The 56,198-nt window shown below is 59.2% G+C and carries 56 protein-coding genes, 3 tRNA genes and 2 pseudogenes (2 of these 61 running past the window's edge); 43 read left to right on the forward strand and 18 right to left on the reverse strand.

Annotated features, from left to right (window positions below; translation table 11 throughout):
• Together KTJ89_RS06445 and KTJ89_RS06450 are read left to right on the forward strand one after the other, a co-directional pair.
• On the forward strand, window positions 1-358 hold the final stretch of the coding sequence (locus tag KTJ89_RS06445) for a polyprenyl synthetase family protein (RefSeq protein ID WP_259357229.1). 653 nt of this gene lie to the left of the window's left edge; the window shows 358 of its 1,011 coding nt (coding positions 654-1,011); its start codon lies beyond the left edge, outside the window; it ends in the stop codon at window positions 356-358.
• A 69-nt stretch (window positions 359-427) separates the two neighbouring features.
• The gene (locus tag KTJ89_RS06450; RefSeq protein ID WP_259357120.1) at window positions 428-1,495 is read left to right on the forward strand and encodes a permease; all 1,068 of its coding nucleotides are present in this window, start codon (window positions 428-430) and stop codon (window positions 1,493-1,495) included.
• 41 nt (window positions 1,496-1,536) lie between these two features.
• Here the strand turns inward: KTJ89_RS06450 and KTJ89_RS06455 are convergent, their stop codons facing one another.
• From KTJ89_RS06455 to rarD, 4 genes are all read right to left on the reverse strand, one after another.
• Window positions 1,537-2,280 carry a hypothetical protein gene (locus tag KTJ89_RS06455; RefSeq protein WP_172173669.1) on the reverse strand — a complete coding sequence of 248 codons (744 nt, stop codon included), beginning with the start codon at window positions 2,278-2,280 and terminating at the stop codon, window positions 1,537-1,539.
• Window positions 2,277-3,194: an ABC transporter ATP-binding protein gene (locus tag KTJ89_RS06460; protein ID WP_172173666.1), complete on the reverse strand. Its 918-nt coding sequence runs from the start codon at window positions 3,192-3,194 to the stop codon at window positions 2,277-2,279. The genes KTJ89_RS06455 and KTJ89_RS06460 overlap by 4 nt, the downstream gene beginning before the upstream one ends.
• A 3-nt stretch (window positions 3,195-3,197) precedes the next feature.
• Window positions 3,198-3,599: a GntR family transcriptional regulator gene (locus tag KTJ89_RS06465; protein ID WP_172174274.1), complete on the reverse strand. Its 402-nt coding sequence runs from the start codon at window positions 3,597-3,599 to the stop codon at window positions 3,198-3,200.
• Between the two features lie 188 nt (window positions 3,600-3,787).
• Window positions 3,788-4,699: an EamA family transporter RarD gene (gene rarD / locus KTJ89_RS06470; RefSeq protein WP_259357121.1), complete on the reverse strand. Its 912-nt coding sequence runs from the start codon at window positions 4,697-4,699 to the stop codon at window positions 3,788-3,790.
• 179 nt (window positions 4,700-4,878) lie between these two features.
• On the opposite strand from rarD, the gene KTJ89_RS06475 reads away from it, so the two are divergent.
• The gene (locus KTJ89_RS06475; protein WP_259357122.1) at window positions 4,879-6,297 is read left to right on the forward strand and encodes an FAD-dependent oxidoreductase; all 1,419 of its coding nucleotides are present in this window, start codon (window positions 4,879-4,881) and stop codon (window positions 6,295-6,297) included.
• Window positions 6,298-6,527: 230 nt separating this feature from the next.
• Window positions 6,528-7,454, forward strand: coding sequence for a GTP pyrophosphokinase (locus tag KTJ89_RS06480; protein ID WP_139907277.1), 927 nt, complete (start codon window positions 6,528-6,530; stop codon window positions 7,452-7,454).
• Window positions 7,455-7,549: 95 nt separating this feature from the next.
• On the opposite strand, the gene KTJ89_RS06485 is transcribed toward KTJ89_RS06480, so the two are convergent.
• Entirely contained in the window at window positions 7,550-8,041 is a 492-nt protein-coding gene (locus KTJ89_RS06485; protein ID WP_167194552.1) for a YajQ family cyclic di-GMP-binding protein, read from the reverse strand.
• Between the two features lie 160 nt (window positions 8,042-8,201).
• Here KTJ89_RS06485 and KTJ89_RS06490 point away from each other — a divergent pair.
• Both KTJ89_RS06490 and KTJ89_RS06495 read left to right on the forward strand, forming a co-directional pair.
• Window positions 8,202-8,283, forward strand: a tRNA-Tyr gene (locus KTJ89_RS06490).
• Window positions 8,284-8,418: 135 nt separating this feature from the next.
• Window positions 8,419-8,949 carry a DnaJ family domain-containing protein gene (locus tag KTJ89_RS06495; RefSeq protein WP_259357123.1) on the forward strand — a complete coding sequence of 177 codons (531 nt, stop codon included), beginning with the start codon at window positions 8,419-8,421 and terminating at the stop codon, window positions 8,947-8,949.
• On the opposite strand, the gene KTJ89_RS06500 is transcribed toward KTJ89_RS06495, so the two are convergent.
• The 3 genes from KTJ89_RS06500 to KTJ89_RS06510 form a co-directional block, all read right to left on the reverse strand.
• A complete protein-coding gene (locus tag KTJ89_RS06500) occupies window positions 8,864-10,243 on the reverse strand; it encodes an acyltransferase family protein (protein ID WP_259357124.1) in 1,380 nt (459 codons plus the stop codon). The genes KTJ89_RS06495 and KTJ89_RS06500 overlap by 86 nt on opposite strands.
• 139 nt (window positions 10,244-10,382) lie before the next feature.
• Window positions 10,383-11,597 carry a M20 metallopeptidase family protein gene (locus tag KTJ89_RS06505; RefSeq protein ID WP_172173651.1) on the reverse strand — a complete coding sequence of 405 codons (1,215 nt, stop codon included), beginning with the start codon at window positions 11,595-11,597 and terminating at the stop codon, window positions 10,383-10,385.
• A gap of 71 nt (window positions 11,598-11,668) precedes the next feature.
• Window positions 11,669-12,841 carry a hypothetical protein gene (locus KTJ89_RS06510; RefSeq protein ID WP_172173648.1) on the reverse strand — a complete coding sequence of 391 codons (1,173 nt, stop codon included), beginning with the start codon at window positions 12,839-12,841 and terminating at the stop codon, window positions 11,669-11,671.
• 149 nt (window positions 12,842-12,990) lie between these two features.
• Here KTJ89_RS06510 and KTJ89_RS06515 point away from each other — a divergent pair, with 149 nt between their 5' ends.
• From KTJ89_RS06515 to KTJ89_RS06525, 3 genes are all read left to right on the forward strand, one after another.
• Complete coding sequence (locus KTJ89_RS06515) at window positions 12,991-13,791, forward strand: glycerophosphodiester phosphodiesterase (protein ID WP_139468584.1); 801 nt, start codon at window positions 12,991-12,993, stop codon at window positions 13,789-13,791.
• A 134-nt stretch (window positions 13,792-13,925) separates the two neighbouring features.
• Window positions 13,926-13,998: transfer RNA gene (locus KTJ89_RS06520), tRNA-Thr, on the forward strand.
• A 27-nt stretch (window positions 13,999-14,025) separates the two neighbouring features.
• A tRNA-Met gene (locus KTJ89_RS06525) sits at window positions 14,026-14,102 on the forward strand.
• A gap of 32 nt (window positions 14,103-14,134) precedes the next feature.
• Here the strand turns inward: KTJ89_RS06525 and KTJ89_RS19300 are convergent.
• Window positions 14,135-14,389: pseudogene (locus KTJ89_RS19300) on the reverse strand (helix-turn-helix domain-containing protein); the annotation flags it as partial.
• A gap of 111 nt (window positions 14,390-14,500) precedes the next feature.
• On the opposite strand from KTJ89_RS19300, the gene KTJ89_RS06530 reads away from it, so the two are divergent.
• From KTJ89_RS06530 to KTJ89_RS06690, 33 genes are all read left to right on the forward strand, one after another.
• Complete coding sequence (locus KTJ89_RS06530; RefSeq protein ID WP_259357125.1) at window positions 14,501-14,734, forward strand: helix-turn-helix domain-containing protein; 234 nt, start codon at window positions 14,501-14,503, stop codon at window positions 14,732-14,734.
• On the forward strand, window positions 14,731-15,591 hold the full coding sequence (locus KTJ89_RS06535) for a hypothetical protein (protein WP_259357126.1): 861 nt from the start codon (window positions 14,731-14,733) through the stop codon (window positions 15,589-15,591). The genes KTJ89_RS06530 and KTJ89_RS06535 overlap by 4 nt, the downstream gene beginning before the upstream one ends.
• Window positions 15,592-15,687: 96 nt before the next feature.
• Window positions 15,688-15,969, forward strand: coding sequence for a hypothetical protein (locus KTJ89_RS06540; RefSeq protein ID WP_259357127.1), 282 nt, complete (start codon window positions 15,688-15,690; stop codon window positions 15,967-15,969).
• A gap of 194 nt (window positions 15,970-16,163) precedes the next feature.
• Window positions 16,164-17,063, forward strand: coding sequence for a DUF2637 domain-containing protein (locus KTJ89_RS06545; protein ID WP_259357230.1), 900 nt, complete (start codon window positions 16,164-16,166; stop codon window positions 17,061-17,063).
• Window positions 17,056-17,514 carry a hypothetical protein gene (locus tag KTJ89_RS06550; RefSeq protein WP_259357128.1) on the forward strand — a complete coding sequence of 153 codons (459 nt, stop codon included), beginning with the start codon at window positions 17,056-17,058 and terminating at the stop codon, window positions 17,512-17,514. Before KTJ89_RS06545 ends, KTJ89_RS06550 begins: the two co-directional genes overlap by 8 nt.
• Window positions 17,511-17,993: a hypothetical protein gene (locus KTJ89_RS06555; RefSeq protein ID WP_259357129.1), complete on the forward strand. Its 483-nt coding sequence runs from the start codon at window positions 17,511-17,513 to the stop codon at window positions 17,991-17,993. The genes KTJ89_RS06550 and KTJ89_RS06555 overlap by 4 nt, the downstream gene beginning before the upstream one ends.
• Window positions 17,994-18,314: 321 nt before the next feature.
• Window positions 18,315-18,563, forward strand: coding sequence for a PspC domain-containing protein (locus tag KTJ89_RS06560; protein WP_259357130.1), 249 nt, complete (start codon window positions 18,315-18,317; stop codon window positions 18,561-18,563).
• Window positions 18,560-19,051, forward strand: a complete 492-nt coding sequence (locus KTJ89_RS06565; protein WP_259357131.1) for a hypothetical protein — start codon at window positions 18,560-18,562, stop codon at window positions 19,049-19,051. The genes KTJ89_RS06560 and KTJ89_RS06565 overlap by 4 nt, the downstream gene beginning before the upstream one ends.
• 333 nt (window positions 19,052-19,384) lie before the next feature.
• The gene (locus tag KTJ89_RS06570; protein ID WP_259357132.1) at window positions 19,385-19,597 is read left to right on the forward strand and encodes a hypothetical protein; all 213 of its coding nucleotides are present in this window, start codon (window positions 19,385-19,387) and stop codon (window positions 19,595-19,597) included.
• 126 nt (window positions 19,598-19,723) lie between these two features.
• Window positions 19,724-20,035: a hypothetical protein gene (locus KTJ89_RS06575; RefSeq protein WP_259357133.1), complete on the forward strand. Its 312-nt coding sequence runs from the start codon at window positions 19,724-19,726 to the stop codon at window positions 20,033-20,035.
• 43 nt (window positions 20,036-20,078) lie between these two features.
• Window positions 20,079-21,434, forward strand: a complete 1,356-nt coding sequence (locus KTJ89_RS06580; RefSeq protein ID WP_259357134.1) for a helix-turn-helix domain-containing protein — start codon at window positions 20,079-20,081, stop codon at window positions 21,432-21,434.
• A 23-nt stretch (window positions 21,435-21,457) separates the two neighbouring features.
• Complete coding sequence (locus KTJ89_RS06585) at window positions 21,458-22,321, forward strand: sigma factor (protein ID WP_259357135.1); 864 nt, start codon at window positions 21,458-21,460, stop codon at window positions 22,319-22,321.
• Window positions 22,318-22,647: a hypothetical protein gene (locus KTJ89_RS06590; protein ID WP_259357136.1), complete on the forward strand. Its 330-nt coding sequence runs from the start codon at window positions 22,318-22,320 to the stop codon at window positions 22,645-22,647. Before KTJ89_RS06585 ends, KTJ89_RS06590 begins: the two co-directional genes overlap by 4 nt.
• The gene (locus tag KTJ89_RS06595) at window positions 22,647-23,525 is read left to right on the forward strand and encodes a hypothetical protein (RefSeq protein WP_259357137.1); all 879 of its coding nucleotides are present in this window, start codon (window positions 22,647-22,649) and stop codon (window positions 23,523-23,525) included. The genes KTJ89_RS06590 and KTJ89_RS06595 overlap by 1 nt, the downstream gene beginning before the upstream one ends.
• A gap of 3 nt (window positions 23,526-23,528) precedes the next feature.
• Window positions 23,529-23,810, forward strand: a complete 282-nt coding sequence (locus KTJ89_RS06600) for a hypothetical protein (protein ID WP_259357138.1) — start codon at window positions 23,529-23,531, stop codon at window positions 23,808-23,810.
• Window positions 23,811-23,923: 113 nt separating this feature from the next.
• On the forward strand, window positions 23,924-24,382 hold the full coding sequence (locus KTJ89_RS06605; protein WP_259357139.1) for a hypothetical protein: 459 nt from the start codon (window positions 23,924-23,926) through the stop codon (window positions 24,380-24,382).
• Window positions 24,383-24,701: 319 nt separating this feature from the next.
• Window positions 24,702-25,460 carry a hypothetical protein gene (locus KTJ89_RS06610; protein ID WP_259357140.1) on the forward strand — a complete coding sequence of 253 codons (759 nt, stop codon included), beginning with the start codon at window positions 24,702-24,704 and terminating at the stop codon, window positions 25,458-25,460.
• A 56-nt stretch (window positions 25,461-25,516) separates the two neighbouring features.
• Window positions 25,517-25,843, forward strand: a complete 327-nt coding sequence (locus tag KTJ89_RS06615; protein WP_259357141.1) for a hypothetical protein — start codon at window positions 25,517-25,519, stop codon at window positions 25,841-25,843.
• Between the two features lie 26 nt (window positions 25,844-25,869).
• A complete protein-coding gene (locus tag KTJ89_RS06620) occupies window positions 25,870-27,027 on the forward strand; it encodes a TrbL/VirB6 family protein (RefSeq protein ID WP_259357142.1) in 1,158 nt (385 codons plus the stop codon).
• A 5-nt stretch (window positions 27,028-27,032) separates the two neighbouring features.
• On the forward strand, window positions 27,033-28,670 hold the full coding sequence (locus KTJ89_RS06625; RefSeq protein ID WP_259357143.1) for an SCO6880 family protein: 1,638 nt from the start codon (window positions 27,033-27,035) through the stop codon (window positions 28,668-28,670).
• Window positions 28,670-30,247 (forward strand): putative type IV secretion/conjugal transfer ATPase, encoded by a 1,578-nt coding sequence (locus KTJ89_RS06630; RefSeq protein WP_259357144.1) that lies wholly within the window; start codon window positions 28,670-28,672, stop codon window positions 30,245-30,247. Before KTJ89_RS06625 ends, KTJ89_RS06630 begins: the two co-directional genes overlap by 1 nt.
• Window positions 30,247-32,262 carry a type IV secretory system conjugative DNA transfer family protein gene (locus KTJ89_RS06635; protein WP_259357145.1) on the forward strand — a complete coding sequence of 672 codons (2,016 nt, stop codon included), beginning with the start codon at window positions 30,247-30,249 and terminating at the stop codon, window positions 32,260-32,262. Before KTJ89_RS06630 ends, KTJ89_RS06635 begins: the two co-directional genes overlap by 1 nt.
• Window positions 32,263-32,991: 729 nt before the next feature.
• Complete coding sequence (locus tag KTJ89_RS06640) at window positions 32,992-33,864, forward strand: hypothetical protein (protein ID WP_259357146.1); 873 nt, start codon at window positions 32,992-32,994, stop codon at window positions 33,862-33,864.
• 15 nt (window positions 33,865-33,879) lie between these two features.
• Window positions 33,880-34,470 carry a hypothetical protein gene (locus KTJ89_RS06645; protein WP_259357147.1) on the forward strand — a complete coding sequence of 197 codons (591 nt, stop codon included), beginning with the start codon at window positions 33,880-33,882 and terminating at the stop codon, window positions 34,468-34,470.
• Between the two features lie 113 nt (window positions 34,471-34,583).
• Complete coding sequence (locus KTJ89_RS06650) at window positions 34,584-34,796, forward strand: hypothetical protein (RefSeq protein WP_259357148.1); 213 nt, start codon at window positions 34,584-34,586, stop codon at window positions 34,794-34,796.
• 33 nt (window positions 34,797-34,829) lie between these two features.
• The gene (locus KTJ89_RS06655; protein WP_259357149.1) at window positions 34,830-35,183 is read left to right on the forward strand and encodes a hypothetical protein; all 354 of its coding nucleotides are present in this window, start codon (window positions 34,830-34,832) and stop codon (window positions 35,181-35,183) included.
• A 182-nt stretch (window positions 35,184-35,365) separates the two neighbouring features.
• Window positions 35,366-35,929, forward strand: a complete 564-nt coding sequence (locus tag KTJ89_RS06660) for a single-stranded DNA-binding protein (protein WP_259357150.1) — start codon at window positions 35,366-35,368, stop codon at window positions 35,927-35,929.
• Window positions 35,930-35,935: 6 nt separating this feature from the next.
• On the forward strand, window positions 35,936-37,291 hold the full coding sequence (locus tag KTJ89_RS06665; protein WP_259357151.1) for a hypothetical protein: 1,356 nt from the start codon (window positions 35,936-35,938) through the stop codon (window positions 37,289-37,291).
• A 150-nt stretch (window positions 37,292-37,441) separates the two neighbouring features.
• Window positions 37,442-38,095, forward strand: coding sequence for a DNA-methyltransferase (locus KTJ89_RS06670; protein ID WP_259357152.1), 654 nt, complete (start codon window positions 37,442-37,444; stop codon window positions 38,093-38,095).
• A gap of 24 nt (window positions 38,096-38,119) precedes the next feature.
• Window positions 38,120-39,520 carry a hypothetical protein gene (locus KTJ89_RS06675; protein ID WP_259357153.1) on the forward strand — a complete coding sequence of 467 codons (1,401 nt, stop codon included), beginning with the start codon at window positions 38,120-38,122 and terminating at the stop codon, window positions 39,518-39,520.
• A 126-nt stretch (window positions 39,521-39,646) separates the two neighbouring features.
• Complete coding sequence (locus KTJ89_RS06680; protein WP_259357154.1) at window positions 39,647-40,336, forward strand: hypothetical protein; 690 nt, start codon at window positions 39,647-39,649, stop codon at window positions 40,334-40,336.
• Window positions 40,337-40,604: 268 nt separating this feature from the next.
• A complete protein-coding gene (locus tag KTJ89_RS06685) occupies window positions 40,605-40,913 on the forward strand; it encodes a hypothetical protein (RefSeq protein ID WP_259357155.1) in 309 nt (102 codons plus the stop codon).
• Window positions 40,914-40,957: 44 nt separating this feature from the next.
• Window positions 40,958-46,585, forward strand: coding sequence for a helicase-like domain-containing protein (locus tag KTJ89_RS06690; RefSeq protein WP_259357156.1), 5,628 nt, complete (start codon window positions 40,958-40,960; stop codon window positions 46,583-46,585).
• Window positions 46,586-46,799: 214 nt separating this feature from the next.
• On the opposite strand, the pseudogene KTJ89_RS19305 reads toward KTJ89_RS06690, so the two are convergent.
• The 5 genes and pseudogenes from KTJ89_RS19305 to KTJ89_RS06710 form a co-directional block, all read right to left on the reverse strand.
• Window positions 46,800-46,889, reverse strand: a pseudogene (locus KTJ89_RS19305) (helix-turn-helix domain-containing protein); the annotation flags it as partial.
• Window positions 46,890-47,019: 130 nt separating this feature from the next.
• Window positions 47,020-47,943 (reverse strand): phosphotransferase family protein, encoded by a 924-nt coding sequence (locus tag KTJ89_RS19315; protein WP_374990253.1) that lies wholly within the window; start codon window positions 47,941-47,943, stop codon window positions 47,020-47,022.
• Window positions 47,937-48,710, reverse strand: a complete 774-nt coding sequence (locus KTJ89_RS06700; RefSeq protein ID WP_310650276.1) for an inositol monophosphatase family protein — start codon at window positions 48,708-48,710, stop codon at window positions 47,937-47,939. The genes KTJ89_RS19315 and KTJ89_RS06700 overlap by 7 nt, the downstream gene beginning before the upstream one ends.
• Window positions 48,700-49,488: a TIM barrel protein gene (locus KTJ89_RS06705; RefSeq protein WP_259357157.1), complete on the reverse strand. Its 789-nt coding sequence runs from the start codon at window positions 49,486-49,488 to the stop codon at window positions 48,700-48,702. The genes KTJ89_RS06700 and KTJ89_RS06705 overlap by 11 nt, the downstream gene beginning before the upstream one ends.
• A complete protein-coding gene (locus KTJ89_RS06710; RefSeq protein ID WP_259357158.1) occupies window positions 49,458-50,723 on the reverse strand; it encodes a DegT/DnrJ/EryC1/StrS family aminotransferase in 1,266 nt (421 codons plus the stop codon). The genes KTJ89_RS06705 and KTJ89_RS06710 overlap by 31 nt, the downstream gene beginning before the upstream one ends.
• Window positions 50,724-50,994: 271 nt before the next feature.
• Here KTJ89_RS06710 and KTJ89_RS06715 point away from each other — a divergent pair, with 271 nt between their 5' ends.
• Complete coding sequence (locus KTJ89_RS06715) at window positions 50,995-51,816, forward strand: thioesterase II family protein (RefSeq protein ID WP_259357159.1); 822 nt, start codon at window positions 50,995-50,997, stop codon at window positions 51,814-51,816.
• Here KTJ89_RS06715 and KTJ89_RS06720 read toward each other — a convergent pair.
• From KTJ89_RS06720 to KTJ89_RS06735, 4 genes are all read right to left on the reverse strand, one after another.
• A complete protein-coding gene (locus KTJ89_RS06720) occupies window positions 51,813-53,225 on the reverse strand; it encodes an AMP-binding protein (protein ID WP_259357160.1) in 1,413 nt (470 codons plus the stop codon). The two genes, KTJ89_RS06715 and KTJ89_RS06720, sit on opposite strands and share 4 nt — an antisense overlap.
• 168 nt (window positions 53,226-53,393) lie before the next feature.
• Window positions 53,394-54,899, reverse strand: a complete 1,506-nt coding sequence (locus tag KTJ89_RS06725) for a hypothetical protein (RefSeq protein WP_259357161.1) — start codon at window positions 54,897-54,899, stop codon at window positions 53,394-53,396.
• A 112-nt stretch (window positions 54,900-55,011) separates the two neighbouring features.
• The gene (locus KTJ89_RS06730; RefSeq protein WP_259357162.1) at window positions 55,012-56,139 is read right to left on the reverse strand and encodes a 2-deoxy-scyllo-inosose synthase; all 1,128 of its coding nucleotides are present in this window, start codon (window positions 56,137-56,139) and stop codon (window positions 55,012-55,014) included.
• A gap of 2 nt (window positions 56,140-56,141) precedes the next feature.
• Window positions 56,142-56,198 carry the end of a GMC oxidoreductase gene (locus tag KTJ89_RS06735; RefSeq protein ID WP_259357163.1) on the reverse strand. The gene runs 1,413 nt beyond the window's last position, so the window shows 57 of its 1,470 coding nt (coding positions 1,414-1,470); its start codon lies off the right edge, out of view; its stop codon occupies window positions 56,142-56,144.

A 56,198-nucleotide genomic window follows, 5' to 3' on the forward strand; every position in this document is an offset into this window, starting at 1 on the left:
GCTCGCCGATGACATCATCGACCTCACCACCACATCCTCTGAGTCGGGGAAGACCCCGGGCACGGATCTGCGCGAACGCGTTCCCACCCTGCCCGTGCTCTACGTTCGGGCTGCTGCCGCCGACGGGGATGCCGCCGCCGCCGAGGTGGTCGGCCTCCTCGACGCGGATCTGACCTCCGATGACGCTTTGGAGACCGCCCGTGCGGCGCTGGCAGCGCATCCGGTGACGGAGAAGGCCCGAGCAGAGGCTGCGCGCTGGGCCGAAGAGGCCAAGGCGGCTCTGGCGCCGCTGCCGGAGGGCCAGATCAAGGAATCGCTGTTCGCCTTCGCCGACTCCGTCGTCGCCCGCACGTCCTGAGCTCCCACCCCTCACCGTTTCTCTACTGTCTCTCAGCCGTTTCGGCACAGGCACAAAGGACATACCGCGATGACGCATACCTCGGCTTCGGCACCGGTTCGGACTCCGCAGAGGCTCAGCGCCGCCGACTGGATCGGACTCGGCATACTCGCGGTGCTGCTCGTCGTCGGCCTGAGCTGGTCGAAATGGCTGCCGTACTGGGACAAGGCCTGGACGATGAGCCGGACGTCCCTGTGGGACGGTACCCCGCTGTTCGACGCCGCCGGAGACACGGTGTCGCTGTCGGGCGCGTGGGACTTCACGCTCGTGTACTTCACCGCCGTGTGGAAAGCGCTGCTGGTGGCACTGCTCGTCGCGGCGGCAATCGACGCACTGGTGCCGCGTGACTGGCTGCTGAGGCTGCTCAACCGCCGCAGCCACACAGGTCAATCCCTCGTGGGTGCCGCCTTGTCGATGCCGTCGATGATGTGCACCTGCTGCGCGGCACCGGTGGCCGCAGGCCTGCGGGACTCGGGTGTGCGCCGTTCGGCAGCTCTTGCCTATTGGGTGGGCAATCCGCTGCTCAACCCCGCGGTCATCATCTTCTTGGCCCTCGTCCTGCCGTGGCAGTACATGGCGGTGCGCATCGTCTTCGCGCTCCTCGTCGCGGTCGGTGCCGCCGCGCTCATCGGACGGTGGGTGAACGGCCCCGCCGAGGCGGCACCCGAGCCCGCACCCGCCTCGGCGAATCTGCTGTCTCTGCCCACGCGCTATCTGCGGTCCTTGGCCAGGTTCACCCTCATCCTCGTGCCCGAACACCTCGCGCTCGTCTTCGTCATCGGACTCATCGCACCGTGGCTGACCGGTGTCTTCGGGCTCGAAGCCCAATTGGGTGCCGGTGCCGTCCTCATCGTGGCGGTTGTGGCGACCCTATTGGTCATCCCCACCGGCGGAGAGATCCCGATCATCCTCACCCTCGTTCCCCTTGGGGTCGGGGCCGGTGTCACGGGTGCTCTGCTCATCGCCCTGCCGGCGCTGAGCATCCCGTCGATGGTCATGGTCGGACGGGCCATGGGGTGGAAGACGACAGCAGCGATGGGTGCGGCCGTGGCGGTTGCCGCGGTACTGGCTGGGGGAGCGCTGGCCCTGCTCAGCTGAGCAGCCGACCGCGGCGCCGCCTCGGTGAGGGCGATAGCGGACTATGTCGTCAGGCGGCGCAGGGTGAGGTACGAGCCCAGGGCGAAGATCACTGTCAGCCCCAGAGCCCACAGGGCCAGGCCGATCGCCTGCGCACCCACGATCGCTGCCCATACTTCGGGCCAGGCCCGATTGACGTTGATCCACGCAGCCCCGGCCAACAGAGCCAAGGCGATGCCGGTGAGAGAGATCGTAAGGATGAGGGCGCCGACGCGTTTGTAGAAGATCGCAAACCAGAAGCCGAGGACGAAGCACATCATCGTGAGCACGAAGTAGACGAACCCGGCACCGAGCGGGCCGTGTTCCCACACCCACGACAGGTAGGCGAAGTAGCCGCCTATGCCATAGCCGTCGGTGGCCTGTTCGATGAGTCCCAGGAGGACGAACACGGAGGAGACGCCCGCGGCGCTGATCGCCGCGGCGGTGAGGGAGCCGAGGCAGAATTCCCGTCGGGTGAGGCTCATCGCCTGGGAGAAGTAGAACGTGAGGTTCACCGCCTGTGCACCGACGACGGCGAAGTACCACAGCGGCGCTTGCGAACCACCGCTGTATTTGGGGGAGTCCACGCCTGCGGAGGCGATGATCCAGTGGATGATGAGCGTGATAAGCCACGCGGCGACAAGAATGAGCAGAGGCACCCAGACGAAGGTCTGCGTGTTCGTGAACTGCAGACGGACGACGCCGAGGATCCGGTTCTTCGGTCGCGATGTGCGGGATCCGGGCGGATGGTCGATGACGGCGGTCATGATTGCAGGCTCCTTGAGTCGGTCTCCGCTGCCGATGTCTCGGCGAGATCTGCCTGGGTGCTGCGGACGACGAGCTGTTGCAGCGAGACGGGAGTGAGGTCGAGGTTGGCGTCGGCGATGAGTTCGCGGTCGGCATTGCTGAGGTGGCCGAGCATCGTCACCGAGGCGACTCGGCCGAGTGATTCGCGGTGGATGACTTCGCGACCGGAGACGAGCCGATTGATCGAGTCGGCATCCCCGACGACGTTGACCGCGCGACTGCGGACCTCCTCGGTGGTCTCATCCATGATGATCCGGCCGCGGTCGATGACGATGACCTTCTCGATGAGATCGGCGACCTCGTCGATGAGATGGCTCGAGAGCACGATGGTGCGCGGGTGCTCGGCGTAGTCGGCGATGAGACGGTCGTAGAAAGTCTGCCGGGCAACGGCGTCGAAGCCGAGGTAGGGCTCATCGAAGAACGTGATCTCGGCCCGGGAGGCGAGGCCGATGATGACTCCGACAGCCGACTGCTGACCGCGGGAGAGCTTCTTGATCGGCGTCTTCAGCGGCAGATCGAAGTCCGAGACGAGTTGGTCGGCGAAGTCCTGATCCCAGTGGGGGAAGAACAGGCGGGCGTTGGTCAGAGCATGCCGGGCATTCGAGTCGTCCGGATACTTCTGGCTCTCACGGACGAAGCACATGCGATTGAGTACGCGGGCGTTCTCGTACGGCTCCTCCCCGAAGACCTCGACGTCGCCGCTGGTCGCGAAGTTCTGGGCCGTGAGGATGGACATGAGGGTGGTCTTGCCGGCGCCGTTGCGTCCGAGCAGGCCGTAGATCGAATCCTCGTCGATGCTCAGGCTGACATCGTCGAGGGCGGTGGTGGTCTTATACGTCTTGGTGAGGCGGCGGACCTCGACGACGGAGTTCATGGGTCATCCCTTCGCTGCGGTCGGATCGAGTGCGGTGGTCAGGTGGAGTTCTCGGGAGCGCTCTTCGATGAGCGCGATCACGTCCTTCGACCCCAGCCCGAGGCGATTGGCCTCGTTCAGCAGGGGGCTGATGAAGTTCTCGGAGAAGGTGGTTCGGTGTTCGTTGATGAGCAGAGCGCGGGCCCCCTCGGTGACGAACATTCCGATGCCGCGGCGCTTCTCCAGCACACCTTTGTCGACGAGTCGGTTGATGCCTTTGGCGGCGGTGGCCGGATTGATGGAGTAGAAGGTCGCGAGCTCGTTCGTCGATGGTGCTCGGGAGAGCTCGGGCAGGGTGCCGTTGAGGATCGAGTCCTCGACCTTCTCGGCGATCTGAGTGAACAGGGGTTTGGCGTCGTCGATCACATTCGCCTCCATGTAGGTTGGTTAGTTACTTAACTAATGAACCATGGTGCCAATGGTGGTGTCAAGGGCCGGAGACGATTCGATCGGGTAATCCTGGAACCCGCCCCAATTACTACCTGACGGCGGCCCAGCAACCTGGCGCGAGGTTGCTGAGCCGCCGTCAGGTAGCAATAGAGAGGTGTCGGGGGTCAGCGGCGCCGGCTGTGGCGGATCATGTCCGTGCACAGCAGGATCACGGCGATCCAGATGACGAAGAACCCGATCCAGCGGGTCGTCGACATCATCTCGCCGAGCACCGTGACGCCGAGGGTGAATTGGATGGTCGGAGTGAGGTACTGGAGCATGCCCACCCAGGACAGCGGGATGCGGCGGGCGGCGGCGCTGAAGAGGATGAGCGGGATCGCGGTGGCGGGCCCGGTGATGATGATGACGAAGATGTGCCAGCCGCCGAAGTCGGTGAACGTCTGCAGTCCCAGCGAGCCGAGGGCGATGAGGTAGATCGCCGAGGGAACAGCGAGGACGAGACTTTCGACGGCCATGCCTTCGAGCGCGCCGACTCGGCTGCCGACCTTGTTCTTCACCAGCCCGTAGAGGCCGAAGGACAGGGCGACGGTGAACGCGAGGTAGGGGACTCGGCCGAGGCCGATGCCGACGATGATGACCGCGAGCAGACCGAAGCCCACGGCAGTCCACTGCAGCGGGCGCAGCTTCTCACCGAGGAAGATCACGCCCAGGCCGATGGAGATGAGCGGATTGAGGTAGTAGCCGAGTGAGATCTCGACGAGCTGGTTGGTTTCGACCCCATAGATGAACGTCGTCCAGTTGATGGCGATGAGCACCGAGGCCAGAAGCAGCAGGCCGAAGAGGCGTGGTGAGCGCAGAATCTGCCAGGTGCGCAGGAACCCGCCGGTGAAGACGAGGAGGATGGCGCAGAAGACCAGCGACCAGATGACCCGATGGGAGACGAGTTCGAGGGCGCCGGTGGGGGCCGCGGCGGCGAAGAGCAGCGGCATCACACCCCACAGCAGGTAGGCGGAGAATCCGTTGATCAGGCCGGCACGGCGGATTGCGCTCTCATCGGGGGCAGGGTTCTGGCTCACATGCTTCAGTCTAGTGAGGGCTGGGTTCGGGGGAGCCGGCGGGATCGCCGGTGAGATGGCAGGGCGGTGAGGGGTGCAGTCTGCCGACCGGGCGGCGGTGATGCGAGTTTCGTCACGTCATTGTAAGGATGACCTACATTGACGATAGACTCGATGGGACTGAATAGAGAGGTGTGAGAATGACTCGTCCCTTCCGGGTGGCCATCGTCGGCGCCGGTCCTGCTGGGATCTACGCGGCCGATCTCATGACAAAGGCGGAACGTGATTTCGATCTGAGCATCGATCTCTTCGATCGTCTGCCGACTCCCTTCGGGCTCGTCCGCTACGGCGTCGCTCCCGACCACCCGCGGATCAAGGGCATCATCAACGCCCTGATCAAGGTCCTCGACCGAGGCGACATCCGCCTGTTCTCCAATGTCGAGTACGGAGTCGACCTCCACCTCGAAGAGCTCACCGACCGCTATGATGCGGTGATCTTCTCCACCGGCTGCTTCGTCGACGCCGCCCTCGACCTGCCCGGCATCGATCTGCCCGGATCCTACGGCGCCGCGGACTTCGTCAACTGGTACGACTCGCATCCCGACGTCCCGCAGTCCTGGCCGTTGGACGCCGAACGCGTCGCCGTCATCGGCAACGGCAATGTCGCTCTCGACGTCGCCCGCGTGCTGGCGAAGCAGGCCGACGATATGCACACCACGGAGATCCCCGATCACGTGTACGAGGGGCTGAAGTCCTCGAAGGTCACCGATGTCCACATCTTCGGCCGTCGCGGACCGGCTCAGGCGAAGTTCACGCCGCTGGAGCTGCGCGAACTCGGCGCCGTCAAGGACGTCGACCTCATCGTCTACCCGGAGGACTTCGAGTTCGACGAAGGGTCGATGCAGGCGATCGAGTCGAGCAACCAGACCAAGCAGGTCGCGAAGACGCTCACGGACTTCACCATGCGCGAACCCACCGGAGCGAAGCGGCGTCTCCACCTGCACTTCCTGCACTCACCGGTCGCCATCCTCGGCGAGGACAAGGTGACGGGGCTGCGCACCGAACGCATGGAACTCGACGGCTCCGGCGGAGTCAACGGCACCGGCAGCTTCCACGATTGGGAGCTCGATGCCGTCTACCGTGCCGTCGGCTATGCGGGCACTCAGCTGCCGCAGCTGCCCTTCGACGATCGCAAGCGTGTGATCCCGAACCACGAGGGTCGCGTCGTCGACTCCGATGATCAGACCACGGCCGCCGAAGCCGATGTCGTTCAGGGCGTGTACACCACCGGGTGGATCAAGCGCGGACCCGTCGGACTCATCGGCCACACAAAGGGCGATGCGCTCGAGACCATCGGCCACATCCTCGACGACCGTGCCGCCGGTGTGCTCACCGAGCCGGTGTACCCGGACGAATCGGCCATCATCGAGCTCCTCGAATCCAAGGGCGTCGACTTCGCCGATTGGGAGGGCTACCACCGCGTCGAGGCCGCTGAGAAGGCGGCCGGCGAGGTCGAGGGCCGTGAGCGCATCAAGCTCGCCACCCGTGAAGCCATGCTCGCCGAGGCGCGTGGACACGTCACCGCCGAATCCGTCGGCCAGCCGTCCGCAGGCAACTGAGCCTGCGGAGCATTTCGCGACATTTCCTCCACTCCTGGGTCATCTGGCACCGGCAGTGACTTCTCGCCTCGTTGCAACGGGGAGACGAGTCGCTGCCGGTGCCTGATGCTTCCACCACGTAGAGTCGGAGACGTCCAGATCACGCCAGCGCACACCAAGTCATGCCCGCGTGCAGCAGATCGCACCAGCGAGCGTGGACCATTGCACCGAAGGCCGGCAGGGGAGACCGCGTGAGAAACGAATCGCAGCTCAAGACGATCGTCGAACGTGCCTATGTCGAACGGCTCAACGCCTGGCAGACGGCGGCGGTGCGGATCAAACACTGGCTGACCGAACAGCAGAAGGGCCTGCTCAAGGACAAGGACATCTCCCGCCTCGACGTCGATGGCCATCGGATCAAGGACGCGGCACGGACCCTGGCGAAGCTGACGGAGAAGACCGACGACGATCCGGATCTGACGATCACCTCCACCGAGGATGTCGAAGACCAGATCCGCGACATCGTCGGCGTCAAGGTGCTGTGCAAATCACCGCGCGATCAGTCGATGATGTTCGCCGCGCTGCGCGACCCCGATCAGTTGGGCGCCTTCGAACTCATCGAGTGGAAAGACTATACGGACCCGCCGAAGGCCAGCGGGTACCGCGCCTGCCACGTCATACTGCGCATTCCTTCCGACCAGGGGCCTCCTGTCTTCGCCGAGATCCAGGTCAAGACCCGGCTCCAGGACGCCTGGAGCGAACTGACACACGAGGACATGTACAAACCCGGCGCGGCGATGAAGCCGAGCAAGCTGCACGGCGAATTCGCCCGTGCCATGGCGAACATGCTCGCGACCGTCGATGACATGGCCGATACCCTGGCCGTCGAGCTCACCGCGCTGACGAACCCGGAACCCGTCGTCGAACTCGACGAACTGCGGGAACAGGACACGGGCATCGACGTCCGGGTCCGCGCGACCGGCCCGAAATACGCGCTCGCCGTCGACGGTTCGGGACGGCAGGGGCTCATCCCAGCCTTCGCCATCCGTCGCCTCAGCGGCCAGAAGGGCACCATCAAGGTCAACGATTTCATCCACCTCGACGATCGCCTCCGGGCCAGCGTTGAAGAAGACTCGAAAGGTCTGTACTACATCCCGCTCGAGCTCCCCGAACACTGACCGGCCTCTTTCGGGGCACAGCGTTACGGGCGAATACGATACCGGCCCGGTCCGCACTCAGCAGTGCGGACCGGGCCGGCGTGGTGCGCTGGCGATCAGCGGTAGTTCGTGAACTGCAGGTCGACGTCGAGGTCCTGTCCCTTGAGCAGAGCGATGACTTCCTGCAGGTCGTCACGCTTCTTCGAGCTCACGCGCAGCTCGTCGCCCTGGATCTGGGCTTTGACGCCCTTAGGGCCCTCGTCGCGGATGATCTTCGAGATCTTCTTCGCATTGTCCTTGTCGATGCCCTCCTTGAGGGACGCATCGATGCGGTACTCCTTGCCGGAGGGGTACGGTTCGCCGTCTTCCAGGGACTTCAGCGAGATTCCGCGCTTGACCAGCTTCGACTGGAAGACGTCGAGAATGGCCTTGACCCGGTCCTCGCTGTTGGCTTTCAGCTGCACGGCTTCGCCGCTCCAGGCGATCGACGCATCGGTGCCGCGGAAGTCATAGCGGGAGTTGATCTCCTTCGCGGCCTGGTTGAGTGCGTTGTCGGCTTCCTGGCGGTCGACCTTGCTGACGATGTCGAATGAGGATTCGCTGGCCATGAATGCTCCTTTGTCTGCGATCGTTGATGCCCGTCGGAAACGGGCGTGGCTGTTGCCCCCGAGTCTAGTCGAGGCCCCGAACTGTGATCTGCGTCTACCGAGTTGGAGATTCGGGTCCGAGCCTTGTATTCTTTTCAGGTGCTCATCGAGCGCCACCTGCGGCAGATTGCCCGAGCGGCCAAAGGGAGCTGACTGTAAATCAGCCGGCATTGCCTTCATAGGTTCGAATCCTATATCTGCCACGCAGAACGGAGAAGCTCCGTGACCGAGAGGTCACGGAGCTTTTCTCGTTTTCCGCGCTTTCCCTTGCCCGGCGCCCGGCCGACGCCTACCGTGTGAGGACAGGGTGGAAATGCTCCGCCGAGGAGGGCGAACCGATGAGCGATGACACGGATGACACGCAGTCGCCTCGGCGTCTGAATTCGCTCGAGGACCGAAACGCTGTCGTCGAATCCGCTCTCGACCGAGCCATCAAGCGCGGTGATTTCGATGATCTGCCGGGTCTGGGCAAGCCGTTGTCCGGGTTGCACAGCTCATCTGATCCTGATTGGTGGATCAAGCAGAAGATGGATTCCGAAGGCATCAACGGCGTCGCTCCGGCGGCGTTTCAGCTGCGCAAGGAGAACGCCGTCCTCGAAGACACGGTCGACGCTTTCTCCACCGAGTCCGAGGTCCGCGACTACCTCGCCGGCTTCAACGCCCGGGTGCGCGAGGCCGTGATGGATCTGCGCGACGGCCCGCCCGTGTTCACTCCGCCCCGCGATGTGGAGAAGGAGATAACCGCATGGCGGCGGCGTCGGAATGCGAAGAAGAACGACACCGTCACCGAGGCGGCACCGGGGGACCAGCCCGCCGCTCCGGAGTCGGTGGGTTCACCTCGGCGATGGTGGCACCGTTTCCGTCACTGATGCGGGAACGAGCGGTGGCGCTGTCTTCAGTGAGGTTGACGGCGATCGTGGTGCACACCAAGCCGAGGATGGCCAGTGGAAGGTCAAGTCCGTAGCTCGAGATCGCCAGGGATTGGACGACGAAGAGGGCAACGGCGGTGACGGTGACGGCATCGGAGGGCCACCTCGGGGAGAGGATCGGGCGGGGGCTCTCCCAACGTTTCGTGATCGTCGAGATCGCCCACACGACGAGCAGGACGGCGATGACGAAGACCGGACGCGTCAGCCACCAGGCTCCGGTGCCGGGATCGGGCATCGGCAGCCACAGCAGCTGGACTCCGGTGAGCAGGACGATCGCCGGCACGTGCCATAGGTAGACGGACATGAGTCGGCTGCCGAGGAAGAACACGATGGCCTGGGCGAAGCGACGGTCCATGATCGCTGTCAGCGGTCGGTGGAGCAGGGTCAGCAGGGCGGCTTGGATGACGGCGAGGACGGCCAGCGGCAGGGTCGGCGGCCATTGGTTCGTGAGCATGGACGCCGAGTACTCCCCGAGGATGACGAGCAGTCCCAGGCAGGCGAATCCGGCGACGATCATGACGAGGTTCCACCAGCGGAGACGGGAGAACCAGCCGTCGCGCAGGCAGAAGCCGATCTGCTGGGCGAAGAGCCAGACGAAGGCGACGTTGGGCAGTCCGAAGAGTTCGTCGCCGATGCCGTAGCCGTTGGCGGGGATCCGATCGAGTCCGAGGCTTTGGATGCCGACGACGAGGCGGACGACGTCGACGAAGAACGCTCCGGCGAAGAGGACGACGAGGGCCAGCCACGGATTGCGTTCGTGCCAGCGAATCATCCAGGGTGCCAAGGCCTGGGCGAGAGCGTACGCGGCGAGGAACCACAGGACGGAACCGACGGGGACGGCGATGGCATCGGCCAAGTCCGGGTCGACGCCGAGGACTAGGACAGCGGTGAGAGCGGCAGTGAGGACGATGAAGAGCGGCAGCGCCGGAAGCGCGAGGCGTCGCAAGCGGGTGCGGACGAAGGTCGAAGCCGATTCGCCGCGACGTTGTGCAGATTCCCAGCCGACCTTGGCCGCGAATCCACCGACGACGAAGAACATCGGCATGATCTCGGCGATCCAGGTGGCCGGGGCGAACCAGCGCTCGCCGGAGACCGGGTTGATGATGAAAGGTGAGCCGTCCGGGTTGCGGCCGACCCCGACGAGCAGGAGGTGGACGAACACGACGACGAGCACACAGACGACGCGGGCGAGGTCGAGGGTGAGATCACGGTGGCGGGGGATCGAAGTGTTCACAGTGTCTACGGTAGGTGGGTTCGCGCCTTGGCGGGTGGCGACGATGTGTCAGATCAGTTGCATCGCTGCGGCGGTGGAGTGCGGGCCTGCAAGCGTGTTGTTCGCCGGCAGCCGCACAGCGTCGTGCTTCCCCGCGCGGCTATGACATTCGCGTCGCCTTCGCCAGTCGTTCGATCGCGAGGTGAGCAAGAAGCGCCGCTTGATCGCCGAGAACCGAATCGTCGAAGATGACGAAGGGGGAGTGGTTGTTGCCCTGGCGCTCTGCTGGAACGTCCGTGCGCTCGGCGCCGAGCATGAGATACGTGCCCGGCACCGCGGCCAGGACGAAGGAGAAGTCTTCACTCGGCATGATCGGCTGTTCGAGGAGCTTCACCCGATCCTCGCCGAGGAGGACACGGAGTTCTTCCATCGCCCATGCGGTCTCGTCATCGTCGTTGACCGTGACCGGGTACTGGACATCGAAGTCCACTTCGGCGCTGCATCCATGGGCAGCGGCGATGCCGTCGGCAAGCTGCTTCGAGCGGGTGCGGACGATGTCGAGTGATGCGTCCGACAGTGTGCGCACAGTCGCACCCAAGGTGGCCGAGGCGGGGATGACGTTGATTGCGTCCGAGGCGCTCAACTGGGTCACGGACAGCGCGATGGGGTCGAAGGCGTCGATGCGGCGGCTGACCATATTCTGCAGGGCCGTGACGAGTTCGGCCAGCGCCGGCACCGGATCGACGGCGGTCTGCGGTTGGGAACCGTGACCGCCGCGTCCGTGGATCGTCACCCGCAGTGTGTTCGAACCCGCTTGGAGGGTGCCCGGGCGGGTGGCGACCACGCCGCGCGGACCGGGGAGCACATGCGCCCCGAATGCAGCGATCACCCGCGTCCCGGCTGCGTCGAGCACGCCTTCGTCGATCATCACCGACGCTCCGTTCCAGCCCTCTTCCCCGGGCTGGAACATGAAGACGATGTCCCCGACAAGCCGGTCGCGCAGAGCGTGAAGGAGCCGAGCGGCTCCGACGAGTCCGGCTGTGTGCAGGTCGTGGCCGCAGGCGTGCATGCATCCGTTCGTCGAGGCGAAGGGCTCATCCGTCTCCTCTGTCACTGGAAGGGCGTCCATATCTCCGCGCAGCAGCACCGCTGGAGCGTCGGCCGGTCTGTTCGGATGGGTTCCGCGCAGAACGGCGATCACCGAGGTGGTGCCCTCACCCGTGGTCACCTCGAGGTCGAGGCCGGACAGGGCGGCCAGGACCGCCGCCTGCGTGCGGGGCAGGTCGAGACCGATCTCCGGGTCCGCATGGAGGGAACGCCGCAAGTTCTGGAGCTCAGGGAGCAGGGTCTGTCCTTGTGCGATGAGATCGTGCATGGGGTCCTTTCGTATGAGAGCCCGGGGTGTGCCGAGGGCCTGGAGCTGGCGGGGATTGGGGCCGGTCGGGATCAGAGCATACTGACGAGGACACTGGCAATGACGACGGACCCGGCGCTGACCGAGGTGAATCCGCCGACGAGCATCGGCGGGAGCATGACATTGAGCAGCGCTTCCTTTTCGTCGTCGTCACGGGCTATGGAACGTGCTACCTCGTTGGTGAGCAGATAGTCGGCAGGGAAGCCGTACATCGCCGTCAGCGCCACTGACACTCCCAGTCCAGACTTCCAACGCAGAAGCTTCGTAGCGACGAATCCGCCGAGGACGATGCCGGCGCCGCCGACGATGAGGATCGTGATGGTGGGGACGAATGCGTTGATGACGTCCTGCACCGAGGCGGTCACCAGCGGGGCCATGACGATGGCGATGACGCCGGCCATGGCGATGCCGAATGAGTTCGACCGTTCCATGGCCTTATCGGGGGACAAGCCCACCGCGGTGGCGAGAATGCCGAGGACCAGTGCGAGGATCGACGACGGAATATGGGTTGGGACCGCCAGCAGTGTCGCTGCCGATCCGCCGACAAGAATGAGGAAGAGCATGAACAGCTGATTGTCGACGAGGAAGTCGGGAAGGTTGACGAGTTTCTTCTTCTTGGCGGCTTCCTCCTCTTCCTGGTTGTGGGCGCGCGCGAGTTCCTGAAGTTCTCCGCTGTCGCGCAGCTTCTTTGCATAGCGACGCAGAAAGTAGTTCGTCAACGGCATCGAGGGCAGTGATTGGAGCATCAGAACAAGCGCGGGAAGAACGATGATCGACGAGGCGGCGCCGTGCGCCGTCAGCCCTTCCGTCGTCAAGCTGGTGGCGACGATGCCGCCGGCCAACGGCCCGGAACCGGCCACGAAAGTTTCGAAGCCGAAGAGCGGGGCCACGACAGCCAGGATGAGCAGGACCGCCACGAGCATGCCCGAGACTGCGATGATGACCGAACGCCACTGCTTGAGCATCACGCGCAGAGGGATGAGCGACCCCATATGGAAGAGCAGCGGCGCGACGAGGAACGAGTAAGCCTGAAGCAGCAGAGAGTCATCGATGACAGTTTCTGGGACTACGCCGATCTTGGCGAAGACGAAGATGCCGAGCATCGCAACCAGAAGGCTGGGGACACGCGCCTTCGACCAGATCGAGACCAGCTCACCGAGCGCGATGAAGGCGAGGACGATAGCGGCAGCGTAGATGGCTTCCATGGTGTGCCCTTCGAGTTGGGAGTGTGATGCTTCCCACAACCTATCCGTTCGGAATCGGTCTGTGTGGGAATCGACTGGAGTTTCCGATAGTTGGGACTTCTGACGTTGTGCAGGCAGTGGAATGAGGGCTCAGGGCATAGGCTGAAGACATGAGTTTTCTGCAGTTCCTCCACGAACGGGGCATCGTCGAGCGCCCCGGATCCGGAAGCCGCCCGCTGGTGATCGCGCACCGCGGCTATTCGGCTGTTGTGCCCGAGAACAGTCTCGCCGCTGTCGACGCCGCGCGTGCCCTGGGTGTCGACTTCATCGAGGTCGACACCTCGACCAGCGCCGACGGTGTCCCTGTCATCCTCCACGATCCGGATCTGGACCGAACCACGAATCGCAGAGGTCCCGTCGTCAATCTCACCGCCGAAGAGCTGTCGTTCGTCGACGCCGGCTCGTGGATGGGCCCGGGATTCAACGGAGTGCGCATCCCGACCCTGTCGGCCGTGATGAGGGATATCCAGCACCGAGGCGGCGAACTCCTCCTCGAGCTCAAGGGGGAGTGGTCGTCGGGTGCGGTGGCGAGGATCTCGGAGCTGGTGGTGGAGACGGGCATCGCCGACCGGATGATCGTCCAGTCGTTCAACATCGAGACGCTGGAGACCTGTCGGGACATGCTGCCGATGGTGGCTCGCTTCCTTCTGCGCATGGTTCCCAAGCCTGAAGACATCGAGATCGCTCGCGAACTCGGTGCGGTGGCGATCAATCCCTCCTACAAGGGATTCTCGATGCGCAAATCGGTCGTCACCGAGATCATGGACAACGACCTCGGTGTCTTCGTCTGGACTGCCGACGAGATGAACGAATGGCGGGAACTCCTCGGTGCCGAGGTCGATGGGATCATCACGAACCACCCAGGTCGACTGCAGGGATTCCTCGCAGGGCGATTCGACCCGGTGAAATAGACATCTTCGCTGGTGACAGTGATGCGGGGCAGGGCCCGGTGGGAGTTTTCGCCTCCGGCTCCAGCGCGTGTGAGTGACGTCACTGGTATCCGATTTGCCCAGAGCGAGCGAACCCGTGTAAATTCTTACCTGTTGCCCCGATAGCTCAGTCGGCAGAGCATCTCCATGGTAAGGAGAAGGTCAAGGGTTCGATTCCCTTTCGGGGCTCTCGTGCCGCCTAGAATGCGGTGCTGGGGCGGGGTAGCTCAGCTGGTTAGAGCGCACGACTCATAATCGTGAGGTCGGGGGATCGAGTCCCCCTCCCGCTACCATTCGAAGAACCTCCATCCACTGGGTGGGGGTTCTTCTCATTCACAAGTTCGCCAAGGAGTTCGGCCAAAGACACGCCAAGCGCGTTTGCGATCATCATCAGCTCGGGGGCAGTGAACGGCAGAACGCCACGCAGGCGCTTAGAAACTGCCGACTGGCCGACTCCCAAGAGTTCTGCCAGCCAAATCTGCCTCAGGCCTTTACGTGCCAACCATGCTCTGACTTCGCTGCTGACTTTAAGGTTGGCGGTTCGTTCTAGATCAATTGCCGATTCTGTCGATGTGCTCATGTGGTAACTATATCCCCCGCATGCACTGAGACATAGCCCCGGCGACAAAAATATTCGACACGGGACATTTTTAGGTTGCTGAATAGTCCCTACAGGACTACGGTCGTCCCCATGAGCTATCAAATGGTCCTGAGGGGCAACATCAAAGCAGCCATGGCGCGTCGCGACTGGCTAGGACAGAAAACCGCAGAATCAATTGGGCTGACACCGGCGACATTCTCATCTCGGCTACACGGCCGTACTGAGTGGCGGATGAACGAACTTGTCGGTCTTGCAAAAGCCCTCGATATACCGTTCTCGAGCCTCGTCGACGGGATCGATTCGGAACTGGCGGTGTCAGCATGAGCACCGAGCTTGTGAGCCAGTTTTCAGCCGATGAGGCCCGTGAACTCACAGACGAACTAAGGGCCGACTATGGGTCGCTGCAAGTCAAGATCTCAACCGCCTGGAGAGGGCGTATTTGGCTTGCTCTGGGCTACGAATCCTGGCAGGACTATCTGGACGAAGAATTCCGAGACGTAAGTTTGCGACCCCCTAAGGAACTTCAAGAGCAGGTAATCGCGGAGCTGCGTGAAGCGGGGATGAGTACTCGCGGAATTGCGTCAGCGACGGACCTGAGCCAACCAACCGTAGTCCGCAGACTGAGCGTTCCAGGTGATTCAAATGAATCACGTGAAAATACCGAACCTGTAATTGGCCTGGATGGAAAGCGTTACGAACGCGAACAGCCTCCGAAACCGCCTGCCACGATGAACCATACGGCAGAGAACATCATTGATGCTGAGGTCATCGATGAGGACGAGACAGAAGACTTCGGCCTCGCTTTTACGTCTGGTCTCGAACCCGCCTCCGTGGACCTCACTGAGCCGAGCAACACTCCTGGCCGCGAGCATGTCGTGCGTGCGATCCGGGAACTCCACTACGGAGCAGCGGCACCACTGCCGATGGTGAAGAAACAGTCAAAGCTCCTCGAAGTTGCGTTCAGCGGGGGAGTGTCCGACCTCGCGACTCTCGAAGCCGACAAGGTTGAAGATCTTGGCCGCGATGTCGCCGATGCCCTCGGTGTCCTCTCCGATCTGCTCTCAGCCATGGCAACCCAGCCGGCAACCACGTTCCAGGCCGCGCTAACCCACTCGGACACAGTCGGGTCAATCAAGAAGACCATGACGAACCTCCAAGTCATCGACCGGGGCCGGGGATGACCCCGTCGTCGGAGACCAAGTCGTGAAGACCCCTGAAATCGAACCGTTCGTGATGAAGCAGATCACGACCACGAAGACCAAGTGATTGGAAGACCCATGAAGACCACATCCGTGAAAAAGCCGATCCTTCTTCTGGCAACGGTGACTCTGACCGCCGCATTGGCAGGATGCCAGCCCACCAAGGTCGAGGACGCTCCCGTAGACGAATCTAACGAGACCAACGATCCCTCGGTTGTTGATGAACGAGGCGACGGTCAAGGACTTCACGAAGAACCCATCGTCCTCGAAGACGGGCGCACGATCACCTGCGTCGTCTACGACGGCGACAACGGGCAAGGCGGAGTTTCATGTGACTGGATCGGCCCGGTCGACCAGTGAGAGAGGCAACCATGAATACTGACGACACAGCACTGGCGCACACCACTTCTGACGAAGAAAGAGCGACCTCACCCGTGGAGGATGAGGCCGCCCAGTCAGAGAACCATGCAAGAGCATTTAGCAGAATTCAAAGGCAAGACCAGGGTAGACCGAACGAGTCGACTACTGCTGTCAACACTGGCCCGAAATCGCGAATCAACCCCGATGATCATCGGTTCGTTCGCCTCATCACTATCGGTGTTGCCTTTGCTGGTCTCGTTGCCTTTGCGATCAGCTTCGTCGCGCTCATGGAAGTCGCGTCCTGGCTCGGTCTGCCCGACTGGATGCACTGGGCAGTCCCAGCGTTCATTGACACTGCGATCCTCGTCTACGCCGGATCGATCCTGATTCATAAGACACGTGGCGAGAAGACCTGGCAGTCGTGGGTGTTGTTGGCCGCGTTCACCGGCTTATCCGTGATCGCTAACGTCGCTCACGCGCTCTCATACGGTGATGCTCAGGCAGGTTCATGGCAGGGCATCATCGGAGCTGTCATTGCCGGAATGGTCCCCTTTGCCGTGTTCGCCGCGACCGAGCAGCTCTCCCGAGTCGCCGTCGAGGATCCAATCTCTCGGCGTCGTGAGAAGCAGGCCGAGGCAGAGTGGTTGGCCGAGCAGGCCGAGCGTGAACGCAAACAGCTCGAGGTCGAGGCTGAACGCGAAGCCGCGAGGCAGGACGCTGAGCTGGCACGTGAACAGCACGCCACGAACCTCGAAGTCGTTCGGGCACAAAGAGACGCGTTGGCCTCGCGGGCGGCGCAAGCAGCCGAAGACGGTGAGCAGTTCGCTCTCCCGCGCACCCCATGGCTGGCCAGTGTCCCTACTCCGGAGGAACCAGAGAGAGAACCTGAACGGCCTGTGGCGAAGCCGAAAACGTCCTCGCCCGACATGGACGCGCTGATCGAGTTCATCACTGAACGCGCCGCGCAGGGTGAGGAAACGTCCGGTGCTGATCTCGCGAATGAGTTCGGCTTCAGCGACAAGACCGGACGCCGCCGCCTATCGGCACTGCGCGAGTCCCACCCCCACATCTTCACAGGAAGCAACGATGACTGAAAACACTACGACCACGCCCCAAGCGACTGAAGAGCACATCGCTCATCTCGTCGAAACGAAGACAGTAGTGCCATATCTCTATGCGGGACATGTGGACCACGACGATCCTGCAGCAACTCCCACGGTCGAAAGGATGGCGGTGAGCGGACGCAGTCATCGACATCCATACCCGTTCACCGGCAAACCCTTGATCGCGATCCAGTTGGAGGACGACTCCCGGGTGCTGCTCGCAGCATTCGACCGGTTAGCGTGCACCGACACAACCTGCGCGACATGTGACTCCATCTGGGAGGACTACCAGTCCGAGATCAACGCCGTGCCCGAAGACGCCAGTATCTCCGGGCTGATGGAAGCAGGACTCGGCGACCCCGTGATCATCGATGCCCGTGATCTCCCACCAGAAGCATTCGACGAGTCGGATGACTCGACCAGTGATGAGGGTGAGCAATGATGCCATCGTATTTCGACTTTCTGCCTCCACATTGGGTTGGTATTGACTGGCCGACCACGCCGCCGAAAACAACGGAGACGTTTGAGAACGTCCAGGAGGTGTCCCTGCTGTACCTGGCGGCGCTGTTAGCGGTGGCATTCATCATCTGGTGGATCCTGGCCATGATTGCCCGGTCGAAGACAGGCCGCATTTCCACAAAGCGACTCCTGGTCCTCATCGGTATGGCCGGCATCGCGGTCACCTTGGCCCTTCTTTCGGGCGAAGGAGGCGTGTCGCCTTGGATCGATGTCGCCATCGTGAATATCGGTTTTGTGCCGCTGTTCCTGCTGATCGCGGGTCTGTACATCGCGATGCCGTTTGCGGTGGCCAGTGCAGTCCTCGTCGTGATCGCGCGTTTGATGGTCCGTATCTGGAACGGCCCGAAGCACGACCGGAACACAAGCGCTGCTGGGGCCTTGGGCAAAGGAGGGCAGTCATGAGTGAGAAAGACCGCGCTCGACCCGCTGATCCAGAGAAGGAAATCGTGATGGAGGGATCGTCGCCTATGGGTCGGCTACCAAAGCCACCGATCAGCTTGCAGCGATGTGAACAACCGGAAGGTTGCGAGCTTCGCCCGCGCGCTGTGCAAGAAGAACTCGCCGAGTTGAGGAAGCAAGCGAGCCAGCTGGGGAGCTAAGCGAACGATGCTCATTTGGCGGCTTTGGGCAGGTACTCGGCGTTCTACCTGGAGGTCCGACAGGGATACCTCGACGCAGAAGTCGCTCTGAGACGAGTCGCAGAGAGGATTGAGGCGAAGACTCATGATTGATCACCCCACGCACTCGGTGGCGTCGTTAATCGAGTTTCTGCCTGCACATTGGTTCGACGCTGAATGGCTGGGATTGTCACCCACCACAACGCGAATGCTCGGGCACGCACTGCTGTATCTGATTGCGCTGTCGGTATTGGCATACATCATCTGGTGGTTTGTGGACCAGATTGGTCGGTCGAGGAGAGGCCGCATTTCCACAAAGCGGCCAGACAAAGCCGTTGAGGAGGACGAGCAATGAGCACTGAGAACGACCGCGCTGAACCTGCTGAGCATCGCCCCAGGTGGCCGATGCGCCTTGGCTCTGCCGGGGCAGTGATGGGTAAAGCCGTCAGGGAAGACTTGGTTGGCCGATACCAACCGGTGACGGTGTATAAACGCAAGTCGTCGAAACTGCGGCAACTGTTAGGCATCGGCGGCTGGTTTGCTGGCGTGAGTTATGTGGTGGCGTATCTGACACAGGCTCCGATTCTCGTCGATGCCATTGAGTGGGTGCGAGAGGCACCGGCAGAACAAGTGGCCGGAGGAACCGTGACCCTCGTGATCTTCTGGAGAACCTGCAAGATCATCGGTCGAGCCATTCGGATCGGTCAGGATCGGCCCTGCCTCGTCTACATCGCTTCCGGAGACGACGAGCAGGCGAGGTCGCCGCAGCCCTTGGTCTTCCTCAGGACCGGGACAGGCAAAACCCAGACCGAGACCAACACGGAGGCTGGAGGCAACCAATGAATGACCGTGACAGCGTTCTCCGACGCGAAGACAACCGTGCTCTGGCGGCAGGGAAGACCACAGCCGACGGCAGACACGGTTCAGTGGACGGCCACCGCGCTATGGCACCTATCCACTCCACATCGAGGCGCAGATGTCCATGCTGCGGCAAACGCTCCACCCATGTGGGACTCGGCGACGGGTGCGCGCTGATCTCCGGATGCGAATGGAGGGTCCGCCGATGGGTGAAGACCGGATCCGTCCAGTGAGTGCCCAGAACGACCGAGGGAGACCGAGATGACTGACTACCGAGTCAATATCTCAGACACAGAACTCAGAGAGGAGTGATTGGTGATGAAGATCGGTGGATTCATCCTCGTCGCAGTACTAGCCGTCCTGATGACATTGGGCACGCTCAGCGAACTGTACCGAACCGGGCAGTGGTACCTGCAGTGGCTCGACGTGCGGTGGTGGTGGCACTGGATCGCCGTCATCTACACCTGGGGCTCCTCGCTAGTCGACATCAATATCGACTTCCACGGCCCTGAAAGGGAACTCGGAGAGTGATGACGATGACGAAGACACCAGAATCAAGCGGCGGAGAAATGCCGGGCCAGTTGGATCTTCTCGACGAAATCCCTGGAGAGACCCGAGGAACGGAAAAGTGCGGAGATGAGGGAAAGGACGAAGGCAATGAGCATGCAGTCAGTACCCGGTGACGAGGCCCGAGAGTGGGCGCGTGAACTTGGACGGACCGGCCGTTTTGCGCCCGAGCAGCTGTTTCTGCTGTGGCTGATGACGATGACGGTCAATGACCAGTGGGATTCGGACGAGACTCTCGAAACCCTGAGTACCGCTGCGGGGATGAGGGTGGAGAGCGTTAAGCATCATCTCGAGATCCTCCGCGAAAACAACGCGGTGTCCTGGCACATCCGAGACTACGGGGTGCCCGTAGCTACTCCGTTTACTCTCAACCGCAGCTTCCCAGAAACAGCGAGGCGATGACCGTGATGACACGTCGGAAGACGACTGGAAGGAGGGGAAGGCAATGAGTGTTCAGGCATTGAATTGGGCACGTCAGATGGGTTCTGCTGCGAAACTGCCCCCTGGACAGCTCGTGTTGCTGTGGATGATGGCCGACAGGGCCAACAAACAGTGGGCATGCTGGGACGGCGTGGACACACTGGCCAGGGAAGCGTACCTGAACGAGAAGACAGTTCGTCGGCATCTCCAAGCCCTCGAGGACAAAGGCATCATCACTCGTTACGAACGGCGCGGTGAGTTCAGGGATCCTCGCAGGAGAGTCCTGTACTCGAACGTGCGCCTCAGCGATTACATCGTGCTTGAGGAAGAGGCGCTGGCACGCTTTCAAGCTATCGACGACCAGCAGAAGGTCCCAGAGGACCCGTTCGAGTCACCGAGCGGAACCATTATTGGCCTTAAAAGCAAGCGTGATATTCGATCACAGGAACCGGCTGGAACCGATGCGAGTACGGGCGCCGTGACCCAGGCGGACAATTTGTCCGGTAGGTCACGAGGCCAGGAAACACCACTACCGGACAATTTGTCCGGTAGGCACCTCACCCCTGTGGATAACTCGCCGGTAACCGAGGAAACACCACTACCGGGCAATTTGTCCGGTAGAGGGGGTCTACCGGACATTTCGGAGGGGGTCTACCGGACATTTCAGGACGATCCGGGTCAGAGCGGTTCCTTTGAATCGCGCACGCGTAATAAGAACCCACATAAGAACCCTCAGTCGTCGTCTATGAGTTCCAGCGCAACTACAGGCGAGGACGTGCCATCGGCGGGAGCCGAGGCAGACCAGAAGACGACGAAGAACGAAAGAGATCCGAGCCAGCACGACTCAGAGTCACGACAGGTCAGGTTCGGTACCTGCCGAGTGTCGAATGCCCGAGGTGAGGTGGACCTGGACAAGCTGGTCGCGCTCGTGGCCGGACACTGGACGGTCACTCTCGACCGTGACCGGGCTGTGTGGCTGGCTGAGGCCATCATCGGGCGGTCGGCTCGCACGGTCGGCTCCCCGGACGCGTTTGTCCGCCGCAGCCTGGTCAACGACGGTCCCGAGTGGCAGGCCGCGGTCATGGACCACTTCGGTGACCGGAGCAACGGTGGCCGGTCAGGCGGCCACGGTTCGAGTGATGACCGGAAGTGTCCGATCAAGCACCACGCCGATTCTGGCTGGAGTGCCCGGTCATGCCCTGGGTGCCGCAAGCAGTTCGACTTCCCCAAACAGCTTGACCGGGCAATTTACGACGCCCTCGATGCCGATGTCCGGTCACTCGTTGACCGGGATCAGACGGTCACAGTCGTGGATATGACCGGCCCGAGTGTCCGGTCACGCGACCGGTCAGGCCGGACAGACGACCGGGATGCCGGTTGATGGGGAAGGAAGGACGGCGAACCATGCAAGAGCACGAAGAACCATTTTCTGAACGACAGTTGTTGACCGCAGTCGAGACCGTGGCCAAGCGGACTATCCGGCCAAAGATGTCCGCGATCGGGTTGTCCCGGTGGGCCGAAGACGTTGCCGGTGATGTGATCGTTTCGGCCTGGAAGGCCCGGTCGAGGTTCGACCCCGAGCTGGGTCAGTTGGAGGCATGGATCACGGGCATCGCTCGTAATCGCATGGCCGATCTCATCGACGCTGAGACTCGACGTAATCCGGCTGACTTGGTGTCCGGACCGAAAGACTCTCCTGCCGCAGTTGAGGAAGTCCTTGACGGGATCGCGGCCTCAGACCCTCGGTCGTGGGGCACGGACATCGCGGTCGTCGTGGCCGAACATTTGGCGACGATGACGTGGTTGCGACCGGTCATCTCGGCGGCAGCATCGGTGATGGAGACTCAAGCCTTCATGGTGGGGTTCCTCACCCATCTGAAGTTCGAGTCCGATGTGAAGACCGCGTCAGCCGCGTTTGGACTTAGCGAACAGCGGGTCCGGGACTGCAAACGGCTGTTCGAACTCCATTGCCAGGTGATTAGGACCGCGATCGAGCACAAACGAAGTGTGAGCGGGCGGGTAATACGGATCACGGACCTGATCGAGTGCCTGCCAGGTGCTGACGAGTCTGGGTCATGGACGAGAGAGACCGCTCAAGCGATGAGCTCGTGGAAAGGACCGATTGGTCAGGTGCCGGTTGAGCACGTGGTGAAAGTGACGGGATGGGAGAGGAACACGGTACGTCAGTACGTATCAACGACGAAGACTCTTCTGGAAGTGGCGCTGGGAGTTCTCAGTGCCAAGGATTCGAAAGGGCAGGGACGATGAGCAAGAAGAACGAGACCGGTAGTCTCAACATCAATCTCGATGAGGCGAACGAGACCACAAAGAAAGGACAGGCAGGTCCGGGTAACGGCGACAGATACAAGGGTCTGTTCGGTCGGTGGCGGATGCTGCGTGACCGGAACCGGGCCAGGTTCCGCAAATGGTGGAGTTACTACCTGGAGAACGTGGTTCCGGTCGAAGACGATGATGCGCCCGAACATCTGCCGAAGATCTTCCACGGACCCGTTGGGCGTTTGTTGCTGGCTGGGTGCGCCGTCGTGGCGATGGGCGTGTGGGTGTTCCTGCTGTGGCTGCTGTGGACACTGTGATGGACACGATGCAGGCACGTCAACGAGTACTGAAGTACGCCTCTTCCGTGGTGCGAGAGGTCACCTACTACACACCAGAGCGACAGCGAGCTACCGCACTGGGGCCAGTCGGTGAGGTCGAGCTTGAAACACTGGGACAGCGCCCACCCAGGAATGTCCTGTCCACTGCTCGGGAAATGACGTGGACCCCATACGTTCTATCGCCGGATCTGCATATTCCGCTCTTTTGGTTGCTCTCAGGAGCGGTGTTTTTCGGCCTGACCGTATTTGGACCGTTCTCGTTGTTCGCGGGTGAGGAGGGAGTCCTCAACGGTATCTGGGCAGGAATGGCCAACACGGGAATCAGCGTGTCTGTTGGTGCTGGCCTGTACTTGCTCGAAGCGTGGTTGGCCAAGCGGGAAGCGGCCGGCTGGGCGAAATACGATGCCCTTGGCCCGGAAGGCTGGGCGTCATCGTTGATTCCCGACGATGACGTGGGTACTGCCGCCGAGCTGATTGTCGAGGTTGAGACTGGGATGGATCGCCTCGCCGCCTGCGGACTGTCAACGGACCACTACCAGGCTCAGCTAGTTCCGTTGGTCGAAGAAGCGATGCTGTCTGCCTCGGACCACCACCGGGCGCAGCAGGAACTTATGGAAGCACAGCGACTGCTGGCGGGAATCTCCAGCGAAGCCGTGGACAACGATGATGAGCTGCGGCAGCTCCAAGACGATCGAAAAGCTATCGAGGTGGAAACTAGCACAGCATTCGCGCAGTGGATGAACACCCGTTGGAAGCTCGAGCACCTTGGCAGAGAGATTCACGAAGAAGCCGACGTAGGTGAGGCGAAACTCGCGGCAGCGAAGTGGAACGCCGACCACCGCAACAGGAGGAACTAAGACATGGCACTGATCAGACTGACACGGTTCGACGAACACGTGACCGCTGAGGAGATTTCACAAGAGCCACGAGAAACCCTCGTGAATACTCAGGTCATCGAATGGGTGACGACGCTGGTTAAGGCCGACCGTATCTACCTGGGCATCAAAATCGTTGGAGAAACCGGGACTCGCCACTATGCGGCGGTCAATGCGATAGGCAACAACACCGTCTACGAAATGAGCGCAGAACAGGTGCTGAGAGAATTCCAGTCATTCGTTCAAGCGGCTGAGGAACGAGAATGATGTGGCATGTGAGGCGACATATTCGAGACTACCGAATCCAGATTCCACGCGGCCCCCACGTCGAACAACGGTTGGTATGCGTCGACGTAGTCCAGTACAGCCCATACCCGTCAATGTCGACTGTGGTGAGGCTGTTGATTGCGGTCGCCGGAATCACCTGCATCGCTGTGTGGCCAGGGTGGGGGTCAGAGGACCTGCCGTGGATCTTCAAACTGGTGGTCGCCACCGCGTGTGCCGGCTGGGTACTAATGCTCTACCGCGGGATTCGTCGGTGGCGAAATGTGTCGAGGCAATGGATTGTCCCACAGCAGTGGCAGGATCTTCCCGAAACAGTGCTGATGAAAGCCGCAGACTCAGGCGTACGCGTGCAGAGCCTCGAACGCAGACTGCAGACGTTGAAGTACGGTCGGCACTTCACCGGCATTGAAGCGGTGTCGCTGCAGAAGCAGAAACGGGGTGAGGCACTGCGGCGTAGCCTTGAGGACCAACTTGAACGAGCACGAGAGGATCTGATCGTCGCGGTCGAGACCGCGCAACTCGATCTGGACCTCGAGGACAGGTATGCGAAGTAAGGAGGCAACACTATGAATGCGAATCGTCACCATAAGACAACCAAGGCTGTGCCGTGGACGCGGACTGTGGCTAGCCTCATCGTGCCAGTCGGAATTCTTCTGGGCTGTATCGCGATAGCCGGTCTGCTCCTGGCAGTGCTCATTTTCCTGCCAGGAGCAGTGTTGTGGCTGTTCGAGTAGTTCATATCTGACCGTCTACCTACCAGGGGCGGGTGTTCTCCACACGGAGGACGCCCGCCCCTTTTTTGTGCCCTGACAGACATGTGCTGGCCGCAGAGAGAAACGACTACGACAGTACATACCCATTTTGGAGACTTGGATGCTTGAAGATATCGCTCCACCGTTGACGCAGTTGAACACGGTTGCGGCGTGGTTCCTCGGGTCAGCAATCGCGCTTGCCGTCGTCGGAGCCGTGTGCCTGCTGTTTACCTGGCTGGCTGGAAAGACGTTCTCGATGCAGGACTGGGTGAAGAAGGGTCAGCTCGGGGTGGCGATGTTCTTCCTCGGTGCCATCCTGCTGGGCTCCATCGGCGGTGGAGTGCAGTGGTCATCGACGAACTCGAGGACTGAGGGCCTGCTTCCCGAGGCAGCGAAACAGAAAACGATCCGCGTGGACCGGAAAGCACCGCACTCGAAGTGCACGTCGACAGTGTCGATCTCGGCGAAGACCCACCTGAAAGCGAAGAAGGACGGATCAAACGACGATACCGGTGAGAACGGTCTGAAGTATCAGCCGACCGAGGCCGAGGCCGGGAAGATGGGCCGCGCAATTCGCGAGATCGGTGCCGATAAGTGGGATGCCGACAAGGCATGGACGAAGAGTCTGGCGTGGAAAGGCAACCTCGGTGATATGCCGTCGAAAGACGACTGGAAGAAGAACCGCATCGAGTACAACGCGAAGCACATGCCGATGTACTCACGCATCCAGTGGCAGCCCGACGGGAAGAAGGGCAACTGCGATAACACCAACTTCCACGCCGCCAAGGGTGCTCCCGTCGAAGTGATTTTCTTCGAAACATTCCTCGACAACAGTCCCAAGACCTACGGATACCGCAAGTTCACGATCCCCGTGAAGTAACACTCCCTCTCTTTCCCGGCACTGGGTCGGGGAATCCCTGAAAGGAATCAAGAAAGATGAACGCTGTACACGCTGAAATTATCAACACCAGTCTCGACGTCCTCGCCAAGGGCTACGACCCAGGAATCAAACCACGCTTCGATGCCCCCTGGATGGGGTTCTTCCGCACTCTCGGTGGACAGATCATCGGTACCGTTATCGCCTGCTTGGTGATTTTCATGGTCTGCGCCGCACTCGTGTGGGTGGCCTCGAAGGTCTTCGGAGTCGGGAACGGTCAGACACTGGGTCTGCAGGGCCTGCTCATCGGAGCAGTTGCTGCAGCAATTATCGGCTCCATCGGTGGTGCGGTCATGTACTTCTCCGGAATTCCCCTGTTCCCGTGATCCGACTGCACCGATGAGAGGCCAAGATGTATCTAGCTAAGGGCAAGGACTGGGGAGGAATCCTCGACGGTCCCTGGAAAGACTGGGGTGAGTCCCTCCAGGCTTTGATCCAGCAGTCCATCGACGGATTCGCGATCGCGTCCTGGGAATTCCTCAAGGGGGCATTCGGAGTCGGTTCATTCACCGCCGACGGTGGTGGATCGGACTGGTGGCTGGCCGTCATCGGAGGCAAGATCGAGGTCTACCAGGGCGGGGTGTACCAGCACACCGTGGAGTATCCCGGAATGCTCAACGTCATGGTCATTGCCATGGTTCCATTGTTGATCATCTTCCTGTCGATCCAGATCTTCATGTCCATTTATCGCGCATCGACGGCAGGGATGATCCGTGCATTCGCCTCAGCTGTCCTCGCGGTACCAGCAACGTATATCTGCGCCGGGATCGTCTACCTAGGACTGATCGGCACCGACCAACTCACACAGTGGATCCTCGAAGTCGGAGTCGGCGACACGAGCGGCGATGACGTTGGCGTCGGCGGAATCCTGCGCCTCTTCGGACTCTGGTGGGATCCATCGGCGAACAACAACGCCGGGGGAGTCCAAGTTGATGCGGGCTTTGAGATCTGGGCCATGGCCAACGGCACAGACCAGGTAGGACAGTCGATCCTGCCGTGGCTGGTGGCAGGCGTCATCCTCATCTCGTGCCTGATCCTCATGCTCATGATGCTCTTTCGCACCGTGATTGTTCTCGTCCTCGCGATGTTCACTCCCGTGGGAGTGTTCTCAATGTCGTGGGACGCGGCAAAGGGGATCGCGTCGAAATGGGCGAGCTTGGTAGTGGCTCTTCTCATGGCCAAACCCATCGCGGCGGCGGTCACGAAGTTCGGAATCACGATGGCCTCGATCGGGTCTGACTGGGTCCAAATGGCCGCTGGTGTGGTGTTGGTGCTCATCTCGGCGGCGATGCCGATCGTGATGATCAGCATCATTTCGTTCATGACACCTGACTCGGCGCGAATGCTCGAGCAGACAGCTGGCGGCTTCGCCATGGCCGGTCAGCGCCGGGTCTACGGCGGTATCGGGCGAGGAGGCCAGCGGGTGATGCGCAGCAGCACAAGTGCGGTGAGGAAATCATTTGGTGGGGCCTCCAGGGCCGGTCGCCGTCTCTTTACAGGCAGAAGGTGAAAACGATGAGTATGCAAACACTCAACAGTGAAGAAAGCGAATGGGACGGTGCCCGGTTCGGGCGCGAGGAATCGACCGGAATTGTCTTCGGACTCGACTTCCCTCAGGTGCTGTTCCTCGGAATCGGAATGGTCCTCGCCGTGGTCTTCGTCATTACGGGAGGATTCCCCGGTGGAACCTTGGCAGCGGCGGGAGCAGTCGCAGTGTTCGGCGGACTCGGCATTCCTCGGGTCTTCGGCAAGTCATTCATCAAATGGGTGCAAGTGTTCCTGTCGTCCTGGAGTCGGAAACGCACCGGGCAGAACGAGTTCATGCCAGAAGAAGAAGGTATTGACGTCGCTATCGGTGACGAGGGTGTTCAGTTGCTCCCGGAACTCGATGTCATTGACCCACCGAAGCGCAGTGAGGACACACCTCGCGATAAGAAGGGGCGCATCGCTCCGCTGAAGCCGGGTCGGCTGACGCTGCCCGGTGAGTTCGGTGAACTGCTGGTGTACCAGATGCCAGGGGGAGCAGCGTTCGCCTATGACCCGACGGCGAAAGAAGGCGTCGTCGTCGCCCAAATCTCGACGCATAAAGCCTTTGGTCTCGAATCGTTCGACAACCAAGAAGCACGCTTGCGTGCATGGGCAGAAGCAGAAGCAACGATCGCCGGTATCGACGGGGTTGTGAGAGTGCAGATGTCGGACCAGACCACGATCGTCTCTGGTGCTGCCGTCCTCGACCACTACGACCACGAAATCAACAACGCTCAAGTCGTCGAGGATCCCGATACGGGGGAGAAGGTCCACCAAGCCGGTGAGGGAATCGATCCGTTCTTGCACCAGTCCTTGGTCGACATGCTCTCGGCGGCTGAGGGACAGCCGGTCCACGGAATGTGGATGTCCATCGTTCTGAGCCAGACAAAACTGGCGAAACGCATTCACTCCTCAGGACGAGGAATCCGAGGCTTCATGGAAACCGCTCTGGTGGCTATGGGAGCCATCGAATCGGCTCTGCCAGAGTCGGGAACAGAAGTGGTTCGGTGGCATTCTCCCCGGTCGTTGGCAGCACTGGTGCGATCAGCGTTCGACCCAGCGTCATCGGTCGAGATCTCAGAGCGTGGCGACGACGGTGTGAACGTGTCAGCGGCAGGTCCCATGTACGCCAAAGACTCGTTGGCGACGTTCTCATCCGAGGATGCCCTGCATCGGACATTTAAGATCTCGGAATTCCCTCGGTCTCAGGCACAGTTGGGGTTCCTCTCCGGGTTCATCTTCTCCGGTGACTTCAGGCACACGGTCAGCGTGTACATGAAGCCCCGCGATATTGGTAAGGCGCTGAAGACGAACGAACGGTCCAGGGCGACCTGGGGTACGAACGATACGATCCGGCAGAAGCTGGGCAAGCAGAAGACCCGACGCAACGACCGCCAGATCGAGGACCTAGACCAGGAGGAAGAGGAACTCGTGCGGGGGCACGCGGCGTTGAAGATGACGATCCTCATCACGGTTTCGGCGTTCTCGGAAGAAGAGATGGACGCCAACATCTCCCAGTTGAAGACCTCGGCTGCTCGCGCGAACTGTGAAGTTCGAGTGATGTACGGCCAGCAAGACAGTGCGTTCATGGCATCGGCAACTCCTTTGGGCAGGTTGAGTGTGTAATGGCTAAAAAGCAGCATGTTTTCGCGTTCATCGACGGGGACAAGAGGACCCGTAAGGAACAGGCCAGGGCAGTGCGTACCCTGGGCCTCGAGGCGCAACGACAGTTGGCTGAGGCACAGCCGAAGAAAGACCTCAATGCAGGCTTTCCGAAACGTCGGTGGTCTTCCGGTGGCCAACCGCGGCAGAATTCGGGACGCGGGGCGAGGATGCTTACCGATGGGGGAGTGAAAGTCGCCGGTCACACTGCGGCCACAGCATACCCTTACTGTGCCGGTCCGAACCTGGGAGCGTCGGGGCCGCCGATTGGTGAAGACCTCTACGGCGGTGGGCTGTTCTGCGCGGACCCGTGGGATCTGTACCGGCGTGGCATCATCTCGGGAATGGCGATGCTGCTGTTCGGCACGGTGGGAACGGGAAAGTCGTCGCTGGCGAAGTCATGGACGACTCGTCTGGTGCAGTTTGGGAAGAAGCTCGCTGTCGCCAGTGACCTCAAGGGCGAGTGGACCGAAGTGATTCACCGCCTCAAGGGCAAAGTCATTCAGATCGGTCCCGGCCTCCCAACTCGCCTCAATCCCCTCGAAGAGGGAGTGCGTCCGTCAATTGACCGCATGGGCAACCCTCTTTCGGACGAGGGATGGAAGATGATGGTCCGGACTCGTCGTCTCTCGATCCTCACAACGATCGTGAAGATCCTCACCGGGCAAGACGACCTCACCCCAGCAGAGAATAATGCGCTGCAGGAAGGAGTCGAAGGTGCTTTAGAGATTGCCGAACGTGCTGGCCGAATGATGATCATCCCCGACGTGATCGACGCGTTGAAGGTGGCGCAGAAGAGTGCACCGGGCAAAATTGCTAGTGCCTGCGAGGATCTCGTGATGTCGCTGGAGCGGATGATCACCGGCGACGTCGGAGGCATGTTCGACGGATTGTCAACGGTGACCTTCGACGATGCTGTCCCAGCGGTGTCGATCGACACTGCGGCCCTGCGAGGAGCCACGCAGACTGGACGGCGTGTAGCGTCGGCGTGCTGTGGCACCTGGATCGAAGCGATGGTGACGAACCCAGACGCCGGTCAACGCCTCGTCGTTTATGAAGAGGGATGGGATGCAGTCACCTCTCGGGCCGACCTCGAGCGGATGGTCGAGAACTGGAAGCTCGCTCGCGATTACGGCATCTTCAACATTCTCATCCTCCACAAGGTCTCAGACTTGAACATGGCCGGTGATCAAGGATCCCAAATGGCTGCAATGGCGAAGTCGTTGCTGGCGGACGCGGATATCAAGGTCATCTACCGTCAGGACGCGGCAGCACTGCGGTCAACGACGGAAGAGCTGGAGCTCAACGACAAAGAGCGCCAGATCCTGAAGACCTTGCCCAAAGGCACCGGACTGTGGCGGATGGGGCAGAAAACGTTCCACGTCAGCAACGACCTCACGGACGAAGAGGAACCACTGTTCGATACCGACCAACGGTTGCGGGCTTCCGGAGATACCGGTGAAGATGATGCGTTCGTGCCGGTCGGCGATCACCGATTCACTGACTGGGCGGCACCAGGAGCAGGGAGGGACGTCGCATAATGGGACTGTTCCAGGAACGCGATAACCAGATGATGGTGTCGTCGAAAGGCGACATCATTCTCTACATCGTCGCCGGGTGCGTCGGGATTCTGGCGTTGCTTACCGGGCTGGCCATGATGGTCAACCGCTTCGCCTGCGGGGCGTGGGCAACACCGTCAGGGATCTTCGACGTGTTCTCATTCTTCAACTCGGGCGATGCGTCCGCATTTGGCACCACCGCGACAGGGTGCACAGCGTCGACCGCAGCTATCGGCACCGTGTGGGTGATCGCCCTACTCATCGTCAGCGGGGGAGTGCTCTTCGGAATCGTGAAATATCGGGACTATCTCGAGTCGGATGGGTATTTCATCAAGAAGCTGCGCGAACGCCGCGGTGTCGCCAAACGCCGTGAGGTGAGCAGAGCGGTCGGCCCACGTGCGGCGGGTAAGGCCGTCAAGAACGTCAGACCGACAATGGTCGACAAATCGGTCCAGGCGAAAACACTGCGAGCAGTGGGGCTAGCGAAAATCGCTCCCGAACTCGGCAACATCGAATTCGGACGAAGTGAAGGCATCCAGTCCTGGATTGCATTGGAAGAATCAATCTGCTTTATCGGCCCACCACGGTCAGGTAAAGGCGTCAACGTCCTCGTGAAGGCCATCATCGACGTGCCTGGCCCAGTGATCACAACGTCATCTCGTGCGGACAACTACTCGATGACGGCAAGCATTCGTGCTCGCAAAGGCCCCGTGACACTGTTCGACCCGCAGGGATTGACCGGAAAGCCGACAAGCTTGAAATGGTCTCCGATCACCGGGTGCGAAAGAGGAATCGTCGCGAGCCAGAGAGCAACCTCGTTGATCTCTGCAACCGGTCTGAACGACGACTCATCGAACTCAGAGTGGAAACCCGCCGCAGTGACGATCATGCAGTCCCTGCTCCATGCCTGTGCCCTGGACGGGGCTGGCGTCGACCCCCTGATGCGGTGGGGCACGTCCCCGGCAGGCGCGAAAGACGCCGTGAAGATCCTGCGCGAATACGAAGCCATGGGAATGGCCGAAATCGGCTGGGCAGCGAGCCTCGAATCCGAAATCGAGTCAGACCCGAAGATGCGGACGAACAAGTGGTTCGGCGTCGCCAACGCGGTCAGTGGCCTCAGCGTCGGTGCCGTTCGCGAGGTCATGAACCCGAAAGGCAAGGAAGAAGAATTCAACATCGACGAGTTCATTGAGAACTCGGGCACCCTCTACATCATGGGAACGAAAACCGGTGGTTCGTCAGCCGGTGCGTTCCTCGTGGCGATGATGGATGCCATCACCGAACGTGGACGAGAAATCGCAGCCAAACGCGAAGGAAACAGACTCGATCCTCCAATGGCTCTCGTGCTCGATGAGATCGCTAACATCACCAAAGCCTGGGACGGGCTTGTCCCCCTCATGGCCGACGGCGGAGGCGTCGGAATCTGCGTCATGGCCGTGTTCCAGTCCATGGCACAGGTGCGCAACTCCTGGGGCGAACAAGCGGCGTCAGCACTATTCGACGCGGCAACAGTGAAAATCCAGCTAGGCGGAGCCTCGAACACTCAGGACTTGGAGGTGCTGTCGACGCTGGCGGGAAATCGTGAAGTACTCAGGGCGTCTCGGACTCGGCAGAACGACGGAACGACGGTCTCGGAACAATTGCATGAGAAGAAAGTCTTCGAAGTCTCGGAGCTGCGTCGACTGCCGTTCGGATGGTCGGTCGTGTTCTTCCGCAATAAGCGTCCGATGCTCATGCACCTGACCCCGTATTGGAAGTCGAAGTACGCCGCTGAGATCAACATGACGAAGAAGCTCTACGCTCAGTCGCTGCTCGAAGACAGCGAGCACGACCGGTGGGAACACCATCTGGCCACGGCAACAACGGCAGAGACGGTTGAAGGCGAAGTCGTCGAGGCCAACACGGAAGTCTCTGAGGCGCAGGTGAAGACACGGCCGCGAGCAGAGGACGGTGGGCCGGATAACAAGCCTGAGCCGCCATCCGTGACGATGTTCTGATGCGGGTGATGAGTGATGAGTCGGCTCAGCCTGACGCGGACAGGGTCGAACGCCTACCAGGCGGGGTATCTGTGGTCCCAGCAGTGGCATTGGAGACGGCGCCGGTGGTTCCGCGATCGTCGTGATGCGGGATTGGAGCCAGCTTGCCAGGTGTGTGGTGTTCGGCTCGAGGATGCAGGAAGTCTCGATCTGCACCACGTGTCGTATGAGGGTGTGATCGAGAATGCTGATGGTTCTTGGACGGCGCGCGAGGCCGACGAGGATCTGATGCCGTTATGTCGGGGGCATCACCAAGCGGTGCACCGGCTGATGGACCGGAAACGAGACTTTTACGGATGGGATCGGCGACGGGCAACGCTCGTGATCGTTGCTCACCTCCGTTCGAGAGGGGAAAAGAGATGACAGTAGATTCAACAATCGGAGGGTCCACGATGAGTGCGAGCAGTGCTGCGAAGCCGATGTTATGTGAGGTGTGCGGACGTTTCGCTGAACTCGAATGGCATTCGATCAGCGTGGACTACGACACCGCGATGGAGTGCTCGGCCTCGGTCACATCAGGTGGAGCTGGGTACTGGTTGTGCTCGGATCTGTGTCATTCAACAGCACACGAGCTGATGAAGGACGAAACAGGGGAAGGCCGTTCTGCAAAGGTCATCGGAGCAATGGTGCGCCGCTTAGCCGAGGCAGTGTCAGTCAAGGCACGGAAGTATCACAAGAAGGGACGGACCAATGGCTGATGAGTCCGACACCACACCGGAACCTGAAGACGATGTGGATCCTAGTGACCTCGATGCTCTGTTAGCGAAGATCACGGACCCGGAACAGGTCTATGGCAGTACCCAGACCTCGTCCTACGTCGACCCAGGGCTGATGGGATTGGCTGAAGAGACCGCGTACCCAGCATGGTTGGGGATCCGGTGGCGGGAGATCCCGGTCGAACTTCAACAAGAAGCATGGGTGGGCCTGCGCCGTTGGGTGGATTGGCTGATCGCGGAATTCAAGATCACCAAGGCAGTGATCCCTCCCTGCTGGTTCCGGCACTCAGAAATCGTTGCCGAACTCCATGCAGCTATGAACCTGGAATGGAAGGCCTGGGAAGAGGGCGCTCCGACGGTGAACCCGATGTGGATGTGGTTGCCCCAGTTGCAGGCCATGATCGTGCGACTGCGTGCCTGTGTTGACGAGCTCGGCGGGTGCGGGGAGGGAAAGCATCACGAACCCGAGCTGGTGAAACGTGATTATGACGAAGACCTGTGGGAGCAGACAGTGTTCACTCGCATAGAGACGAAGACAATGGATCGGCCCGATGCTGCAGGAGAGGCGACTTACGTGCGAGTGCGTGTTGTCGATGACAACGGGGAGATCGTCAGCGAGTCGAACCTCGGAGGTGCTGGAGCGAGGCGAACGGCTCGCAGGGATTCAGCGGCTGTCCTCACTGGTGATGGTGTGCCTGGTGGGTCGGATGCCGTGTTGACGACGACGGTGAACCAGGTACCCGAGGTCGTCGAACTTGTGTGGGAGAAAGCTGATTCCCAGGACGGTCCATGGACCGGATTCGATGACGACGGTGAAGACGAAGATCAGCCGCCGGCGGATTTGTGAGGGAAGGGAGAAGTCATGGTGACAAAAAGTGAACTCGCGGCGACTGAGGCTGCGAATGACCGAGCCAGCGATGAGTTTGATCTCGCCCACGCCCGAGCTGGTCGGGCGCAGGAGGCGTTGGGACGGCTGCAGTGCCGGTTCTCATGGAGGTCTGAAGTTTTCCGGCCCGGGTGGCCTGTGCTGTGGTGTGGGAGGCCGGAAGGTCATGAAGGGAATCACGATGCACGGTTCTATCTGGAAGAGGACCCGTCTGAGGAGTTCGCGGTCGCGGTCGCCGAATGGGTGTCGGCAGCTGGCGCTGCCGAGAAGGCGGCCATGCGATTGTTGGAAACATGGAGCGCGGTCGAACGGTTGGAGCGTCCGGAAGTCGCCGCTGACATTGACGAAGCCTGCCGAGAAAGAGAGCTGGACGGGATCTTGGAGTCGATGGAGGCTGCGGAGCGGAGGGAATGGGAAGAGTCACGGTTCTGCGAAGTCGCCGAAGTTGTCGACGAGTTTGGTCAGTATCCGTTGGACGGTTTCTGGGATCCACGCTGGGGCAGCTCGTTAAGTGAAACCGAAGAAGACGAGAACAGAGAAGCCGCCTGCGGACCTGTGAGCGGTTGAGAGACCGAGTCGAAAGGGGGACCACGGTGAAACAAAGAGAAGCGTTCGAGCGCCAGCTTGGTACGTGTTATCGCACTGCAATCCAGGTTGCTGACGAAGACGGTGGATCTTGGATGGTCGAGGACCTCGACGGGAACGAGATCTGCTGGATCTTTGAGTACTCCGATGGCTGGAAACGCAAAACCCCGTTGGCGAACTACCCGCAGGACCGTTACGAGAGCTTCAGAGCTGCATTGGATGCTCACGTGGCCGCGATCGATGCGTCCGCTGGTGTTCAGACGGATGAGTTGTTCTGGATGGGCAAGGGCCTGCCTCGGTGGGTGTGAACGAGCAACGAGAGTACGAGGAAGGAAGAAATCATGGTGACAGAGACCGAATTTGCAAAAGCGGCACGTGAGTTGCACCTGGCGGTTGACGCCGCTCGACAGGCAGAAGTGGAAGTCTCCGAGGCTCGGTGTGCGTTGGAGGAAATGCAATGTTTCAAGGTGTTCCATTCTGTGATTGCAGATGCGGATGGCGACGAGATCGCGTTCGTGCCGACGCTGTGCGGCCTTCGAAAGGGGCATGAGGGGCCGCACGGTGAAGAGGAATGCGAGTCGGCAGTCATCCTCGACCTCGACGAGGCCCATACAATCCCAGAGAGCTCAGGGTGGATCCGCGAAATGGGTCGGAAGGCTCGTGCGCTATTCGCGGTGGGACCGGGCCGTGGGTGAATCCCGTGACCCAACGGGTTTGAGCGAGGGAAAGCGGTGGCCTGATTGCCCAGGTCACCGCTTTCAGTGTGTTTACGGTGTTTCGGGTGGAAATGTTTGTCACTCGAAGAGACATACCGGCTGGTGGGTACTCCTGGTGAGTCGCAATGAATGCGGTCTCACGATTAAGGAGAGTGACCACGATGGCCGAGAAGAGAACCATCAAAGCATATGTTGCTGCCGACCCCGAACTGATTACCACCCCGGAGGGCAAGCAGTTCGCTGCGTTTCCCGTAGTCGAGAACAAACGGTATAAGGATCCGGAAACGCAGGAGTGGAAAGACGCAAAGGCCACTCGGTACGAGGTCACTGTCGACCAACCGAAGCTACGTGACAACGTTCTTGCCTCACTCGAAAGCGGTCAGCGCGTCACCGTCGAAGGCAATTACGTTGCGAAGCCCTACATTGATTCGCACGGCAATCAGCGGATCGGACACAAGATCTTCGGCCACGATATTTCGGCCAGCTACATGCACGAACCACAGGGTCGCGGCGGTGTTGCCGAGGGACGGGACACCCAGCAGGACGTGAATCAGAATATGAACGGCCCGGGGACCGAGCACGAGGCCTCGCCTACATGGGGGCAGAACCCGGACCCGTACCCACAACATTCACAGCAGTTCGCCGACCGCGGCCAGCCAGTCCACCAGCAGTACTCACCCCCTCCGCCACCGGATCACGCACCGGATGCCGGTCTGGGACGGTGAACGGACATGGTTGATGCCTTCGAACCGGGCTCCACGCCGGGCAGCGATCTGCATAAAGAACGGCTCGCTGAAGCCGACGCGGTAGTCAGTCGGATGCGAAGGGAAGTGGTCATCCGCCTCGCGAATGCGCACGAAGACTTGATGAAGCGTCCCGCACGAGACCGATTCCTCATCGACGACGAACTGCGGTACCGGCTGACTGAGGCCGTGTCAGCAGCGGGAATGTCCCGTGCCATTCGTATCTATGAGGAATCCAGCACCGTGCTGCAGCTCGCTGGAGACACGGAAGGGCATCGGGAAACGGCAGCGCGTGCCGCACACTTGAAAGCCTTCCAGGCTGCGATCACGGCCGCTGAGAGCGATTCGCGGCCATGGTTGGCCGGAATGTCAGTGACAACAGCAGAGGTCGTGAGCCCTGAGCGTATGCCGGATCTGCGGCAAACCCGCGAGTGGGGCGTGATGCAGCAAGCCAGCCTGGAGGCGACGGTCTCGTGCATGCCACCGAATCCAGAGAGCTGGACGGCCGCTGATGGGCAGGGTCTTCAACGTTTGGAGGCCCAGGACGCTGATGTTGCGGCATGGTCGGCTGCGGATCGGCCACCGTCGGAAAATCTGCCTCTCGATGAACCGGTGGCGGCCGGTCACCTCTTGCGTCAGCAGATTGCGGAACGACTCAAGCCCAGCTGCCGTCGAACTGATCTCAATGAGGATACCAAGTACGAGGTGTATTCCAGTCACGAGTACTGGAGGGATACTCAAACTCGCTTGGTATCGGTGGGCGTTCCTGAGGGTGCGGACCTCGAGCAAGAAGAATTCGTCGAGGTACCCAATGAGAATGCCCCTGCGCCGACGAGTGATTGGTGGGCGTTGCGCAATGGTGTCCCGGTCGAGATTGATTCGTTCCCACCTCCGAACGAGTCTGTTCAACAGCACGCTGACGTGCGATTCAAGCTGCCCCGTCCGGTGTGGGAAGCGAGCCGGGAGTCTATGGGGCCGGCGTTCGACCACGCCGTGATCGAGGGCGAGAACGACGTCGACGTGACCGTCAGCGCACAGCAGCGCGTCGAGCTGCGAGAGCGAGCTGAAGACGTGCAGTTCAGAACTGTCTATGAGGCGGAAGAACGCATTGAGTTTATCCAGAGCGGCGACGATTACGGCCGCGACGGCGGAGAAGCTGCACAGGAGGTGGCCGACGAGCGGACCGCCTCGGAGCGGGTGGCGTATCAGTGCAGTGTCGTCGTCGGTGCGCTCAACTCAGCCAAGCCCGTGACGATGCACAACAGCGTCCCGGCCCCGTCGGTGGCGGCGCACTTAGTTCCTCCACCGACCCCGTCCGCTGCCGGTGCGGACCTGGATCGGTGATCGAATATGGATCCCTACTACGAGGACGAGCACGTGGTGATCTACCACGGCGACTGCAGTGAAATCTTGCCGCAGGTTTCAAAAGCCGAGCACATCATCACGGACCCACCTTATGGCGAGCACATTCACTCGAATGCGCGTTCTGGTCGGATGAGAGCAGCCAAAGACCGCGGAGGCCGCTACGGTGCCGATGTACGTCGCACCGTTGATCTGGGTTTCGACCATCTTGACGAAGACCTCAGACGCTGGTGCGCTGCCGAGTTCGCCCGTCTGGCCGAGCGGTGGGTGCTCGTGTTCTCCGACGTTGAATCTGACCACCTCTGGCGATCTGACCTGACAGGGGCCGGACTGGATTACGTGCGTACAGGGGCATGGGTGAAGCTCGGAGCGACACCACAGTTCTCCGGGGACCGTCCCGCATCCGGCTTCGAGGCAATCACTATCGCTCACCCGAAAGGTCGGAAGAGGTGGAACGGCGGAGGCAAGCACGCTGTGTGGTCGTTCCCAATCGTGCTCGACCGTGGCCGCACCGGGGCGCGGCTCCACACCACTCAGAAACCTCAGGAACTCATGCACACACTTCTGTCACAGTTCACTGACCCCGGAGAGACGATCCTCGACCCGTTCGTCGGGTCAGGAACGACGCTGGCGGCGGCACGGATGCTCGGACGAAAAGGAATTGGCATCGAGATCAACGAACGCTACTGCGAGGTGATGGCACGCCGTTTCGACCAAGGAGTTCTCCCAGTGGCAGACACCAGTGATACCCCCACAATCGGCGGTTTTGCCCGTCTGAGTGCCTGAGACAACACGAGAAAGAGGATGACCATGAACTTCATTGAGCTAGAACAATTGCACGCAGAACTAGCGGCTGCGCCTCCCGGAACGGCGATGCGTTTGGGCGTGGCAGGGAATACGCCGGATGATGTCGCGTTGCGATGGGAACGCTGGAGTGAACTTGCCGACTATGAACAGCAGTTGCGTCGCCAAGGACGAGACGCCGGAGAGCACGAGAGTCCCAGGATCTTCGGTCTCGATGCCGTCGGTTACGCGTATGGCGACCTCGACCGGCTCGAAAACGACGGGGTCCTGATTTATGCGATGGAAGCACATCTAGATACCGGCCATGGGGAAGTGTCACCCGAAGTCATCGAAAGAGTGGTCGAGGACGCGATCGCGGACGCTCGGAACGCGGACAGAACAGTGCGGGTGCCGGGGCGCGACGAAGCCTCGCAGTGGTGGGAAGACGAACAAGACGTGTATCGAAACCATCAAGAGGCTGAGAGTGGTCCCCAGGACCTGGTTGAAGCTGATGAGGCCGTAGTGCTGCTTCGGCGACGTGTCGTTGACGCTCTTGTCCATGGGCAGACCATGGCGGAAGATCCGACGCGCCGTGCCGAGGCTGAGCGGTACATCAAACGTGAAATCGCTATGACTCGTGAGCACGTGGAGCTCGCGACGAAAAAGTACACGGCAGCGGCTAGAGACTTCCACGAAACGAGAGACCGGGAGTCCACGCCTGATTCACTTCGCGAGTTGTTCGAGGCGAACAGACAGGTTGCCGCGAGCAGAGCTGCCGCTTTGACCGCGTACTCGTTGGCCCTGGAGCGAGCAGCGCGCCGGACGACACCATTCATGGCGTGCCTGCGGCGGAGTCTGAGCGAACGATTCCCTCATCAGGACCGGGAGATTCTCGCGACGAAAGCTGGCAGGCTCACCGAGCAGTCCAGCGTCGAGGCGGCACTGCGATTGACTCCGAGAGATCCAGTGAACTGGTATCCCGACCAGGACGGGATGATCAAGCGGATCCACCGCTATATCGACACAGCCCAGGAGCGGGATCGCCTCGATTGGGACGAAATGGTCGATCGACGTCATCTACCTCGCACTCCCACCCTGAGGGGGCAAGGATTAGCGATGGCTTGCTATGACGTAATCAGCAGGGAGCAAAAGAACCTGAGTGACCGGTGGCGGAAATTGTCATCGGTCGAACGATCCATCGTGGATGACCGCGGAGTCAACAGTGCCCGAGCGCATGACTACTCAACAGCGATTGGGCTTCCCGCCATGCCTGCTCTTGCAATGGCTGATCAGGCCAGGGAAGAGGGCGAGGGCCTGAGCCTGCAGAAGTGGATGGTCGAGAAGGCCGCAGACCCGCAGAGCATGTACGGGGTGGAACCGCCCACAGTCGAGTTCGAACAGACGTCGACGTTTGAGATGTGGAAGTGAACGGTCATGGCCAATACCGATATTGCTGAGATCCGCGACCGGATGGGTCTGCGAGTTCGCGTCGTGAGGCAGTTGGGACAACGAGTGGATCAGTCACCTGAGTCCCAGATTGAGTACATGGAGGACATGCAGAAGCTCCTGAGTGGTCAAGCGAAAGACGCAGAACTGGCGGCGACGAAGTTGGCCGAGCAGGCACCAGCAGAGGCGACAGTCATGGAACGCTACGCCGATGCTCTCGTTGCGGCCAAGGATCCCGTCACGGGGGGCCAGGACTGGGCTATCGTGAGACGGGCAATGCAGGCTGAACTCCCGGCTCAGACGGTCAAACAGCTTGAGGACAGTCAGAGCATGTACGTGACAAAGGCGGCGAGTCGTGAGGCGGCGTTGATGTCCTGGACACCGACGGCCGAAGCACCCCAGGTCGAGACCGCCCTGAACCGGTACTGGGAGGCCTACGAACAGCAAAATAGGGCGTGCACGATCGATCTCGGTGAGTCCGGTCAGAAGTATGACCGGTTACGGCTCGTGTCCGAGGCGTGGAGTGCAGTGTCCAACGACGCTGATCTGTCCACACGTGCGCGGACACGGTTCGAACAATCAAGTGCCCTCATGAACGAACCCGAGTCTCCGACCGGTCAGCTCGCGGCGCGAATGATGACCGTTGATCGGGCAACCGGGGTCAGCCAAACGCGAGCCTGGGACGAACACATCGGTCGTGACCGGACACCAGCAGCCACCTCGACCGGGCCAAGCCTGGACATGATGACCGGTCACTCGGTGACCGGTCAGGGGCCGGACACCGGCCTTGAACGGTGACCGCGAGGAGCACTGTGTGAGTCCGACAGGGACCGGATAGACCGAGGGCGCATCAGGCCTCCGAGGGCAAGTGCGTCCACTATTGACGTAATCGTATGTATGTTCTAATCTGTGAGGTAAGGCAGAATGGCGAAAAAAGAGTTTGACGACGCTGAGGGTCTGTTTGACCTCATTTTTTCGGATGATGCATCGGAACAACCGGTGCTTAGTGTCAAACAGGAACTCGTGTCGGAGCCACGAGCTGAGAGTGCAGGAGCAGGTGAGGAATATGGCCGAGGGCCAGAGGATTCGGGAGTACGTGGAGAGGTTCGCGCCGAGCAGGGCAGCAGCGACCCAGAACCCGACGGAACACTATTCGGCGATGTTCGACGAGTACGTGAGCCGGCGCAGCCAGGTGATCGCGGATCTGGAGCCGGAGGGCGTGCAGCCGAGCGCGGAAGAGCGGGCGAATCCGTTGCTGCTGATCGGGAAGAGTCGGGCGAATCGGCGGCAGGCCGAGGAGATCGCGTGGCAGGAGGTCGTTCTCGACCGGTATCCACCGGAAGTCGACGAGAGCGGCAGTCCACTGGACGACTGAGACTGACCGACTTCCTCGAGTCGGACAATATCGAGGTGGTGTCCGTGACCGGCGACGATGTTCGTCCGGTCACGGACACCGGTCATGACCGGACAGAGGCGGACACGACACCGGACACTGCTGGGCCGAGGTTCGTGGTTGACCGGGACAAAGAGTATGTGCCCTCGGGGCCGAAGGCACGGTTTCAGGCGAATCTGGCCGCGATTGAGCGTGTACGTGAGTTGACCGAGTCCGGTCGGACGGTGACCGGTCAGGATCATGAAGTCCTGGCCGGGTGGTCATCGTGGGGTGCCGTGGCCGATGTGTTCGACGAAGCGAAAGAGAACTGGTCGAGCGAGCGTGACCAGCTTCGGCAGGTGCTGACCGACGATGAGTGGGAAGCGGCACGGGCAACGACGCTCAACGCGCACTTCACCTCGCCTGCCATCGTGGCCGAAATGTGGTCATCGCTGGAGCGTCTGGGAGTCACCGAGGGCCGTGTCCTCGAACCAGGGTGTGGATCCGGTAACTTCATTGGCTCGGCACCAGAGTCAATGAACATGGTCGGAGTTGAACTCGACCCACTGTCAGCGCAGATCGCATCGTATCTGTATCCGCACGCCGATGTGCGCAATGAATCGTTCGGCAAGACCCTGATTCGGCCAAACCAATTCGATGCCGCGATTGCCAACGTCCCGTTCGGCAACTTTCCCGTCTTCGACCCGTCGTGGAATCCGGGCGAACGATTCTCCATCCACAATCACTTCATCCGCAAAGCCGTCGGTGGCCTCCACAACGGTGGTGTTGCGGTGATGATGACGTCGGCCTACACCATGGATGCGAAGAATCCAGCGTTCAGGGCAGAGATCGGGCGCGAGGCCGACTTCCTGGGCGCGGTGCGATTGCCGACTGGGGCACACCGCCGTACTGCGGGCACCGAAGTGGTCACCGATGTGCTCGTGTTCCGCAAACGCCTGCCCGGTGAAGAACCCACACCGGAGACTCTGCGGTGGGTGAAGACGCAGCCGACGGACCTCGGAGAGGCCGGTGCACGGCCCCTGATGAATCGGTATTTCCACGACCACCCAGAGAACATCCTGGACGAGCGGGAGGCGAGCACGTTCCGGGAATCGAAGATCAACGTGCGTGCCGAAAGCCTGGAGCAAGTACCGGAACTGCTGCGGCAACGGCTGACCGAAATCGTCGATGCAGCCAACGAACGCGGTCGCGGGTACGTGGCTCCCACGCCGGAGGTGCTGGCTGAGCGAGAGCGTGAAGCTCCCGTCGAACTGGCTGAGGGCCAATGGCCGGGAACGATCGTCGAGACAGAACCAGGTCATTTCGCGCGCGTCGTCGACGGCGAGAACGTGGACGTAAAGGTGCCGAAGAACGCCATGGCCGAGGTTCGGTCACTCATGGATCTTCGAGACCGTGCCGGTGCCCTCATCGAGGGACAGGTGGCCACTCCGGTCGATACTGAGGAACTAGTCGCACTTCGCGAAGACACACGGGCCGTGTGGGAAAAGCACGTCGCGAAGTTCGGTCCAATTAATCGGCACGGAACGAAGTGGCAGACGGTGACAGTTGACAACGACGACACCGGGGAGAAAGAAAAGATTCGGGTGCAGGTTCGGAAAGACCCGAAACCGGCACAGGTCATGCGCGATGATCCGTTGTGGTCACTGACGAAAGCCTTGGAAACCTACAACGACGAGACCGGAGAGGCGGTCGTGGCAGACATTCTGCACCAGCGCACCGTCGAGCAGAACCGGCCCCTGCTGGGTGCGGACACGGCAGAAGAAGCCCTCGGGCTGTGCCTGGACGCCAAGGGCAAGGCCGAGATCGGCAGGATCGCGAATCTGCTGGGCACAGACGAAGCCACCGCTCGCGAAGAGCTCGCCGATCTCGTGTTCGACGACCCGACCACCGGAGACCTGGCAACGCGGGCGCAATACCTGTCCGGCAACGTGCGCAGGAAACTAGCTGAGGCCGAGCGTGCGGCGGAGAACGATGACCGGTACACGGTCAACGTGGATGCATTGAAGTCGGTGATCCCGGAGGATATTCCCGTTGAGGACATCACCCCGACTATCGGGGCGGTGTGGATTCCGGCGTCCGATCATGAGGAGTTCTTGCAAGAGATCGCCGGGGACCGGTGGGCGAGTGTGCATAAGGCCGGCGCAGGCTATTGGGATGTGAAGTTCGGAGAGGCCGGTGCACGCCAGTCGGTGCAGGCCACCACGGAGTGGGGCACATCGAGAATGCCCGTCTATGACATCTACCGCCACCTGCTCATCGGTGCGGAGATTCAGGTCATGGACACGATGGAGGATAAGACCCGTGTCCTCAACCCGACCGAGACCGAGGCGGCACGAGCGAAAGCCGAGGAACTCGCCGAGCGGTTCGAGGACTGGGTGTTTGCCGATCCTGCGCGAGCCGAACGCCTCAGTGCCGATTACAACCGCCGCTTCAACACACTCGTGCCCCGTGATTACACCCCAGAGGCCGAGCGACTGACCTTCCCCGGCCTGGTCGATGACTGGGTACCGAAACCGCATCAGCGCACAGCGGTGGCGAGGATGATCGCCGAACCGGCAGTTGGCCTATTCCATGTCGTGGGTGCGGGCAAGACCGGGGCCGCTGTGATGGGGATGATGGAGCTGAAACGGCGCGGTCTGGTCACCAAGCCTGCCGTGCTGATTCCCGGCCACATGCTCGAACAGTTCACCCGCGAGTGGCAGGAGATGTACCCCAACGCGCGGCTGCTTGCTGCCGGAAGTGATGATCTGGCAGTGAAGAAAGGCAGTCTGGCTGGGCGCCGGGAATTCGTGGCCAAGGCGGCCACTGGCGACTGGGACGGCATCATCATGACGCACTCGTCGTTCAAGATGCTGGGAGTGAAACCGGAGACCGCGAAGAGCTACTTCCGTGACATCACCGCCGAGCTCGACGAAGCCAAAGCGGCCATGGAAGCGTCGACGGAGAGCGAAACGAACCGCACGGTCAAGCAGATCGAGAACGCGAAGAAGAAGCAGGAAGCCCGGTTGGAGAAGATTCTCGCCGCCGCTGACGAGACGAACCTGACGTTCGAGGCCACGGGGATTGACTACCTGACAGTTGATGAGGCCCACGAGTTCAAGAATCTGCACACGCCCACCTCGATTGCCGGTGCTTTCATCGAAGGATCCGAGAAGGCCACCGACATGGAGCTGAAGATCAGCTATCTGCGGGACACCTATGGTGAGCGGGTGGTCACGATGGCTACGGGCACCCCGATTGCCAACAGCATCAGTGAAGCCCACGTGATGACACGGTATCTGCGTCCTGATCTGTTGGAAGAGGCCGGAGTGCGCGCGTTCGACCAGTGGGGGTCAACGTTCGGTGAGACGGTGACCCGAGTCGAACGTGACGCTGCGGGTCGGTTGAAGCAGCGGACTCGGTTCGCGAAGTTCAAGAACGTCCCCGAAATGCTGGCGTCATGGCAACAGTTCGCCGATGTTAAGCGTGCCGAGGATCTGAACCTGCCGGTGCCCGAACAGGTGGTCAACTCCAATGGTGACCGCCGTCCCGAGATGGTCGTGATCCCTCGCACCGAGGCTCACGCACAGTACATGGAGTACCTCGAAGGTCGCTTGGATAAGCTGTCGGGTCGGCCAGAGAAAGGCGAGGACAACCACCTGACCGTGTACAACGACGGCAGACAGGTGGCATTGGACCCTCGCATGGTCGGTCTCGAGTTCAGCGGTGATGTGAAGCTCAACTACGTCACTCGCCGAATCGCGTCGATCTGGCGAGAGAACCGCGACAACGAATACCTGGTTCCCGGCACACCTGATGTCTCGGAGAACAAGGGTGGGCTGCAGTTGGTGTTCTGTGACTCGTCGACCCCGACCGATGATGAGTGGAATGCCTACGATCAGATGAAGTCTGATCTGGTGGCCAAGCACGGGATGGATCGGTCGCGGATCCGGTTCATCCACGAGGCGAAGGATGATGAGAAGCGGGCGAACCTGTTCCGGGATGCCCGCGAGGGCCGCGTCGACGTGCTCATCGGGTCCAGCCAGAAAATGGGCACCGGAGCCAACATCCAGAATCGTGCGGTGGCGATGCACCATGTTGATTGTCCGTGGCGACCCGACCAGCTTGAACAGCGTGAGGGACGGATACTGCGGCAGGGCAACGAGAACAGTGAAGTCCAGATCTACCGGTACGCGACGGAGAACACGTTCGACAGCACGTCCTGGGACATCATCGGGCGAAAGGCCACCGCGATCGCTCAGGTGATGCGGGGCCGGCTCGATGTCAGGGAGCTCGAAGATCCCGGCGACCTGGCCTTGGATGCGCAGCAGATGATGGCTGGATCCTCCGGAAACCCGTTACTGGTCGAACGCACCGAAGTCGATGTGACGGTGCAGAAGCTGTCGCGGCGTGCACGCGGTCATGACAAGGCGCAGGCTGCGTTGAAGTTCCGCAGGAGTTCGGCTGAGCAGCGGCTCGGGCAGATCACGCGCATCCTGCCTGCGGTCGAAGAGGCGCTGACGCGGCGAATCGACACGCAGGGTGATCGTTTCCGAGCACGGGTCGCCGGTGTCGAATATGACAATCGTGGGGATGCGTCGGAAGCGATCTACTCGCACATCAAGGGGTTCACTCGGCCCGAGGGCGGTTTGATCAATGGAGAGGGCAACCGCATCGAGATTGGTGGTTTCTTCGTCAACGTCGACTTCCGACACGACTACGCGACGGGTCGAAAAGTCCTCCTGACCTTGGAAGACACCGGGGCGCTGCCTGAATCAGTGCAGGTGGAGATCGAATTCGACGCCATACTGGATCCGCAGAGTTCAGCACCGCGGAATGTCGCGCAACTGCTGGAGAACAAGGTCACGGGCCTGGATAAGGTCAGAGACCGGCTGGTGGCGAACCAGAACGAGGCCCAGCAGACTCTAGAGGCCGCCGATGAGCAGCTGGGCAAGCCGTTCAAACATGCCGACGAGCTAGCAGAGGCCAAGGCCAAATTGACTGACATCGACGCGAAAATCAAGGAGATGCAAGAGGCTGAGGACCGCAAGAAGCGTGAGCCGGGACCAGAGGCGAATGGAAACGGAACCGAGGCCGAATACTCAGTGACGAGGGTCGCGGTGACACCGACACGATCGGGCGTGACCGTGAGCGAATCGGAGACCGTCGAGTACACAGAGACAGGGCAACGACTGTCCAGCGTGCCCGAGACGGCGACGAACGAGGCGGAATCCGAAGCGACCGCGCACCCTCAGAGTGCACGGATGGGACGGTCGCAAAGACTGGGCGACGAGGCGAAGAAGATTACGAGTCAGATCGAGGAAAGAACTGCAGCGGCGGTGGAGCGAGTGCGTCGTGAGGCCACGGATAAGCACAAGCTCTCATCTGCATTGAGTGTTTACCGGTATGAGCTGGAACGGGTGGCCAGTATGTGCTCGACCGGATTGGAAGCGTTCTCGGCCGCTGTGGATACGGCGGAAAGCTCAGCACACGAGGACGACCTGAAGGTCCACGAAGCACGATTGATCGATGCTCATGGCAAGATCAAGCAGCTCCTGGAGAATCTCAAGAGCGCTGAGGTCCAGACGGCACGGTCCCCAGGTGAGCCGGTGTCACCGGATCTTTATGCTCTGCCTGCGCCACAGCCGGCGACTGCTGTGCCCAGCGTTGAGTGAAGCTTCCGACCGAGGGGGAGAACGCGCAATATCCAGTCCCAGGGGAGGGTGTGCGACGCCCGCTTTACTACGCATCCGCTACAAATGAAGACAACTGAACGAGGGCGTCGCCATGACACAATCAAACCGGATATCGTGTGTCCAAATGCTCCTCTGCGGAGTCAGGCCGGTCCCGAAGCAGACACGTCGGGACCGGCCGACTTCGTTCGCTAAGTTATGGCCGACGCAGGAGTCGGTAAAGGGTAGAGCGGGAGATGTTGGAGTCGGCAGCTATAGCAGTGAGGCTCTGCGTTCCGCCGTCGACGACGGAAAGAACTGCTTGTTCTTGCTACGGGGTCAGCTTTGGTTCGCGCCCACCGACCCGTCCTCTGGCGCGTGCGGAGCTCAAACCAGCGTTGGTTCGTTCGATGATAAGGCCGCGTTTCGCTCATTTGTTAGCGGTCATATTCTTTCACCGCTGCAGCCAACCAACGACGCATTCTGTTCCGCATTGCGCTAGCATCGGCCTCACCAACACTTTTCTTTCTCAAACAAGTAGCATACTCGTCGACCTCGGTAAGAATCCAAGACTTCCGGTAAAACTCTTCAATCAAAAGATCTCCCAATGGAGCCGAACCAAAGTTCTTTCTCAGATGGAACCAATCTCGTTCAGCGGGTGCGAGACAAGCTCCGCCCCAGTCGACGAGTAATATTTTGCCGTCTTCCTTAAGGAAATTGGTCGCTGACGGGTCGCCGTGTGTGAGGAACAGAGACGGGGCCCGTTCGCGCAGAATAGCACCTATCCTAACGGTATCGTCCAGCAATCGAAGTAAGAACGCCCGATGATTGCTGAGGAGGTTATGGAGATCGTCGTCCGAGCTATAGTTAGCAGGGTTAACCACTCTGTCCGCCCAGGTCAAATGTTCGTATAGAGACTCCACCGCTGCAAGCTTGAAATCCTCCTTAGGAAGAACCTCTTCGACCGAACTACGATGTACAACCGCGAGCAAATCGGCTAAACACGAGGCTAAATAAGGCGATCTGACTTGGCCTATTGGAACTGCTCGTGACCAGGGATAGACAACTAGAGGTAGCCCAGACCTGGCTAGATAACTAGTGCAATTGCTATCACGATTCCGAGTGGGCGCAATAATGAAATCTATACCGCTGTCCGCGAGTTCCCTTGCCGCTGCGTAAGCAGGTGGAACATGCCCCCGAAAATCGCGCCGAACTGAAACCCACCAAAGGCTTCCAATTCGAAAGTTCCAGCTATCCTCCCCGGATGGCTGGAACTCCAACTCTCCAGCATCGATTCCGTACCAGTATTCGATGTTTTCGATAAGCTCTAACTTGCCTATCTGCTCAGGTGGAGCTAGCACGAAAAGCTCTTTTTAGCGAGCGACAACGCCCATGGATGAAGTACACCGTTACTGTAGACTCCATAACCGCTGTCCAAAGTCATTCCGCCATGAATATCTGAATAGTATCCACCAGCTTCACGGACGATGAGACTGGCAGGAGCCTGGTCCCATAGTTTCCCGCCGTCGTCGAAAAGCGCGTCGGCTCTACCCATAGCTAGGTCTTCGACCGCGAAGTCGGAAAAAAGATCCAAGCTCACGGCTGCTGAGACAAGTGTTCTCTCAGTTGATCCGCCACCTTCCAATAGGCCGACGACCCGCGCTTCCGATGAGTTTCCGATCGTGGAGACTCGCATGAGCTGCTCAACTTGTCCTCCGGCGTTGGCGCTCGTCATCAAGTGTGAACCAGACCCCTGTTTGGCCCAGATTAGCTTTCCAAGAATAGGTCGAGAAATCGCACCTAAGATTACTTTGTCGTGCTCCATAAGGGAAACGTGAGTGCCCCAGGAGGGCTCGCCGCGAATATATCGCGAGGTACCGTCTAGGGGATCAATGACCCAAGTCCGGGTAGACGAGCCTGGAATCACTCCAGCTTCTTCACTGAGTATTGAATCATCGGGCCACCTGTTGCGTATATGGAAAAGAATTATCTCATCCAAAATCAAATCCAGCGAGGTCACGGGTGATCCGTCAGGTTTGGAGCACGTATTTAATTCTCCATCCCAGGTTGACGAGTAGGCGGATGTTAACCGGACCAAGTCAATCATAAACGTGAGTTCATTCTTCATTATCAAACACCGAGTAAGCTTCGTTAAGTGCCAATATTGGATGCGCGCGCGGCACGAACTCGTGAACGATCCAGCCGCCGTAATCGATTGCCTTCAGCAAGGAGGCGATCCATCGATAGTTAATCTCCTGCCCTAGCCCAATCTCGCCACGTCCGGGAACACCTGCGGTGTGAACGTGGCCGAGGATATCCGAGCAGCTTCTAATGCGATTAGTAACATCGCCTTGCATGATTTGAACATGGTAAACATCAAACAGAAGATTAACGTGACTTGAACCTGTACCTCTGATTACTTCTTCCGCGAATTCTACAGTATCGCATTGATGCCCTGGGTGATCGTACCTAGAATTGAGAGGTTCCAAGAGAACAGAAACGTTAGACTCTTCGGCGTGATGACTAACTGCCAAAACTGTGTTGATCATAGTTTCAATTGCCACGGTCCTAGGTATCCCGTTACGTAGCCCAGAAGCTATTGTTACAGCATTGATTCCATTCTCGTGAGCTAAGTCGATTGACGTGCGAAGTTGATCGAGAATCGTGGCGCTTTCCAACGGATTGTTTAGCCCATAGTCGATGGAAGGATGTCCATCAATAGTCAACACTTCGAATCCGATTTCCTTGGCACTTTTCCATAGTCGCTGCGGAAGAAAGTCTATTCCGCGCATCCCGACTTCCCACGCTCGCTCGAGTAGACTGTGCTCATCGATCAGGTCACTATCGAAAGACCACCATGCGAACCCTTGAGATATCACGCGCACTCCCGAAGTCGATCCTGGCATACGGCAATCTTATGCAATGCCACGATAATCGAATTAAGGGCGTCATCATCAGCCAGCAGAACACTGTGATGTAATAGAATGGATGAGTTTCTAACCGATTCTGAGTTCGGCAATTCGAATCGACTAAGGTCCCACTGATCGTGATTTCCCCAAAGTCGCTGGGGGTCCAATAGGGGGTTCTGATTTAGCGGGATATAGGTCGCGTGTGACTGCATGCCCAGCTCGGCAGAGAGCGCTTTACATACGGCTTCTATATCAATTCCAGACCAAGCGGACTGGCGCAACTTAATCACGTAATGATAGTAGCCGCGTACTCTATTTTGGGGATAGGGGATTACAGGTTGAAAGAACTCGGACAAGCGCGTCCTGAGTTCACCATCGAGAAAACTTGCGGCCGCACGTCTCTTATTATCCATTTCCTCAAGGTTACTCAGGCCATTTAAGAGTATAGTCGCCTGTATCTCTGATAAATGCATGTTCCAACCTTGGACTTCGTCGTGTTCGGACAAAGCCGGATAGCCTACTGCCGGCGGATCCGACGGATATGCTCTACCATCTCCTCTGTACATCTCTGCGCGTTTGTATACTTCATCGGACGAAGTGACGAAGAGTCCGCCTTCCCCAGATGTGAGCGCTTTGCCTTGCTGTGTGCTGAACGCCCCGGCGATACCGATCGAGCCCGCGGGTCTATCATTCCATCTGGCACCGTAGGCTTGTGCACAATCCTCGATGAGTAAAATATTGTGTCTTTGGCAGATTTCTTCAAGGGCGTCCATGTCGGCCATCGTCGAATATAGATGGACTACGACCACTGCCCGCGTTCTATCTGTAATTGCTTGTACCACAGCGCTCGAAGAGATGCAGAGATTCTCTTGTTCCACATCCGCAAGAACTGGTATGGCACCTATCCTGGCGATCGCTGACGCTGTCGCAACCCAAGACAGTCCTGGGAGAATCACTTCATCGCCAGGTCGTACGCCAGTCGACAGCAGACTAATCATAAGCGCGCTCGAACCGTGGTCCACGGGCAGGCCATATTTAGCGCCGCAGTATTCAGCAAATTTTCTCCCAAGGCGGAGGTCGACCGGCTCTGCTCCCGTCCATTGCCCGCTCACCGCCCAACGCCCCGACTCAAGGGTTTCGGTTATATCGGTAATGAGATTTCTTTGAGCTTTCGGCCACTCGGGCCAAGCGCTAGTCCACACGGGAGGACCACCATCAATGGCTAGTCTCATATCGTTGTTGCCCTTCTGTACAACTCTGTACTTGGCGAACTTGAAACTACTTTTGGGAATCTAAGCATGGGTGCCCTGTAAAGTCAACCAAGCCGCTACAGGACGAACACGAATGTCAGGAAACGACACATCGTAGTCTATGCAAAGGCTATTCGGGGCAGATCTTGCTACTGTAACTGCGATGGTCACGCAGATATTTCTTAGTATGATCGCAACGCGGGCGTATCGGTACGCGAAATCCGTGTAGACTTACCTACATTAAAATCGAAAAATGAGTCGTTCTGCACAGGAATCCGCTACGCGTACAGTATTATTATTCACCGTATACAGACTATTAATCATCAACCTTCGGGCGAGAGTCAAACCATGGGAGAGTTGCATCAAGATGAATGCCAAAGCAGCCCTTAAGTCCATTACGCAATCGATGCCTACATCAACCAAAACCAATATAGTCGTTTTTCCCCACGCCGGCGGCAGTGTGAGTTTATCGTATTTAATCTCGAAAGGTGACTCATCATTCAATGTGATTCATGTGGACTATGCTGAACTGACTGGCGGGGATGCGACTGACACCCTGCGAAATCTCGCGGAGGCGCTAAACGAAGATTTAGACGCTCCTGCCGTCTTGTTTGGTCATAGCCTTGGTGCTTACATTATTTCAATGCTTATTAAATGGCTAGACAGTGAAAGAGTATTAGGAGTGATAGTTTCAGGAGCTACTGCTCCCTCCGAGAGAAAAAACGAGCGTCCGACGAGTATTTCGGAAGCAGTTTCCCAATCAGAAGGCATAGAGAATTTCACTGAGAGCGACCTCGAGTATTTTCATAGAAAGATCGCGCAAGATTCTCAGCTCATGGAGCCGTTCGATAGAGTTCTTGATGAAGCACAACTACCGTATAAGGTACCTGGCTTCCTGCTCGCTGGCGACACCGATAGAATATCCCCTAGCTGGACGATGGCCGCATGGTCCCGCGTATTCAATCCAATTGCGGGAATGTCAGTCGTGCCTGGTGGGCATGATTTTCCTGCGGTATCTAGTGAGTTTCAATCTGCAGTGGTCGAAATGGTTTTAAAACTGGAAAATGAGTTCTAGAAGCCAGAATGATGTTCACGTAACAATTCGCGGCATTTGTCGAGGTCGTATTTTCCATTGTTCGTCATTGGGATTGTTGCCACTCGAATCAATAGGCTGGGAACTTCGTGGAGGGGTAGGATGGAAGCGAGAGACTTCTGAATGTAACGACGGTCAAAGGTTTCGTGAGACTCCATAGCGAGAACAGCTCCTATCGGTAGGCCGTGAGTATTCTCTGTCGCTTGTAGCACAACCGCATCGTACACATTTGGGAGAGCGCATAGTGCCGTGACGATACCGTTTATCTCGACTCGTCTTCCTGCTACCTTAATCTGGTTATCCCTTCTTCCTATGAAATACAGATCGCCTTCAATCTCCTCGACTATGTCGCCGGTACCGAACCATCTTGTACCTGCGACTTCCTTAAAAGCCGAGTTGTCCGCGTTGATATACCCGAATGCAACGTTGGCGCCACCAATCAACAATTCACCCCGGGCGTTTGAGCCAAAATATGTTGATTCTGGTACTATTTTATAACTGATGTGAGGTAGCGGACGCCCGATGGGTGGCAGACGCTGCTTGTGACTGTATCGGTCCAGCACTGCGACAGTCGACATTACAGTTCCTTCTGCCGGGCCGTATCCATTAGCGAATACAAATGGTAACGACTCTGTCGGCCAAGCGCGTAACGTATCGCCACCAGAGAGTAGAGTCGAAGGACTGAAGTTTCCATCCCAAGACTGATCGAACAGGCCTGGTGCCAGCGCTGTTGGAACGAAGGCGTCCTTGATTCTATTCTCACAGAGGTACTGTTTGTGTTCGGTTGGTTCTAGTATCGAGTGCATGGTGGTCGGCACTAGCGTGCAACCATAAGCAAGGGCTGGCCAGATCTCGTAAACGCTCGCGTCAAAAGCTAGGTCTGCAACCTGCCCCACGCGGTCGCCAGGTTGCAGACTAGCAAACCGAGCCCGCCATGCAGCGAGTCTAGACAGACCCTCGTGGCCTATCGCGATTCCTTTGGGGTTTCCGGTGGAGCCTGACGTGAATATGACATACGCGGTCCCTGCAGGAAGGATTTCTGTGGCTCTCTCGTCGTTGAACGAGACTGTACCGTTCGTATCAACAGTCGCGGCGGAAATAGAGCTTATATACCTGCGTTGCGTGGCGGGAGATGTAGGTGAGACAGCAACATAGGCGCAGTTGCATTTCCATGCCGCGAGCATCATCGTCACAAAATCTGTTAGAGAATTACCTATTAAAGCGATCAGAGAGTTTGGCTGTATGCCGTGTGCTATAAATGATTCGGCTAAAAGACTGCTCTGCGAGTCCAATCCGAGGTAAGTGATTCTAGATTCTCTATCGTCAATTGCTAAGCACGTAGAATGAATAGCCGCGTGCTTCTGGAATGACTGTAGAATTGAGTTAGGCATTGGGGAGCTCCTGTATTGCGTAGAAGGTACAGCAACTTGAGAACGTCGGAGGTATAGAGGAGGTCTTTGATATTCGCTATTGAACAGTTCAGTTTCGGCGAATGAACACCTGAGAAAGCGTTTTAGCTGAATACTGTCGCATCAGTTAAATCTCACACGGCCGGACAGCTACATCGCGAAGTTGCCGTGTAAAGCGTCGAGAAGTTGAACCGCTGATTGAAGTAGATGGCCCTGTAGAGAAGTGCCCGAGGAGTGGTCAGCTGCTGTCTGGTCTACTGACTGCACAAGTTTGTGGTAGTTAGCTACTTGAAATGCTTCAGCGACAACGACCGATCGCTGAAACTTGACCGGGTCATAGCTACAATGCAACTTCAGACTTTCGCAAACTTGCTGCTTTAAAACTGGAGACTTCAGGGTACGAACCAGCGACACCAGATCGACGCAGGATGGGGCAAACGCTATATCCGTAAAGTCGTGAATCACGAAACCTTGCCTGACGGAAGCGATGTTCGACGCTGTCAAATCGCCGTGAACTAGTGTCTCCTCGAGTTCTGACTCAGCTTCAACTATGCTGCAGATCTCCGCTGAGTGACGTTGTAAACGCTGCCCAAGTTCATCAGGTAGCCAACTATGCAAATCTAGTAACTCCTGGAAGATATTATCGATGTCACTGAGTGGACGGCGAAGCGAAATATCGTCGAAGCTTCCGGATTGCAGTGCTGCCCGTATTTCAGATTGATATGTCGACACAGTGTCGGCTAACGATAGCTTTGGCGGATTCGACGTCGAATAGTCGCGCATAGCAAACCAATTGGTGCCGTGTAATACGACGACGGGCACGTACCGCTTTAAACGTGTTGGCAACCTTCCTAGGAATTCTGGCTCAGACGGGAACGCTGAATGGTTCATCTTGATCCACAGCAGTCCCAAGGTGGAGTTCACCGTATTGAGACTGGAGACCGAGCAGTGACGCTGGAATATCAGCGGTCCTGTCCTGCTGTGGCCAATTTGTTCGAGCTGCCGATCTAGTTCTCCCAGTAGCGAGTAAGTCCATCCAGCCTGTTGCCAAGAGGACTTGGATGTTGTTGTAGGACTAGGGGGTGCGATCTCGGCAAAATCGAAGTCTACAAGCGAATTGACTCTGAGGGGCTCGACGTCAATTCCCAGGACACTATGGACATGGGCGGAAGTGCGATTGGGCTTTCTACCATCGGCAGCAAACGAAAGATGTTTCCACTCTTTAGCAGGTGAGTTCTGTTGAGAGGCAAGGATGCGAACTATCGGGGTTGCCGACCTCAATCGCTTCACTACGATTACGACGGTCGACCAAGGAAATCGTCGATAAGGCGACCGATGATTCGGTTCATACCAGGTTTGCGTGAGGGCGATATCTGGACGTTCGCTGCCTAAACGGTTAAGCCGCCACTCTACCAGTCTAGCTACCAAATCACAATTTCGCCCCAGAATAGTTATTGCGATGTTTGGTGTATTCGTTTGCCATTGCCGAATATGCTGTTCAAGTTCGCCGATGCATTCGGCACCCTTTCCGATAAGAAAGAGATGTTCCTCGTAATGTGTCTCTTCATCGGAGTCAGCTGTCAGCGTCTTAAACAGTCTTGACACATACGCCTTTTGATTTTCGAGTACGCTCAGAGCGTCTTCATGATATTCCATTGAAGCCTCCAAAGATTATGGAAATAGCTTACAGAATGCAACGTTACGCAAGAAGAATAATTGTCGTGCATTCAAACGCGCGCTGCGTTCCCAGCGGTTATAGTGAATTATTCTAGGCGCTTATTTCCAATAGAGTCTCGCGAACTAGATCCAATGGTACACCGACGAGTGGAACATCGTCAGTGAATACAGGGACTCCAATATCACGAAGTAAGACCATTGGGATATCATTCGGGTCTACGTCTATTATCCCCCGTTTGTTGTCTTTGAGTACGTACTTTAAAACCGTATCGGGCAGTATGCCTGATGGCAGTCGAGTTGGGGCACCAATCTGGGAAATGAGCTTCTCGTGTAATCTGACATCCGCAACAGAGAGATAGCCAAGTTTTGACGAAATCATAGCGGCAGAGACCATGCCGATTGCCACGCATTCGCCGTGAGTCAGGGACTGGCCTCTTCCTTCTCTCCGGAGACAATGTTCGATACCGTGGCCGACTGTATGCCCGTATTCTAAAGCAAGTGCCTCTTTCTGTTCGTTGGGGTCGTTTAGCATAACTTTCGATTTTGCCTTTATGCAACCGTCAAGCATGCTTCTGAACTCGACCGCCTCACTGGGGAGGCCACTTTTACTGATATACGTTAGTTGTTCTGCGTCAATCGCCAGAGCATTTTTTAGGGCCTCGCACATTCCTGCTCGAATTTCACGTTCGCCTTGTGTGAAGAAGCAATCAACGTCTACCAATATAGCGGTCGGTGCATAATAAGTTCCGATCTGATTTTTCCCCCAATTGCTGTTCACTGCCTGTTTCAATGAAAGTACAGAATCAGTTGCAGCAGCTAGGTTGGTTGGAACATGGAAGAGAGGTAGTCCTCGATACAGCAGCGCTGCCAACATGCCTGCCAAGTTTCCTGGAACCCCGCCCCCAAAAGACACGATCGCGCTCTGTTTTGTTAGGCCGCCCTCGATTGCCGTGTTCAGGTGCGCATCTAGGATCTCCATTGTCTTCATTGATTCGCCTGGTTCCCCAGTAAGGAGCACAGTCGGTATTAAACGCTGAAGAGCATCCAGTAGTCGGGGCAAGTTCCGAATGACAGTATTGTCGGTGACAATGGCCAGGCGATCGACCCCAAAGGATGTGATATAGCGGGCGAAATCTTCAGGACAAGAGGATCCTATATACAACGGGATTTCCGTGTCTCCAGGAGTGAACTTTGCAGTTTGTATTGTCTGATTCTTCATGGTTAGTTTTGCCTATCATGTGAGGATCCAGTGCCCCCGACCCGCTGAGAAATAGTAGT

This window comes from Brevibacterium sediminis, from assembly GCF_024895295.1.
Lineage (GTDB): Bacteria > Actinomycetota > Actinomycetes > Actinomycetales > Brevibacteriaceae > Brevibacterium > Brevibacterium sediminis.

What these genes read in the sequence shown, in the direction of transcription:
- KTJ89_RS06455 (WP_172173669.1), bottom strand. Translation starts at nt 2,280, where the DNA reads ATGACCGCCGTCATCGACCATCCGCCCGGATCCCGCACATCGCGACCG.
- KTJ89_RS06575 (WP_259357133.1), top strand. Translation starts at nt 19,724, where the DNA reads ATGAGCATGCAGTCAGTACCCGGTGACGAGGCCCGAGAGTGGGCGCGT.
- KTJ89_RS06715 (WP_259357159.1), top strand. Translation starts at nt 50,995, where the DNA reads ATGAGTCGTTCTGCACAGGAATCCGCTACGCGTACAGTATTATTATTC.
- KTJ89_RS06515 (WP_139468584.1), top strand. Translation starts at nt 12,991, where the DNA reads ATGAGTTTTCTGCAGTTCCTCCACGAACGGGGCATCGTCGAGCGCCCC.
- KTJ89_RS06600 (WP_259357138.1), top strand. Translation starts at nt 23,529, where the DNA reads ATGGCACTGATCAGACTGACACGGTTCGACGAACACGTGACCGCTGAG.
- KTJ89_RS06460 (WP_172173666.1), bottom strand. Translation starts at nt 3,194, where the DNA reads ATGAACTCCGTCGTCGAGGTCCGCCGCCTCACCAAGACGTATAAGACC.
- KTJ89_RS06535 (WP_259357126.1), top strand. Translation starts at nt 14,731, where the DNA reads ATGAGCACCGAGCTTGTGAGCCAGTTTTCAGCCGATGAGGCCCGTGAA.
- KTJ89_RS06590 (WP_259357136.1), top strand. Translation starts at nt 22,318, where the DNA reads ATGAGCAAGAAGAACGAGACCGGTAGTCTCAACATCAATCTCGATGAG.
- KTJ89_RS06630 (WP_259357144.1), top strand. Translation starts at nt 28,670, where the DNA reads ATGGCTAAAAAGCAGCATGTTTTCGCGTTCATCGACGGGGACAAGAGG.
- KTJ89_RS06580 (WP_259357134.1), top strand. Translation starts at nt 20,079, where the DNA reads ATGAGTGTTCAGGCATTGAATTGGGCACGTCAGATGGGTTCTGCTGCG.
- KTJ89_RS06660 (WP_259357150.1), top strand. Translation starts at nt 35,366, where the DNA reads ATGGCCGAGAAGAGAACCATCAAAGCATATGTTGCTGCCGACCCCGAA.
- KTJ89_RS06705 (WP_259357157.1), bottom strand. Translation starts at nt 49,488, where the DNA reads ATGCCAGGATCGACTTCGGGAGTGCGCGTGATATCTCAAGGGTTCGCA.
- KTJ89_RS06700 (WP_310650276.1), bottom strand. Translation starts at nt 48,710, where the DNA reads ATGAAGAATGAACTCACGTTTATGATTGACTTGGTCCGGTTAACATCC.
- KTJ89_RS06680 (WP_259357154.1), top strand. Translation starts at nt 39,647, where the DNA reads ATGCAGAAGCTCCTGAGTGGTCAAGCGAAAGACGCAGAACTGGCGGCG.
- KTJ89_RS06450 (WP_259357120.1), top strand. Translation starts at nt 428, where the DNA reads ATGACGCATACCTCGGCTTCGGCACCGGTTCGGACTCCGCAGAGGCTC.
- KTJ89_RS06540 (WP_259357127.1), top strand. Translation starts at nt 15,688, where the DNA reads ATGAAGACCACATCCGTGAAAAAGCCGATCCTTCTTCTGGCAACGGTG.
- KTJ89_RS06550 (WP_259357128.1), top strand. Translation starts at nt 17,056, where the DNA reads ATGACTGAAAACACTACGACCACGCCCCAAGCGACTGAAGAGCACATC.
- KTJ89_RS06495 (WP_259357123.1), top strand. Translation starts at nt 8,419, where the DNA reads ATGAGCGATGACACGGATGACACGCAGTCGCCTCGGCGTCTGAATTCG.
- KTJ89_RS06610 (WP_259357140.1), top strand. Translation starts at nt 24,702, where the DNA reads ATGCTTGAAGATATCGCTCCACCGTTGACGCAGTTGAACACGGTTGCG.
- KTJ89_RS06585 (WP_259357135.1), top strand. Translation starts at nt 21,458, where the DNA reads ATGCAAGAGCACGAAGAACCATTTTCTGAACGACAGTTGTTGACCGCA.
- KTJ89_RS06595 (WP_259357137.1), top strand. Translation starts at nt 22,647, where the DNA reads ATGGACACGATGCAGGCACGTCAACGAGTACTGAAGTACGCCTCTTCC.
- KTJ89_RS06730 (WP_259357162.1), bottom strand. Translation starts at nt 56,139, where the DNA reads ATGAAGAATCAGACAATACAAACTGCAAAGTTCACTCCTGGAGACACG.
- KTJ89_RS06560 (WP_259357130.1), top strand. Translation starts at nt 18,315, where the DNA reads ATGATTGATCACCCCACGCACTCGGTGGCGTCGTTAATCGAGTTTCTG.
- KTJ89_RS06650 (WP_259357148.1), top strand. Translation starts at nt 34,584, where the DNA reads ATGGTCGAGGACCTCGACGGGAACGAGATCTGCTGGATCTTTGAGTAC.
- KTJ89_RS06645 (WP_259357147.1), top strand. Translation starts at nt 33,880, where the DNA reads ATGGTGACAAAAAGTGAACTCGCGGCGACTGAGGCTGCGAATGACCGA.
- KTJ89_RS06635 (WP_259357145.1), top strand. Translation starts at nt 30,247, where the DNA reads ATGGGACTGTTCCAGGAACGCGATAACCAGATGATGGTGTCGTCGAAA.
- KTJ89_RS06530 (WP_259357125.1), top strand. Translation starts at nt 14,501, where the DNA reads ATGAGCTATCAAATGGTCCTGAGGGGCAACATCAAAGCAGCCATGGCG.
- KTJ89_RS06555 (WP_259357129.1), top strand. Translation starts at nt 17,511, where the DNA reads ATGATGCCATCGTATTTCGACTTTCTGCCTCCACATTGGGTTGGTATT.
- KTJ89_RS06675 (WP_259357153.1), top strand. Translation starts at nt 38,120, where the DNA reads ATGAACTTCATTGAGCTAGAACAATTGCACGCAGAACTAGCGGCTGCG.
- KTJ89_RS06615 (WP_259357141.1), top strand. Translation starts at nt 25,517, where the DNA reads ATGAACGCTGTACACGCTGAAATTATCAACACCAGTCTCGACGTCCTC.
- KTJ89_RS06570 (WP_259357132.1), top strand. Translation starts at nt 19,385, where the DNA reads ATGAAGATCGGTGGATTCATCCTCGTCGCAGTACTAGCCGTCCTGATG.
- KTJ89_RS06710 (WP_259357158.1), bottom strand. Translation starts at nt 50,723, where the DNA reads ATGAGACTAGCCATTGATGGTGGTCCTCCCGTGTGGACTAGCGCTTGG.
- KTJ89_RS06720 (WP_259357160.1), bottom strand. Translation starts at nt 53,225, where the DNA reads ATGCCTAACTCAATTCTACAGTCATTCCAGAAGCACGCGGCTATTCAT.
- KTJ89_RS06625 (WP_259357143.1), top strand. Translation starts at nt 27,033, where the DNA reads ATGAGTATGCAAACACTCAACAGTGAAGAAAGCGAATGGGACGGTGCC.
- KTJ89_RS06605 (WP_259357139.1), top strand. Translation starts at nt 23,924, where the DNA reads ATGTCGACTGTGGTGAGGCTGTTGATTGCGGTCGCCGGAATCACCTGC.
- KTJ89_RS06670 (WP_259357152.1), top strand. Translation starts at nt 37,442, where the DNA reads ATGAGAGCAGCCAAAGACCGCGGAGGCCGCTACGGTGCCGATGTACGT.
- KTJ89_RS06565 (WP_259357131.1), top strand. Translation starts at nt 18,560, where the DNA reads ATGAGCACTGAGAACGACCGCGCTGAACCTGCTGAGCATCGCCCCAGG.
- KTJ89_RS06640 (WP_259357146.1), top strand. Translation starts at nt 32,992, where the DNA reads ATGGCTGATGAGTCCGACACCACACCGGAACCTGAAGACGATGTGGAT.
- KTJ89_RS06685 (WP_259357155.1), top strand. Translation starts at nt 40,605, where the DNA reads ATGGCCGAGGGCCAGAGGATTCGGGAGTACGTGGAGAGGTTCGCGCCG.
- KTJ89_RS06485 (WP_167194552.1), bottom strand. Translation starts at nt 8,041, where the DNA reads ATGGCCAGCGAATCCTCATTCGACATCGTCAGCAAGGTCGACCGCCAG.
- KTJ89_RS06505 (WP_172173651.1), bottom strand. Translation starts at nt 11,597, where the DNA reads ATGCACGATCTCATCGCACAAGGACAGACCCTGCTCCCTGAGCTCCAG.
- KTJ89_RS06665 (WP_259357151.1), top strand. Translation starts at nt 35,936, where the DNA reads ATGGTTGATGCCTTCGAACCGGGCTCCACGCCGGGCAGCGATCTGCAT.
- KTJ89_RS06620 (WP_259357142.1), top strand. Translation starts at nt 25,870, where the DNA reads ATGTATCTAGCTAAGGGCAAGGACTGGGGAGGAATCCTCGACGGTCCC.
- KTJ89_RS06655 (WP_259357149.1), top strand. Translation starts at nt 34,830, where the DNA reads ATGGTGACAGAGACCGAATTTGCAAAAGCGGCACGTGAGTTGCACCTG.
- KTJ89_RS06725 (WP_259357161.1), bottom strand. Translation starts at nt 54,899, where the DNA reads ATGGAATATCATGAAGACGCTCTGAGCGTACTCGAAAATCAAAAGGCG.
- KTJ89_RS06475 (WP_259357122.1), top strand. Translation starts at nt 4,879, where the DNA reads ATGACTCGTCCCTTCCGGGTGGCCATCGTCGGCGCCGGTCCTGCTGGG.
- KTJ89_RS06510 (WP_172173648.1), bottom strand. Translation starts at nt 12,841, where the DNA reads ATGGAAGCCATCTACGCTGCCGCTATCGTCCTCGCCTTCATCGCGCTC.